A 56,058-nucleotide genomic window follows, 5' to 3' on the forward strand; every position below is an offset into this window, starting at 1 on the left:
AGCGCCTTCTCGAGCTTGTCACGCTCGCGAGCCAGCATCAGGCGCTCCTTCTTGGTCAGACCGGTGCCGCTGCCGTTCAGCAGCTCATCGACCTTGCGCAGGCGCTGGATCGAGGCCGAAATGGTCTTCCAGTTGGTCAGCATGCCGCCGAGCCAGCGGGAGTTGACATAGTACTGGGCCGAACGCTTGGCGGCGTCGGCAATGGCGTCCTGGGCCTGGCGCTTGGTGCCGACGAAAAGCACGCGACCACCACGCGCGACAGTGTCGCTGACCGCCTGGAGGGCGCGCGAGAGCATCGGCACCGACTGCGACAGGTCGAGAATGTGGATGTTGTTGCGCGTCCCGTAGATATAGGGCGACATCTTCGGGTTCCAGCGGTGAGCCTGGTGGCCGAAGTGAGCGCCGGCCTCGAGCAGCTGGCGCATGGAGAAATCGGGCAGAGCCATGGTGTCTTGTCCTTCCGGTTGAGCCTCTGGGGAGCGAATGAGCCGGCCATGGGCTGGCCGGTCACCGGAACGCCTCGGATGCCGAGGTGATGCTCCCCATGTGGAATGGCCTGCGCCTTACAGCGGACTCCGCGCAATTGCAAGGCGCAGCCAGGCCGGAACGGTTCGGTCGACATGGAGAAAGAGACAGAGACAGGGCGTTCAGCCAACCGATTACAGGACATCAATCGATAAACTGAATAGTCAATACCATCTATCAATATATTGATATTGTTTATATTTTTTATGAATATACAGAAATTCGACAATGGCCGACCGCTCCATTGTCCGCAAGGTGGGCTGCCGTCCGCTCATCGGGGGCAGCGAGAGCACCACCGGACCTTGCCCCGGCGGGTTGCTGTTCGCTGACGCCGCGTGAACCAAGGATTCACTCAGCTAGGCTAGGGAGTCCGCAGGCAGCAGAGATGGACCTGGACGCGTGGTTCTAGACCTGAGGACGATTTATCTGGCAGGCGCGATCACCTGCACTCTCCTTGGTTTCGTGCAACTGCTCGCCTTCGCCACCGGGCGCTTCGAGCGCTGGCCGCTCTGGTGGGGCTTGAGCAATCTGCTGGTCGGAATCGGTGTGGTCGGGATCGCGCTGCGCGGCTCGCTTCCAGATCCGGTCTCGATCCCGCTCGCGAATCTCACCAGCTGGACCGGCTATCTGCTGACGCTCTACAGCATCAGGGATTTCGCGAGGCGCCCGCCCCGCCTGCCAGTCTATTTCGGCGCCGTCGCGGTCGCCGGGATCCTGCTGCTGCTTTGGAGCGGGCCGGAAGGCTTTGCCAATCGCGTCATCCTGATGTCGGTACTCGCGGCCTGCTGCGACGCGGCCGTGGTGCGAGAAGGCCTCAATCTGTTGCGGCGCGAGCGGCTGATCTCCGGTGCGATCCTCGTCGGCCTGTTTGCGCCGACGGTGCCGGTCTTTGCCCTCAATGGCTATCTTGCCGCCTCCGGCCAGCTCGGCCCCGAACTCTTCACGCCCAACGCCGCACAGCCTTGGCTGGCGGTCACCGGCACCGCCTTCCTGCTGCTGCGCGGCTGTGCCCTCCTGCTGCTGGTCACCGAGCGCCATCGCAACGCTCTCGTCTCGCTCGCGCGGCAGGACGCACTGACCGGCACCCTGAATCGAAACGGGCTGGAGCATTCGATCGAGGAACTGACGGCGGAGGCAGCCAAGCGGCCGCACAGATTCGCGGTCCTGCTCATCGATATCGACCATTTCAAGCGGCTCAACGACACCCATGGCCACGCCGCAGGCGACCAGACCCTGCTGATCTTCGCCGATGCGGCGCGCAGCGAGCTGCGGGCGAGCGATATTCTGGCGCGGCATGGCGGCGATGAATTCGTCGTGGTGCTCCCGCATCTGACGGCGGCCGAGGCGATCGGCGTCGCCAATCGCATCCGCGACGCCTTCGACCGGGCCCTGAAGGCCTGGGGCAAGGCCAGGGTGAAGCCGACGCTCAGCATCGGCATAGCCGAAGGAAACGCAGCGGAGAATCGCTTGCAGGCTCTGCTGGAGCAGGCCGACGAAGCGCTCTATCGTTCCAAATGCCTCGGCCGCGACCGGGCCGAGCTCCACCCGGCGACGGCTTGGCGCTGAAGGCGGAACCGCAGCTAGATCGCCGCGCGTCCGTTCGGACGCCGTTACGGTGATCTAGCTTTTTGTTATCGCATCGGGATTTTTCGAAAAGTGGTGTCCACTTTTCCGTCCGATGCCATGGCGGCGATTTCCGCCATGGACGCGCGCCGGATGCCGAGTGCCGTCATTGCCGCCCAGGCGCGCGCCAGCGAGCCTTCGAGGTCGATTGCGCGGCACGCCTCCTCGACGACGATCGCTTCGAAGCCACCGCGGACCGCATCCTGCGCCGTCCAGTTGACGCAGAAATCCGTGGCGAGCCCGGCGATGACGACACGCCCGACGCCGCGCTCGCGGAGATAGCCGGCGAGGCCGGTCGGCGTGCGGCCATCGGCCTCGACGAAACCGGAATAGCTGTCCACCGCATGGTGAAAACCCTTGCGGATCACGGCCTGTGCGGCGCTCAGTTCAAGTGCCGGATGAAAGTCGGCGCCGTCCTGCCCCTGCACACAATGATCCGGCCAGAGCACCTGCGGGCCATAGGGCATCTCGACCTCCTCGAAGGGCGCGCGCGCCGGATGGCTGGAGGCAAACGAGGCGTGGCCGGCCGGGTGCCAGTCCTGGGTGAGGACGACCGTCGAGAAACGGGCGGCGAGCGCATTGACGAGCGGCACGATCTCGTCGGCCCCGGGCACTGCGAGGCTGCCGCCAGCGCAGAAATCGTTCTGGACATCGACGACGACGAGCGCCGTCCCGGCATCGATCACTGAATTCTCCCTCCGGTCGCGCGCTTTCGCGCCCTGACGGGCGGCGCGGCGCCCGATCGGCCCGCCGTCACGGCGTCACGGCGTCGCCGACCTCGTCATCCGCGTCATACCCTTGCGGGCCGCGAACATGCGACCATAGACGTCGCCGGCGAGGTCCTGTCGATAGCAGCCCTGTTCGAGCAGCGGGTCCCAGATATGCTCCACGGTGTCGACGAGGTCGAAATCCGCAGCGAGCCGGGCCTCGAGCTGCAGCCGGTTCTTGCGGTTCTGATATTCGAGCAGCACCAGCGACGTCTTCGACAGGTCGAGATGGTCGAGGACATCGCCCTCGCCGCCCTCGATGTCGATCTTGACGATATCGGCCGAGGGCAGGCTCGCCGGATCGACCACCGCGACCTCGTAGCGCTCGACCATGGCGCCATCGACGAAGGTGTCGCCGGCATAGGAGGCGAGGCCAGATTCGCCGTCGCCGGCGAAGCGGCTGACGAAGCTTGCCGTCTTCAGGCCGCCGGGAAACAGCGCCGCATTGACCGGCCGGATGTCGCGACGCCGATCGGTGTTGCGCTTCAGGAACTCGAAGGTGCCGGGATGAGGCTCATAGGAGGTGACGACGCTGCCCGGCCAACGGGCCGTCGCCCAGAGCGCGAAGGAGCCGACATTGGCGCCGATATCGAGGATGTCGAGGCCGACCCCGTCGAAGCCCGCCTCGTATTCGCCCTCGAGCACGTCCTTGATCGCCCAATGCATGGCATCCGGCACGGCAAGGCTCATCGGAATGCGCGCGACATACTGCTTCATCAAGCCCCCCCGGACGTCATCGTCTTCTGCAAACACTCTGAGGCAGCAGCAGCTTACGGCGCAAGCTCAAGAAACCGCTTCCGGCCATCCTCCCCCCTCATCCTGGAGCGTGCTCAGCGGAAACGCCTCCCGAAGGATGGCCCAGCTGGTTCCTGAGCCGCCGGGAACATCCTTCGAGACGCAGCCTTCGGCCGCACCTCAAGATGAGAGCCAGGACAGCCCCTGCTTCGTCCTGCCGTCCGTCAGCGCAATTCGACGTTGATCACGCCCGGCGCGGCGCGGACGGCATTCGCGACCTGCTGGTTGATCGGATAGCGGCCGGGCAGCTCGACTTCGACCTCCTGGGCGCCGTCGTCGAGGATCATCACCAGCGAGACCTTTCCGACGGCGCGGGCGCCATCGCCGCGCGACTTGATCCGCTCGGCGATCGAGCCGAGCGCCTTGTCGTCGCGCAGGAAGATGCAGAGATCCTGCTTCTGGCGCGAGGCGAGATCGTCGAGCCGCTCGACATCCTCGATGCGCGGGCGCACCTCCTCGCCGTCGAGCACGGCCGAGAGCCTGATCACCAGCGCCGCACCGGGCTCGAGCAGGTCGCGATAACGCTGCAAGCCTTCCGAGAACAGGATCGCCTCGAACTGGCCCGTAGGATCGGAGAGCTGGACGATGCCCATCTTGTTGCCGGACTTAGTCCGCCGCTCCGACTTGTCGATTACCGAGGCCGCGACCTTGGCGATCGAGGTGCCGCTGGCGCGCACGGCGCGGGCGAAATCGGCATAGCTCTGCACCCGCAGCCGCTTCAGCACATGCTCGTAATCGTCGAGCGGGTGGCCGGAGAGGAAGAAGCCGACGGCGTCGTGCTCGCGCTGCAGGCGCTCGGCGGGAGCCCAAGGCTCGAAGGGCGGAATGCGGAAGGCTTCCGCATTCCCGCCGCTGCCGAGCATGTCGAGCTGTCCGGCCGCGGCCTCGTCGCGAACGCGGTTCGAGAGCGCGAGCATGCCGTCGACCGCGACCATCGCCTTGGCGCGCTCCGGCTCGATCTCGTCGAGCGTGCCGGCGCAGATCAGCGCCTCGATGGTGCGGCGATTGACCAGGCGGGTATCGATCCGGCGGGCGAAATCGGCCAGGTCACGGAAAGGGCCCTGCTTGGCACGTGCCGTGACGATCGATTCCACCGCGGCGCGCCCGACGCCCTTGATCGCGCCGAGCGCGTAGCGGATCGCACCATCGGCCACGTCGAAATCGACACCGGAACGGTTGATCGAGGGCCGCTCGACCTTGATGCCGAGCCGCTCCGATTCGCGGCGGAATTCGGAGAGCTTGTCGGTATTGCCGATGTCGAGCGTCATCGACGCCGCCATGAACTCGACCGGGAAATTCGCCTTGAGATAGGCGGTCTGGAAGGCGACGACCGCATAGGCCGCGGCATGGCTCTTGTTGAAGCCGTAATCGGCGAACTTCGCCAGCAGGTCGAAGATCTCCGAGGCGATCTCCTTCTTGATGCCGTTGTCGATGGCGCCCTTCACGAAACGGTCGCGCTGGGCGTCCATCTCCGCCTTGATCTTCTTGCCCATGGCGCGGCGCAGCAGATCCGCCTCGCCGAGCGAATAGCCCGAGAGCGCCTGCGCCACCTGCATCACCTGCTCCTGATAGACGATGATGCCATGCGTCTCGGAGAGGTAGGGCTCCATGCCGGGATGGAGATAGGTCGGCTCCTCCAGCCCGAGCTTCCGGCGGCAATAGGTCGGGATATTGTCCATCGGGCCGGGGCGGTAGAGCGCCACCAGCGCGATCAGATCCTCGATCCGGTCGGCCTTCATCTCGACCAGCGCCTTGCGCATGCCTACCGATTCCACCTGGAACACGCCGACGGTCTCGCCGCGCGCCAGCATGGCGTAGGTGGGCGGGTCATCGAAGGGGAGCTGCGCCAGATCGACCGCGATATTGCGCTGGGCGATGAGCTGAACGGCGATGGTCAGCGTCGTCAGCGTCTTCAGGCCGAGGAAGTCGAACTTCACCAGCCCGGCCTGCTCGACCCATTTCATGTTGAACTGGGTGACGCGCATGCCGGTCCGCGGATCGACCGAGAGCGCGACGAGCTGCTCCAGCGGCCGATCGCCGATGACGACGCCGGCGGCGTGGGTCGAGGCGTGGCGGTGCAGACCCTCGAGCTTCTGCGCGATCTCGAGCAGACGGCCGACGACCGGCTCCTCGGCCGCGGCCTCCTGCAGCTTCGGCTCGCCGGCGATGGCCTCTGGCAGCGTGATCGGCTTGGCCGGGTTCTGCGGCACGAGCTTGGTCAGCTTGTCGACCTGGCCATAGGGCATTTCCAGGACGCGGCCGACGTCGCGCAGCACGCCGCGCGCCTGCAAGGTGCCGAAGGTGATGATCTGGGCGACGCGCTCCTCGCCATAGCGGTGCTTGACGTATTCGATCACCTCTTCACGCCGGTACTGGCAGAAGTCGATGTCGAAGTCCGGCATCGAGACGCGATCGGGGTTGAGGAAGCGCTCGAACAGCAGGCCGAAGCGCAGCGGGTCGACGTCGGTGATGGTCAGCGCATAGGCGACCAGCGAGCCGGCCCCCGAGCCACGGCCGGGGCCGACCGGAATGCCATGGTCCTTGGCCCATTTGATGAAGTCGGACACGATCAGGAAATAGCCCGGAAACTTCATCCGGGTGATGATCGACAGCTCGAAATCGAGCCGCTTGTCGTAATCCTCGGCGGTGAAGTTCGCGGCCGGCCCGTGCTTGGCCAGGCGGGCGGCAAGGCCGGCGCGGGCCTGCGCTTCGAGCTCCTCGGCCTCGTCTCGGCCCTCCTCGCCGAAGCGCGGCAGGATCGGCTTGCGGGTGCCGACGCGCCAGGAGCAGCGCCGCGCGATCTCGACCGTCGCGGCCAGCGCCTCCGGCAGATCGGCGAAGCGGCGCTTCATCTCGGCACGCGTCGCGAAGTAATGCTCGGGCGTGACGCGGCGGCGCTCATGGTCGGAGAGCAGCCGTCCGGCCGCCACCGCCAGCAGGGCGTCGTGGGCCTCGAAATCGGCCGGCTTGCCGAAATAGGGCTCGTTGGTGGCGACGATCGGCAGGTCGGCATCATAGGCGAGCCTGAGCAGCGCGGCCTCGACCGAGGGGCCGTCTTCGCGTTCATGACGCTGCAGCTCGACATAGAGCCGGTCGCCGAAGATCGCCTGCAGGCTCTGCAATCGCGCCTGCGCCTGCGGCTGCTGGCCGGCACGCAAGGCAAGGTCGAGCGGGCCGCCCGCACCGCCCGTCAAGGCGATCAGATTCTCCCCGGATTCGGCCAGCTGCGCGATGGTCACTACCGGCTGCCCGGCGCCGGCGGCGAGGCAGGCCTGGCTCACCAGCTTCATCAGATTGCCGTAACCGGCCTCGTTCATGGCGAGCAGGACGAGATGGCCGATCGCCGGCTGGACCGGCTTGCGACCGCCAGTGTCGTCATCGCCGAAATCGACGCTGAGCTGCACCCCGGCGATGGGCTGCACGCCGACGCCGGCGAGCTTCTCGGAGAACTCCAGCGCGCCGAACAGATTATTGGTGTCCGTCAGGGCCATGGCCGGCTGACCGTCGCCGGCCGCGAGCTTGGCGAGCGCACCGACCTGGATCGCGCCTTCGAGCAGGGAATAGCTCGAATGGACATGGAGGTGGACGAATCCGACCTCGTCCTCAACCTGCGAATCGTTCTTCCGGTCGCTCATGATGCCCTCTCGGGCGGGTTATCGCGCAGCGCCGCTCCAGGGTCGAGACATCACATGGCCCGGACTGTGGACGCCGGAGCGGCACGACCTGGACAGTGCCGCGGCAATGCCGGCAGGTCGCGCGGCGCCGATCTCAAACGCTCGGGCCAGCGGCCAGCGCAGCCCAGACCCAGATCATTCCGACGAAGAGCGCGAGGGCGAAGAATTCGGCGGCACCGGCCATCAGCTTGCGAGCGATCAGCATGTCGATCTCCTGTGTTCGATCTATGTTCAGGTTAGTTCGCTTTTTGTTCTAGTCAATGCCGATGGGTTAGTTCCATCTGCTCGGCAAGTGACCGCAGTTAACAAAAGCTTACCTGCCCAGAGCGCTTGCGTCTGGTTCGAGTCCGGGCCAAGCCCGGCGCGGCGCTCACCTTCATCGGAGCGAAGGCGGCGCTCGGGATCAGGTCATGGATACGCATCAGAAGTCGGTCTCGCGCGCAGCCACCGCGGTGGCGGGCGAGGCCCCTCAGCCGAACGGCTCCGATCAGCGACGCAGCGCCGCACTGGGCATTGCGCTGATGGCGGGCTCGATGCTGATCATCCCAAGCTCCGACGCGATCGCCAAATATCTCAGCGGCGCGCATTCGGCACCCTTCCTGAGCTGGGCCCGCTATGTCGCCGCGCTCGGCTTCCTGCTTCCGGTCGTCGCCGTCGCGCAATGGCGTTCGCCGGAGCCGCTGATCGCGCCCGGGCAACTCTTGCCGCAGATCATCCGGACCGCCTTCCTCGTCAGCGCCATGACGCTTTATTACATGGCGATCACGCATGTCCCGCTCGCCGATGCGCTCGGTGCCTATTTCGTCGCCCCGATCGTCGCCACCCTGCTCGCGACCCTGATCCTGCGCGAGCGACTCGACTGGCGCCGGCTGGCGGCCGTCGGGCTCGGCTTTGGCGGCGCGCTCCTGGTCGTCCGCCCCGGCGCCGAGACGAGCAGCGGCACGCTGATTGCCCTGGCCTCGGGCGCGCTGATGGCCTGCTATCTCGTGATGACGCGCGCCACGGCGAAGGCCTCCTCGCCGCTCTCGACCCTGACGCTGCAGCTCGCGCTCGGCATCGCCATGCTGACGCCCTTCGTGATCTTCCAATGGAGCATGCCCAATCGCCAGGGCATCATGCTGATCCTGCTCATGGGTCTGATCTCGGCCGCCAGCAATCTGATGACGATCAGCGCCTTCCGCTTCGCCCAGGTCTCGACGCTGTCGCCGCTGGTCTATCTCGAACTGGTCGGAGCGACGGCGCTGGGCCTTGTCATCTTCGGCGACTTTCCGGCGCCGGCGACCTGGGCCGGCATCGCGGTGATCGTCATCGCCGGCCTGATCGTCGTGGCGCCGCGCCGGAAAGCGCGATCGCCCTGAGTCCGGGCAAAGAGCCCTGCCTCGTACCGGTCAGCACGCCGCGATCCGAGCTAGTCTAGTCGAGCGGGACGACCAGCCCGTCGCGAATGGTGACGCGCCGGTCCATGCGATAGGCGAGGTCGAGATTATGGGTCGCGATCAGTGCCGCGAGGCCCGAAGCGCGCGCGAGCGCCACCAGCGTGCCGAACACGTGCAGCGAGGTGTGCGGGTCGAGATTGCCTGTCGGCTCATCAGCCAGGAGCACGCGCGGCGCATTGGCGACGGCGCGGCCGATGGCGACGCGCTGCTGCTCGCCGCCCGACAATTCGCTCGGCAGATGGTCGAGCCGGTCCCCCAGGCCCAGGAAGGTCAGGAGCTCGGTCGCCCGCTCGGAAGCCTCCTGCTTGCCGAGGCCGCGAATGCGCTGCGGCAGCACGACGTTCTCCAGCGCCGAGAACTCGGGCAGGAGATGATGGAACTGGTAGACGAAGCCGATCTCGGTGCGTCGCAGCCGGGTCAAGCCCTTGTCGTCGAGCTGCGAGGTCGCGACGCCGCCGATGAAGACTTCGCCGGCATCGGGACTCTCCAGCAGGCCGGCGACATGCAGCAGCGTCGACTTGCCGGTGCCGCTCGGCGCGACCAGCGCGACGAGCTCGCCGGGCCAGATCGCGAAATCGGCCTTGCGCAGGATTTCCAGCGGCCCGTCGCTTTGCGGATAGAAACGCTCGATCTGGGACAGAAAGAGCGCGGGGGTCTCGGTTGCCATGGCCTGCCCCTAGCCCATGCGCAGGGCCTGGACGGGGTCGAGCCGCGCCGCCTTCCAGGCCGGATAAAGCGTCGCCAGCAGCGACAGGACGAGCGCCATCCCGACGACGCTGGCGACTTCGCGCCAATCGATCACCGAGGGGATGTCGCTGAGGAAGCGCACGGTCGGATCCCAGAGATTGGCCCCGGTGATCCAGTTGATCGCCCCCATGATCGACTTGATGTTGTTGGCGAAGGCGACGCCGAGCAACAATCCGCCCAGGGTCCCGACCACGCCGATCGTCGCGCCGGTGATCAGGAAGACGCGGAGCACCGTGCCGCGCGAGGCCCCCATGGTGCGCATGATCGCGATGTCCTCGGTCTTGTCCTTCACCAGCATGATCAGGCCGGAGACGATGTTCAGCGCCGCGACCAGCACGATCAGGGTCAGGATGATGAACATCACATTGCGCTCGACCTCGAGCGCGTTGAAGAAGGTCCGGTTGCGCTGGCGCCAGTCGGACAGGACCAGAGGGCGCGGAGCGTCCGCCTCGATGGCATCGCGCACCGCCTGAGTCCGATCGGGATCGTCGATGAAGATCTCGATGACGTTCACGTCGCCGTCGCGGTTGAAATAGGCCTGGCTCTCGCCGAGCGGCATGAAGACGAAGGAGGCGTCGAACTCCGACATGCCGATCTCGAACACCGCCGTGACCGGGTAGGCCTTGATCCGCGGCGCCGTGCCGAAGGGTGTCGAGGCTCCGCGCGGGGTGACGATGGTGATGGTGTCGCCGGCCTGCAGGCCGAGCGAGGCCGCAAGCCGCCGACCGATGGCGACGCCGCCAGCCGTTCCGAAGCCGTCGAGCGTGCCCTGCTTGATGTTGTTGGCGACGAAGGGGATCGACTTGATGTCCTCCTCCGAGATGCCGCGCACCAGCACGCCGCCATTGCCGACCTGCGACGAGGCGAGCGCCTGACCCTCGACCAGCGGGATCGCGAACTTGATGCCGTGCACCTTGCGCAGGCGCTGCGCCACCGCCTCGTAATCATCGAGCGGGCGGTCGATCGGGGTGGCGAAGATGTGTCCGTTGACGCCGACAATCTTCTCCAGCAGCTCCTTGCGGAAGCCGTTCATCACCGACATCACGATGATCAGCGTGGCAACGCCGAGCAGGATGCCGAGGAACGAGAAGCCGGCGATCACCGAGACGAAGCCTTCGCGGCGGCGCGTGCGCAGATAACGGCCGGCGAGCAGCCATTCGAAGCCGGCGAAGGGCTTCGTGCCGGTGGGCACCGCTGCGACGGGCGCCGCCTCGCTGGCCGTGCTCATCGCCACGCTCCGTTCACGCGCTTTTGCCGGGGAAGCGGGCCAGCGCCGCCTCCAGCGAGACCAGCTCGCGCTCGCCGCCGGCGCGGCGCTTGAGCTCGACCTTGCCCTCGGCGAGGGATTTCGGCCCGACGATCACCTGCCAGGGCATGCCGATCAGGTCGGCGGTGGCGAACTTGCCGCCCGGCCGCTCGTCGCGGTCGTCATAGAGCATGTCGTAGCCCTTGGCGGCGAGGCCCTTGTAGAGCTGCTCGCAGGCGGCGTCGGTCGCGGCATCGCCGATCTTCAGGTTGAGCACCGCGATGTCGAAGGGGGCGATCTCGTCAGGCCAAACGATCCCGGCCTCGTCATGGCCGGCCTCGATCAGCGCGGCGACGAGCCGGCTCGGGCCGATGCCATAGGAGCCCATATGGACCGGGGTCTCGCGCCCGTCCGGGCCGGCGACCGTCGCGCCCATCGGCTCGGAATATTTGGTGCCGAAATAGAAGATATGGCCGACCTCGATGCCGCGGGCAGAAACCTGCCTGTCGGCCGGAATGGCGCCGAAAGCCGCCTCGTCGTGCATCTCCTCGGTGGCGGCGTAGAGGCTGGTCCACTTGTCGACGACGCCCTGCAGCCCGGCGACGCTGTCGAAATCGGTGTCGACGGCCGGCGTCTCGAAGTTCAGGTAATCCTGGTGGCAGAAGACCTGGCTCTCGCCGGTCGAGGCGAGCACGATGAACTCATGGCTGAGGTCACCGCCGATCGGGCCGGTATCGGCGCGCATCGGGATCGCCTTCAGGCCGAGGCGCGCGAAGGTGCGCAGATAGGCGGTGAACATCCGGTTGTAGGCATGGCGCGCGCCGGCCTGGTCGAGATCGAAGGAATAGGCGTCCTTCATCAGGAACTCTCGGCCGCGCATCACGCCGAAGCGCGGGCGGACCTCGTCCCGGAACTTCCACTGGATGTGGTAGAGGTTGAGCGGCAAGTCCTTGTAGGACTTGACATAGGACCGGAAGATCTCGGTGACCATCTCCTCATTGGTCGGCCCATAGAGCATCTCGCGGTCGTGCCGATCCTTGATCCGCAGCATCTCCTTGCCATAGGCGTCGTAGCGCCCGCTCTCACGCCAGAGATCGGCCGACTGGATCGTCGGCATCAGGATCTCGACGGCGCCGGCGCGATTCTGTTCCTCGCGGACCACGGCGCTGATCTTGTTGAGGACGCGCAGACCAAGCGGCAGCCAGGAATAGATGCCGGCCGATTGCTGGCGGATCATGCCCGCGCGCAGCATCAGCCGATGCGAGACGATCTCGGCCTCCTTGGGCGTGTCGCGCAGGATCGGCAGGAAATAGCGGGAGAGGCGCATCGCAGGGCTCTTCAGGAGGAGATTGCGCCGGCCGGCGCAGCGAGTCGGCAAGGTTCCAGAAACACCATCCCGGTCGCGAAATTGCAACCCGGCGAGTGCCTTAAACGCTGGACAGCGCCCTCACCTCTCGGTGGCGAAGGCAGCCTTCAGCGCGTGTTCGACCGGCGCCGGCACGAAGGCCGAGATATCGCCGCCCATCGCAGCGATCTGGCGCACCAGGGTGGCGGTGATATGGCGGGTCAGCGGGGTCGCCGGCAGAAACACGGTCTGCAGCTCCGGCGCCATCGCCGCATTCATGCCGACCATCTGCATCTCATAGTCGAGATCCGTGCCGTCACGCAGGCCGCGAATGATGATGCTGGCTCCGGCCTTGCGCGCGGCGTCGACCGCGAGATCGCCGAAGGTCACGACCTCGACGCGCGCGCCGGCCGCCCGTGCCAGCGGCTCGGCGACGACACGCAGCAGCTCGGCCCGCTGATCGACGGTCAGCACGGGCTTCTTGCCGGGGTGGACCCCGATCGCGAGCACGAGCCGGTCGCACAGCTTCGCCGCAGCCGCGATGACGTCGGCATGGCCGTTGGTGACGGGATCGAAGGAGCCGGTGTAGAAGGCGGTACGCATGCACCAGCGTTAGCCAAAGCGCCGGGCGTCGACAAGCGTTCAGGCGACGCGAAGCTCCGCGATCAGCCGGTCGACGCGCCCTTCCAGCGCCTGCGCCAGCCCGGTCAGCTCGTCTGCCGCAGCCAGCACCGCATCGGCCGAGCCGGCGGTGTGGCGCGAGGCGAGCGAAAGCTGGCCGGTCGCCTGGCCGATCTGGACGATCTCCCTTGTCGCGGCGACGACGTCGGCGGCGATCGCATGGGTCGCCTCATGCTGACGCAGCATGGTCTGCGCGGTACGCCGCGTCGCCTCGCTCAGCTCCTGCACCATGGCATGGATGCCGGCCATGCCGTCGACGGTCGCCGCCGTCGCCTTGTTCATGGCGTCGATCTGCAGCGCGATATCCTCGGTCGCGCCGGCTGTCTGGGCCGCGAGCGACTTCACCTCGGCGGCCACGACCGCGAAGCCGCGCCCGTCCTCGCCGGCACGCGCCGCTTCGATGGTCGCGTTGAGGGCGAGCAGATTGGTCTGTCCGGCGATCGCCGAGATCAGGCCGACCACCTCCGAGACCCGGGCCGCGCCGCTCGCCAGCCCGTCGACGACCTCGCTGACATCATCGGCGTGCCGCCTCGCCTGCCCGGCCGTGACATCGGAACGACTGACCTCGCCGGACAGGCTCTCCACCGCGCCGAGCAGATCCTGGGCCGCGCGCTCGATCGAATGGACACGGGCGATCGCGTTCCCGGTCGACAGCTCGGCATCGGCAGCGCCGGTCCTCGCCGCGCCGGCGCTCTCACTGAGCTGGTTGGCGGTCGCCGCGAGCGCACCGGCCGCGGTCGCCACCGAGGTGCTGACGGTGCGCACCGATTGCTCGAGCTCGCCCGCCAACTCACCGAGCAGGAGGCGACGATGCCGCTCGGCCTCGGCGCGGCGCGTCTCCTGTTGCGCCTCGCGCCATTGCGTCTCGCGTTGCAGGGTCTCGCGTATCGTGCCGATCGAAGCGGCGATGCCACCGATCTCATCCCGGCGCTGCGCACCCGGAATCGCCTGGTCGGTGCGGCCGGCGGCAATGCCGGCAAGCGCATCGGAGAGGCCGCCGATCGGACGCGCCACGGACCAGCCGAGCAGGATCGCAAAGCCGAGCAGCGGCGCCAGGACGAGCAGGCCGGCGGTGACGATCGCACCGCGGATCTTGCCGACGACGGCGAAGGCCGCGCGCTCCGGCTCGGTCAGCCAGAGCTGCCAACGCCAGTCGCCGGCCGCGATCGAGCGCCCGGTAGCGACGAGCGCGGTTCCGTCATGACTGGTCATGCGGAGCAGCCCATCATCCCCGCGGCTGGGGAGTCGGCGTTGGTCGAGCGAATCGCTCGGGGCGGATGCCTCGCGGCGGGCTGCCGGGCTCGAGCGCGTGAAGCCGTCCTCGCCGACCACATAGACGCCGATCTCGCCGCGCCCGGCGGCGTTGGCGCTGAGAACATCGTCGATCAACCCTGAATTGACGGCGATGACGAGCGTGCCGACCTGCTCGGTGGCATCGAGCTCGATATCGTAGAAGGGGGCGGCCAGGAAGGCGCGCGGCTCGCCGCCGATCAGGTCATAGGGGGCATAATCCCGCAGGATCTGCGTGCCTGCCGGCTGGTGGCGCGCCTCCTCGACCACCTGTGCAAGACCACTTCCGGCGAACTCCGGATCGCTGAGAAGCCGGCCGAACTCCGGCCCCTTGGTGGCGCTGTAGACGACCCGTCCCTTCATCGAGACAAGGTAGATGTCGGCGTAGTTGAATTGCTTCAGCGCGGCGGCATAGGTCTCGTGGATCCGGACATGGCGCCAGGAGTAGCCGTGCTGGTGGCCGTGGCCGTTCAACGCCAGACGCTCCGACAGCGGCCGCATGCCATCGCCCTGATAATGGCTGAGAACGGCATTCAGGTCATGCGGCCCCAGTTCCAGCCATTTACCGAGCTCGTCGAGCGCCGCCACCGTAAAGGCGCTGCGCGCCTGGACGGCCAGCTCCGAGCGCAGCAACACCAGCCGCCGTTCGATAGCGCGCGAATGGCTTTCGGCCAGCGCATGGAGCCGGGCGCGCGACGCTTCCCGGGCCCAGCTGGTGACGGCGAGATAGGCTGAAACACCGACCGTCACCGCAGCGAGGCAGGCAAGCGCGAGCATAGCGGCGGGAAGCCGTACTCTAAGGCTGTACACCGCTGTTTTCCCCGCCCGATCTAACGCTAATCGGGAGAGATACAACCTTAAGTAGGTTAACTTTACCTAAAGTCAGCAACCGGCGCGGAGGACGACGTCGCAATACCACGGAATGGATGCGGAGACGGGGCGAGCGCCGCGAGCGCGGCGGCACTGCCGACCACCAAGGCCAGGAGGATGACGAAGACAGCCATGAGCGAAACGCGACGCCGATACGGGACGAGGAAGCCGATCTGCATGGATTGTTCTTTGCGAATCAGGGCGTTACATCGATTTCCTGGGTGCGGTAGGCGGCGGGCCCCAGCGTGGCCGGAATATGTCGAATTCGTGACTGGGCCGCCCTGCCCGATTTCTAGTTTGCATCGCCCTGGCAAGTTTGCCTAAAGCCAGCCCATGCTCACCCTCAGCGACATCACCTACCGGCTCGGCGACAGGCTGCTGCTGGACAAGGCCGGCGCGGCACTGCCGGCAGGCGCGCGCGTCGGGCTGGTCGGCCGCAACGGCACCGGCAAGACCACCCTGTTCCGCATCATCACCGGCGACCTCTCTCCGGAAGGCGGCAGCGTCAGCCTGCCACGGGGCATGCGCATCGGCGGGGTGGCGCAGGAGGCGCCGGGCGGACCCGAGAAGCTGATCGACGTCGTCCTCGCCGCCGACACCGAGCGCGCCGCCCTGATGAAGGAGGCGCAGAGCGCGACCGACCCGATGCGCATCGCCGAGATCGGGACCCGGCTCGCCGATATCGGCGCCCATTCCGCCCCGGCCCGCGCCGCGACCGTGCTGCACGGCCTCGGCTTCGACGAGGAAGCCCAGCAGCGCCCCTGCTCGGATTTCTCGGGCGGCTGGCGCATGCGCGTCGCACTCGCCGCGGTGCTGTTCTCCGAGCCCGACCTTCTGCTGCTCGACGAGCCGACCAACTATCTCGACCTGGAAGGCACGCTCTGGCTCTACGACTATCTCGAGCGCTACCCGCATACCGTGCTGGTCGTCAGCCATGACCGCGAACTGCTCGATACCTGCGTCGACCACATCCTGCATCTCGACCAGGGCAAGCTGACGATCTATCGCGGCGGCTACAGCGCCTTCGAGAAGCTGCGCGCGGAGAAGCAGGCTCACCTCGCCAAGGCGCGCGACAAGCAGGATGCCGAGCGCAAGCATCTCCAGGCCTTCGTCGACCGCTTCAAGGCCAAGGCGACCAAGGCGCGACAGGCGCAGTCGCGCGTAAAGCGCCTCGAGAAGATGCAGGAGATCGCGGTCATCCAGGATCGCGACGTCCAGCCATTTTCTTTCCCGGGGCCGGAACGGCCGCTCTCGCCGCCGATGGTGGTGCTCGAAAGCGCCAGCGCCGGCTATGGCGAGCGCAAGGTGCTGCAGCGACTCAATCTGACGCTGGTGCCGGATGATCGCATCGCCCTGCTCGGCTCGAACGGCAACGGCAAGTCGACCTTCTGCAAGCTGATCGGCGGCCGCCTCGCCCCGCTCTCGGGAGAGATGAAGCGCTCGTCCAAGCTGCAGACAGCGTATTTCGCCCAGCACCAGCTCGACGAGCTGCGCATGGAGGACACGCCGGTCGGCCATATCCGCCAGCTGATGCCGGACGAGCCGGAGGCCCGGGTGCGCGCCCGCACGGCGCAGATCGGCTTCCCTGCCAGCAAGGCCGACACGCCGGTCAAGAATCTCTCCGGCGGCGAGAAGGCCCGGCTGATGCTCGGCATCGCCACTTTTGGCGGCCCGCATCTGCTCATCCTCGACGAGCCGACCAACCATCTCGACATCGACAGCCGCACCGCGCTGGTCAAGGCGATCAACGACTATCCCGGCGCCGTGATCTTGGTCAGCCATGACCGATTCCTGATCGAGGCCTGCGCCGACCGGCTCTGGCTGGTCGCAGACGGCACGGTGAAGAGCTTCGACGGCGACATGGAGGATTATCGCAGCTTCGTGCTTGGCAAGGAGAAACAGGCGAAACGCGAGAAACCCGCTCAGGAAGTTCCCGTCCCCGGCAAGGCCGACGAACGCAAGGGCAACACCCAGAAGCGCGCGGCGCAAGGACCGCTGCGCCAGAAGCTCAACCTCGCCGAGGCGCGCATCGCCAAGCTCACCGGGCTGATCGAGAAGGTCGACGAGGTGCTCGGCAATGGCGCGGCCTTCGTGCGCGATCCGGACAAGGCGCTGCAGCTCTCGCGCCAGCGCGCCGAGCTCGCCGAGGCGCTCGGCGCGGCCGAAGAGGAATGGCTGTCGCTCAGCGAGGAGCTAGAGAGCGCCTGAGGCAATGCTCCGGCTGCATGGTCACTCCGGGACAGCCGCGTCGCGGCACTTTTCCGGAATCCATCGGTAAGCCCCGGAGACCTTTGAGGGTTTCCGGCGTTCCGCTTCGCTCCAGCCGGAATGACCTTACGAGCCGGCCGGAGCGTGCTAGCCCTGCTGCTCGGGCTGGCCCGGCTTGACGATGCGGCTCAGGCGGTTGTCGGTGAACATGTAGATCTCGCGTCCGCCGGGCTCGTTATAGAGCACCTGGACCTCGCGCTGGCCCTTGCCGCTCTCGCCGATCAGCACATCGGTCGGCCGCTTGGCCTTCAGCCTGACCAGCTCGCATTCGGTGATACCGGGCGCGATCTCCTTCGGCAGCGGTCGCGTCGCGGGATCGAGCGAGACATCGGCAGCGCACTCGCCATCCGGCGTCAGCATCGCCTCCTGCGTCGAGATGCGGGCCGTGGCGCTGCTGGTACGCGTGCCGCGCTCGTCCGAGACGAAGGAAAAGCCGCCCATGTCGACGGCGCAGCCGCCCAGGCCGATGGCCAGAGCGACGATCACGGAGATTTTCACGCTTTTTTCTCCCAGCGGCCGGTCTCGTCCTGCTGCCAATAGGTCGCAGCCAGGCCCCGCGCTCGTAATTTCTTCCAGTCCTCGCGGGCGGAGGCGAGTGCCTCCGGATCGTCACCGTCGAACATCAGGATGACGCGCTCATAATCGTCCAATGCGTCGGGAATGCGGACGCCATCGACGCAAAAACGGACCTGCGCCGCATTCGGATTGCCGGCATCGGTGGTGAGCACGATCGGGTTACCGGCGGCATCCGGTTCACCTGCGGTGCCGTGCGGCAGGAAGGAATCGTCCGCATAGGTCCAGAGCCGATCGTCGAGCGCGGCCAGACGCTCGCGGCTGGAGCACTCGACCACCACCTTCCAGCCGCGCGCCAGCGAGCGCTCGAGCAGCGTCGGCAAGACCTGCTCGAGCGGACGAGACTGCAGGTGGTAGAACCAGATCTCGGCCATGATGCCGGCTTTTCCAGCAGCTTATGCGCGCGGACTGATAATGCGAATCAAGCCTCGTAGTGGTCCGCCACCAGCCGGTCGAGCAGGCGCACGCCCCAGCCAGAGCCCCAGGAGCGGTTGATCTCGGTCGAGAGCGAACCCATGCCGGTACCCGCGATGTCGAGATGAGCCCAGGGCGTGTCGTTGACATGGCGCTGCAGGAACTGCGCCGCGGTGATCGAGCCGCCATGACGGCCAGCCGAGTTCTTCATGTCGGCGAATTTGGAATCGATCATCTTGTCGTAGGCGGCACCGAGAGGCATGCGCCAGACCGTTTCGCCGGTCGCCTTGCCGGCGACGAAAAGCCGCTCGGCCAGTTCGTCATTGTTCGAGAACAGGCCGGCATTCTCCTGCGCCAGCGCGACCAGGATCGCTCCGGTCAGCGTCGCCAGATTGACCATGAAGAGCGGCTTGAAGCGGTCCTGCGTGTACCAGAGCACGTCGGCAAGAACGAGCCGCCCCTCGGCATCGGTGTTGATGATCTCGATGGTCTGGCCGGAGAGCGACGTCACGATGTCGCCCGGGCGCTGAGCGTTGCCGTCCGGCATGTTCTCGACGAGACCGATGACGCCGATCGCATTGACCTTCGCCTTGCGGGCGGCGAGCGCGTGCATCAGCCCGGTGACGCAGGCGGCGCCGGCCATGTCGCCCTTCATGTCCTCCATGCCGCCGGCCGGCTTGATCGAGATGCCGCCGGTGTCGAAGGTCACGCCCTTGCCGATGAAGGCGACCGGTTGCTCACCCTTGCCGGCACCGTTCCAGCGCATCACCACGACGCGGCTCTCGCGCCTCGAGCCCTGGCCGACGCCGAGCAAGGCCCGCATGCCGATCTTCTTCAGCTGCTTCTCGTCAAGGACCTCGACCTCGACGCCGAGCTTCTCGAGCCTCGCCGCGCGCTCGGCGAACTCCTCGGGATAGAGCACGTTCGGCGGCTCGTTCACGAGATCGCGAGCCAGTTCGACGCCACCGGCGATCGCCTCGCGCGCCTTCAGCGCCTTCTTGACCGCGGAGGAGTCGGCGACACGCAGGATCGCGGTCTTCGCCTCGCTCTGCTCGGCATCGCGGCTCTTTGTCTTGTACTGGTTGAAGGCATAGCAGCGCAGCCGCAGCCCGAGGCCGATCTCGGCGATCTCGGCGGCGGAGAGCTCGCCTCCCGGCAGGGCGGCGATGATGTCGGCGCTGCGACCATGGCCAAGTCTGCCGGCGATGGCCCCGCCCAGAAGGGCGAAGTCGAGCTTGTCGCGCTCGCCCTCGGGCCCGACCCCCACAAGGATCAGCCGCTCATAGCCTGCCCCCTCCGGCGCCAGGATCGTCAGGCCGGACAGAGCCTTGCCCTTGAAGCGCTCGGCCGCCGCCGCACGGGCGATCAGGCCGCGACCGCCCTCGCCCAGCCACTCCTCCGCCGCCGGCGCAGGGATCAGCTTGTCCGAGACAAGGACGACGAGGTCCTCCCCGGCAATGGCGTTCATGGCTTTGATCTCAAGCTTCAGGCGCTGCGACATCGACGGCTCACATTGGCGGAGGGCGGGCGGAAGGGGCAGGATGAACTGGCAATGGCGCGGGAAGGCCACAAACGATTCCCGTTTGCGCCACGATCGAAGCTATACCATAGGAGCTTCGAGGCGAGCCGTCCAAGGGCAGCGCCTTCGCCCTTATGCCCGCCTGCCCAGGATCGAACCGCGTGCGTTTTGGACTGCTCGACCGCTACATCCTCAAGATTGCCGCGGCGGCGACGGTCATTCTGCTCGTCGGCCTGACCAGCGTGATCTGGGTGACGCAGGCCCTGCGCGAAGTCGATCTCATCACCGGCAAAGGCCAGACGGTGATGATCTTCTTCACCGTGACCCTGCTCTCGCTGCCGGCATTGATCGCCGGCATCGCGCCGGTCGCGCTGTTCATGGCGACGCTCTACACGCTGAACAAGCTCAACAGCGATTCCGAGCTGATCGTGATGAATGCGACCGGCGTCGCGCCCAAGCGCCTGACCCGGCCCTTCGTCGTGCTGACGCTGGTGACGGCGGCGCTGGTCGGCTGGATGTCGCTGTCGGTGATGCCGGCCGGCTTCCGCTCGCTGCGCGACCTGATCACCCTGATCCGGGCCGATTTCGTCGCCAATGTCGTCAAGGAAGGCCAGTTCGTCGCGCTCGATTCCGGCGTAACCTTCCACTACCGCGAGCGCTCCGGACAGGCTCTGCTCGGCATCTTCATGCAGGACCGGCGCGATCCGAACCAGCCGGCCGTCTACATCGCCGAGCGCGGCCAGACGGCGGAAGCCGACGGCAACAGCTTCCTGATGCTGGAGAAGGGCACGATCCAGCGCGAGAGCCGCGACCGGAACTCGAGCTCAATCATCTCGTTCGAGCGCTATGCGCTCAATCTTTCGGCGCTGTCGGGCGATTCCGACGGCGCCGGCGGCGGCGATGGCGACAAGGTGATCTACAAGCCGCGCGAGCGGACGACGTGGGCGTTGCTGACCCAGGACCCGAACGAGCCCTATTACAAGATCCAGGAAGGCCGCTTCCGCGCCGAACTGCACAACCGCCTGTCCGCGCCGCTCTATCCGATCGCCTTCATGCTCGTCGCCTTCGCCTTTCTCGGCGAGGCACGCACCACCCGCCAGGGCCGCGCCGTCGCGATTCAGCTCGCGATTTTGCTGGTCGGAGCGATCCGGATCGGAGCCTATGCCGCCTGGACCGCCAGCGTCCGCTCCGGTTTCGCCGTCGTCCTGCTCTACCTTCTGCCACTGGTCACGATCGCGATCTCTGCGAGCATGATCGCCTTCGGCGCCCGCGCTCGGGTGGTCATGGACCGGCTGACAGAGCCGCTCGCAGCACCTTTCCTCGCCCTCTCGGCGCGCTTTCGGCGAAGCTGATGCTGTTGTTCAAGACCTTCGGGCGCTATCTCACGCAGCGCTTCTTCCGCGCCATTCTGAGCGTGTTCGGGACGTTCTTCTTCCTGATCCTGACGCTCGATTTCGTCGAGCTGATGCGCCGCGCCGGCGATTCCCCACTGGCAACCACGCCGAGCATCATCCAACTCGCATTGTACCGCGCCCCCTCGGTCGCCGAGCAGATCTTTCCCTTCGCCGTGCTGTTCGGCGGGATGTTCGCCCTCCTGAATCTGAGCCGCAAGCTCGAGCTCGTCGTGGCACGCTCGGTCGGCATCTCCGCCTGGCAGTTCCTGCAGCCGGCGGCGCTGGTGGCGGGGCTCGTCGGCCTGATTTCGATCGGGATCTATAATCCCATCGCGGCAGAGCTGAAGCAGCGCGCCACCAAGCTGGAAGCTTCGCTGTTCGCGCGAACCGGGCAACTGGCCAGCGGCAAGGAGATCTGGATCCGCCAGCGCAGCCTCGACGGTCAGGCGATCATCCGCGCCGCGGCCGCATTGGAGGACGGCGTCGGCCTGGCGCAGGTCGCCTTCTTCAACTACGCCCCCGATGGCGGCTTCAGCGAACGGATCGAGGCGCGGCAGGCGGTCCTGCATAGCGGCTACTGGGAGCTGACCGATGCGAGGGTCACCTCGGTCATGGAAGAGCCACAGAGCTACTCGACATACCTCGTCGCAACGAATCTGGAGCCCGAGCAGGTGCGGCAAAGTTTCACTCCACCGGACTCGGTCGGCTTCTGGTCGATGCCGACGGTGATCGAGCGGACGCGCAAGGCCGGACTCGATACGACGCGCTATGAATTGCGCTATGAATCGCTGAAGGCGCGCCCGCTGCTGCTCATCGCCATGATTCTCGTAGCAGCATCCGTTTCCTTAAGATTTTTCCGATTTGGTGGTGTCACCAAACTGGTGGTAGGTGGCGTGGCGGCCGGGTTCATGCTCTATGTGGCGACACAACTATCTGAGGAGTTGGGCTCATCGGGAATCGTCAACGCCCCGGTGGCCGCATGGCTGCCCGCAATCGTGGGCAGCTTGCTCGGTGCCCTCGCCCTCCTTCATCAGGAAGATGGCTAATAGTACGGTGCCTATGGTTAATTTTGGATTGAGTTCATGGTTCCCGGCGTGAGACGCATTGCGCGCCTTGCTGCAGCGACCGCGCTGGCGACGACGCTCGCGCCGGTTTTCGCTGGACCGGACCTCGCCTGGGCGCAGGAAGCCGCCAAGCCGCAGGAGCGGATGGTCGTCGACGCGCGCGAACTCGTCTATGACAAGGACAAGAATACCGTCTCGGCCGTCGGCGACGTCCAGATTCTCTACCAGGGCCGCACCATCGAAGCGGACCGCGTCGTCTACGACCGGATCAGCAAGCGCGTCGTCGCGAACGGCAATGCCCGCATCACCGAAGCGAACGGCACCGTCATCACCGGCGATCGCTTCAACCTGACCGACGATTTCCGCGACGGCTTCATCGATTCCCTGCGCGTCGTGAACACCGACAAGACACGTTTCTCCGCACCGCGCGCCGAGCGCACGGATGGCGAGGTATTCGTCTTCGACAAGGGAATCTACACCGCCTGCGAGCCCTGCGCCGAAAATCCGGAAAAGCCCCCCTTCTGGCAGGTTCGCGCCGCTCGGATCATTCACAAGAAATCCGAGCAGATGATCTATTACGAGGACGCCCGGCTGGAGTTCGCCGGCGTCCCGATCGCCTATATCCCCTACATGTCGGGGCCGGACGCGACGGTTAAGCGCAAGACCGGTTTCCTGTCGCCGAAATTCATCAACACCTCGGCGCTGGGCTATGGCGTCGGCCTGCCCTATTTCATCAATCTCGCGCCGAATTACGACGTCACCCTGACGCCTACCTATCTCACCCGCCAGGGCCTGCTCGGCGAGGCGGAATGGCGCCATCGTTTCTCCAACGGCTCGTACAACATCCGCGCCGCGGGCATTTTTCAGCAGGACAAGGCTGCGTTCCTCCCGAGCCCGTTCGGCGCCGGCGACGACAAGTTCCGCGGCTCGATCGAGACCTCTGGCAAGGTCTTCCTGAATCCACGCTGGACCTTCAGCTGGGATGTCGCCGGCTCGACCGACCGGTATTTCTACAAGAACTATCGGATCCGCAGCGAGAGCATCACCAGCGGCAGCTTCCTGCAGGAATCGACCTCGACGGTCGCGCTGAACGGCCAGAGCGCCAATGCCTGGTTCGACATGCGCGGCTATTATTTCCAGCCGCTGACCTATCTCGACTGGCAGAAGCAGCAGCCCATCGTGGCGCCCGCGATCGACTACAACAAGCGGCTCCACAAGCCCTCGATGATCGGCGGCGAGCTCTCCTTCACCGTCAACATCACGCATCTGTCGCGCGAAGCGGCGGCATTCAAGCAGATTCCGAACCAGAACACCTATCTCATCAACACGCCGAAATACTCGCTGTTTGATGGCTGCGCGGTCTACCAGAAGGACAGCTGCCTGATCCGCGGTCTCGCCGGGAACATTGCGCGTGCGACGGCGGAAGTGGCCTGGCGCCGCAACTTCACCGACTCCTTTGGTCAGGTGTGGATGCCCTACGCCTCGCTCCGGGCCGATGTGTTCTCGATCAATCCGAACACGACGAGCTATACGAACTACCACGTCACCACGATCGCCGACCCCTCGGACGAGGTGTTCGGGCGCGCGATGCCGGCCGTCGGCCTGCTCTATCGCTATCCCTTCGTCGCCACGACGTCCTGGGGCACCCATATCCTCGAGCCGGTCGCCCAGGTCGTGGCCCGGCCGAACGAGACCAACAGCCTGCGCATCGCCAACGAAGATGCGCAGAGCATGGTCTTCGACGACACGAACCTGTTCGAGTGGAACAAGTTCTCCGGCTATGACCGCGTCGAGGGTGGCAGCCGCGCCAATATCGGCCTGCGTTATTCGGGCACGTTCGGCAAGGATTCCTACGCCAACCTGTTGTTCGGCCAGTCCTACCATCTCGGTGGGCGCAACTCCTACGCCACCGGCGACATGCTCAATACCGGCCTGGAATCGGGTCTCGACACGCGCCGTTCGGACTATGTCGCCCGCGCGCAGTACCAGCCGTTCAAGGGCCTGCTGCTCCAAGGTGGCGCGCGCTTCGACGAGTCGAACTGGGAAGCGCAGCGCATCGACGCCTCGGCCTCGTACTCGCACAGCATCTTCTCGACGACGCTGGGCTACAGCCGCTATGAGCCGCAGCCCGAGCTCGGGATTCCGCGGCGCCGCGAGGGCCTCAGCCTGAGCCAGTCGTTCAGCTTCGCGCAGTACTGGAGCGTCCGTGGCAGCGTGCTGTTCGACCTCGACAAGTACAAATATGACCGTGAGCGCTATCGCGACGCCTATGGGCTGCACCAGCTCTACCCGGCGTCCTATGCCGCTCCGATCTACCCGAAGACCGGACCGCTGCAGACGGCCGCGCTGTCGGCTGGCCTGAGATACCAGGATGAGTGCACGATCTTCGACGTGACCTATTCGCAATCCTATGCCGACCGGCAGGCGGGCGCGAAGAACGACACCCGGACCGTGATGTTCCGGCTGGAGCTGCGGACGCTGGGTGAGGTCAGCTACTCGCAGAATCTCGGCACGAGCAGTGCGGGCGACGGCGTCGCCAGCAACTGACGAAGCCAGCCGCGGTCTCGCCATCGCTCCGGAGGGAGGCCGCGCTTGCGCAACCATCTGCTCGCCCTGACCCAGGGCGATCCTGCCGGGGTCGGCCCGGAGTTGAGCCTGATGGCCTGGCTGTTGCGCAGGCAGCAGAGCCTGCCCGCCTTCGCCTATCTCGGCAGCGCCACCGGGCTCCAGGCCGTCGCGGATCGGCTCGGCTTGCCAGTTCCGCTCCGCAACGCCGGCTGGGACGAGGCCGAGGCGATCTTCGACGAAGCCCTGCCGGTCATCGAGATCGCGGGTGCGCGCCCTGCAACACCGGGCAAACCCGACCCGGCCAATGCAGCGGGCGTGATCGCGGCGATCGAAGCCGGGGTCGCGGCCGTGAATGACGGCTGGGCCGCGGCGCTCGTCACCAATCCGATCGCCAAGAGCGTGCTCTATGCCGCGGGCTTCAGCCACCCCGGCCACACCGAATTCCTCGCCGAGCTCGCCGGGCGCGGCGGCAAGACCGTGCCGCAACCGGTGATGATGATCTGGTCGGAGGGGCTCGCGGTCGTTCCCGTGACCATCCATGTCCCGCTCGCGGCGGTACCAGCCCTTCTCACGACCGAACTGATCGTCGCGACCGGCAGGATCGTCGCCGCCGATCTGGCTCGACGCTTCGGCATCACCCGGCCGCGGCTGGCCCTGAGCGGTCTCAATCCGCATGCCGGCGAGGGCGGTGCGCTCGGGCACGAGGACGACGCAGTGGTCGCCCCGGCGGTCGCGGAGCTGCGTGCGCTCGGCATCGAAGCGAGCGGGCCCTACCCGGCCGATACGATGTTCCATGAACGTGCACGCGCCGGCTATGACGTCGCGCTCGCCATGTATCACGACCAGGCCCTGATCCCGATCAAGACGATCGCCTTCGACGAGGGCGTCAACGTCACGCTCGGCCTGCCCTTCATCCGGACGTCGCCGGACCATGGCACCGCCTTTGACATCGCCGGCAAGGGCATTGCCCGACCCGACAGTCTTTGCGCGGCACTTAAGCTCGCGGGCAGGATGGCAGAGGCCGAGAGGAAACAGCGGAAATGAGCGCGCCCGAAAGCCTCGCCCAGGACGGGCTGCCGCCGCTGCGCGAGGTGGTCGAGCGCCACGGCCTGATGGCGCAGAAGGCGCTCGGGCAGAACTTCCTGTTCGACCTCAACCTGACCGGCCGCATCGCGCGCTCCGCAGGGCCGCTCTCCGGGCAGACCGTCGTCGAGATCGGCCCCGGCCCAGGGGGACTGACACGGGCCTTGCTGGCGAACGGCGCCGACCGCGTGATCGCGATCGAGCGCGACCGACGCTGCCTGCCGGCGCTGGCCGAGATCGCGGCACATTATCCCGGGCGTCTCGAAGTCGTCGACGGCGATGCGCTCGCCGTCGACCTGTCGGCCTTGCTGCACGGCCAGGAGGCGCGCATCGTCGCCAACCTGCCCTATAATATCGGGACCCCGCTGCTCGTCGGCTGGCTCAGCGCCGAGCCCTGGCCGTCCTGGTGGAGCTCGCTGACCCTGATGTTCCAGCGCGAGGTCGCCGAGCGCATCGTCGCGACGCCCGAGCAGCGTGCCGCCTATGGCCGCCTGGCGGTGCTCACCGGCTGGCGCTGCGAAGCGAAGATCCTGTTCGACGTGCCCAAGAGCGCCTTCGTGCCGCCGCCGAAGATCACCTCCTCGATCGTTCAGCTCATCCCGCGGCAACGGCCCGAGCCCTGCGACCGGCGCCTGCTCGAGCGCATTACGCTCGCCGCCTTCGGACAGCGTCGCAAGATGCTCAGGCAGAGCCTGAAACCGGTGCTGGCCGAGCCGACGCCGATCATCGAGGCGGCCGGGCTATCGCCGACGGCGCGGGCCGAGGAGGTCCCGGTTTCGGGCTTCGTGCGACTGGCGAACGCGCTGGCGGAAGCGCTGTAAGCGGCAGCGGCGCAATCAGCGCTGCCGCCGGCTCCTCAAGCCGTCTGTTCGTCGAGCAGTTGCTCGACGAAGCTCGCCATGCCGGTGGCGCGCGCGCGCTTCAGGCGCTCGGCGACGAGGATGGCCCGCACGGATTCATAGGCGGCGCCGAGATCGTCATTGATGATGACGTAATCATAGACGCTCCAGCGCGCGATCTCGTCGCGGGCATTGGCGAGGCGCTTGGCGATGACCTCGGGCGCGTCCTCGGCCCGGCGCACCAGGCGCGAGCGCAGCTCGGCCATGGAAGGCGGCAGTATGAAGATCGCCACGACGTCCTCGCGGGCCTTTTCGAGGATTTGCTGCGTGCCCTGGTAATCGATGTCGAAGAGCACGTCGCGGCCGGCCTTCAAGGCCTCCTCGACCGGCTTGCGCGGGGTGCCATAGCCATTGCCGTGAACCTCGGCGGATTCGAGCAGCTCGTCGCGCTGGCGCAGGCCGTCGAAGACCTCACGCTCGATGAAGTGATAATGCACCCCCTCGATCTCGGAGGGGCGCCGCGCCCGCGTCGTCACCGACACCGAGAGGTCGAGATTGGTCTCCTTCTGCGACAGCGTGCGCGTCAGGGTCGACTTGCCGGCGCCGGAGGGCGACGACAGGATCAGCATCAGGCCGCGACGGGCCGGGCGGACGAGATCGACCATCGCCATCATTCCACGTTCTGGACCTGCTCGCGCAGCTGGTCGACCGTCGTGCGCAGATCGAGGCCGATGCGCGACAGGCCGGGATCGCCGGCCTTGGCGCAGAGCGTCGAGGATTCGCGACCGAACTCCTGCGCCAGGAAATCGAGCTTGCGGCCGATCGGCCCACCCTGGGCGAGCAGTTCGCGCAGGCCGGCGACATGGGCGTGCAGCCGGTCGATCTCCTCGCGGATATCGGCTCGGACGGCGAGCAATGCCGCCTCCTGATGCAGGCGCTGCGGGTCGAGCGTATGGCTGGCCTCGATCAGGGCCGCGACCTGGCCGGCGAGCCGAGCCTTCACCGCCTCGACGCTGCGGGCCGGGTGGCTTTCGGCCTCGCCGGTCAACCGGGCGATGGTGCCAAGATGGCCCGCAAGGACGCTCTCGAGCGCCTGCCCCTCGCCGAGCCGCGCCTGCTTGAGCGAGGCGACCAGCCGGTCCAGCGCCGCAAGGACCGGCTTCTCGAGCACCGAGGCGGTATCCTCCGCCTCCTCGGCGATCTCGACGACGCCGCGAATGGCGAGCAGGCCGTCCAGCGAGGCCGGCGCCATGCCGGCCGGCAGCGGCACCCGGGCGGCGGCATCGAGCAATCCGGCGAGTGCGTCCTGGTTGATGCGCGGCCGCGCCGGGGCCGCCGCGCTGGTGATGGCGAGATTGACGTGCAGCGTGCCGCGCGAAAAGGCCGCCGACATCTGCTTGCGCGCCGCCTCCGAGAACTGCTCGAAGCCCGGTGGCACGCGAACGCGGACATCAAGGCCACGGCCGTTGACGCTGCGCACCTCCCAGGCGAAGGCGTGAGTGGCGACGGTCCCGGCCTCGCGGGCGAAACCCGTCATGCTTTCGATTGCCATGGTGCGTAATTCCTGCCGCGAATGCGGCCGGACCCTAGACAGGGCTTGTCACGACGACAAGCGCGAGAAGTGGAAAGCCCCGGTCATGGCCGCAGGGCGGGTACGACCTTGGGACTGTTCAGGTCGAAGCTACGATTGAGGAGCGGGTCGCGATCGGTCCCCTCGGACGCGTCGAAGGCGCGCGCGCGCGTGCCCTCGGCGCCGCCCTGCGCCGACTGGGAGCGCGCCCCGCCCGGCGCTTCGGTGCGCGAGTCCGGCGATGGCGGCGGCTCGGCCTTGTCGATGCTCGCTTCGGGCGCCGGCTTGCCGGCCTCGCGTCGACCGGCCTCGACCTGGCGCCAGCGCGCGACATTGCGGTTGTGCTGCTCCAAGCTCTCGGCGAAGGCGTGGCCGCCGCTGCCGTCGGCGACGAAATAGAGATCCTTGGTCCGCGAATGGTTGACCACGGCCTCGAGCGCGGCGCGGCCGGGATTGGCGATCGGCCCCGGCGGCAGGCCGTCGATCACATAGGTGTTGTAGGGCGTCGCCTGGCTGATCTCTGTGCGCAGGATGCCGCGTCCGAGCGTGCCCTTGCCGCCGACCAGGCCATAGACGATCGTCGGGTCGGATTGCAGCTTCATCTTGCGGTTGAGCCGGTTGATGAAGACGCCTGCGACGCGGGTGCGCTCATCGGCTCGCCCGGTCTCCTTCTCGACGATCGAGGCCAGGATGACGAGTTCCTGAGGCGTCTTGATCGGCAGATCCGCAGGGCGGCGCGCCCAGATATCGTTGAGGATGCGGCGCTGGTCACGCGTCATCCGATCGACCATGGCCTGCCGGGTCGAGCCGCGCTGGAACTTGTAGGTGTCCGGCAGCATCGCGCCCTCGCGCGGAACCTGGATGATCTCGCCGGTGAGCAGCTCGTTATCCTTCAGGCGCGCAATGATCTGCTCGCTGGTCAGGCCCTCGGGAATGGTCACGGAATGCTCGACCGCCTTGCCTTCGGCAATGATGTCGATGATGTCGCGCTGGCTGACGCGGGCCTTGAACAGGTATTCGCCGGCCTTGAGCTTGGTCCAGTTGCCCGAGAGCAGCGCGGAGAGGCGGAAGGCCCAGGGATATTCGATCAGCCCCTCGCGCTGGAGCAGCTCGGCGATCTCGGTCAGCCCGCTCTCCTTCGGAATGATCAGCACCCGATCATTGGCGAGCGGGCCCGGCGCACGGCTGCGGCTCTCGACGAAAGCGATGCCGCCACCGACCAGGCCGGCGAGTACGAGCGCTGCGGTGAACAGCCCGCTGAGCATCGCGATGAAAGGCGAACGCCGGCGGCGACGCACCTTCGGCGGCGGCGAAGGAGGCGCTACCGGCTTCAACGCCTCGTTTGGGCTCCTCGGCGCAACGCGGGGCGGCTGATTCATAGTGCTTACGCCTGATCTTCCGACATCACGAGCCGTTTTGCCGGCATGGAATCGACCTCTCGGCCGCGCCCGATAGTCTGGCAGCGCGGTCGCGACAGGCTAGCGAAAATTATGGCGAAAGCGCGCTTTCCCCGACTTAGTCGACGAAACGCCGCATCACCAGGGATGCGTTGGTGCCGCCGAAGCCGAAGGAATTGGAGAGCGCGACGTCGATCTTCCGCTGCTTGGCCTTGTGTGGCACGAGATCGATCTCGGTCTCGACCGAGGGATTGTCGAGATTGATCGTCGGCGGCGCAACCTGGTCACGAATGGCCAGGATGGAGAAGATCGCCTCGATCGCCCCGGCAGCGCCGAGCAGATGGCCGGTCGCCGACTTCGTCGAGGACATCGCCGGGCGTTGCGGCGCGTTCGCGAGCAGGCGCTCGACGGCGCGAAGCTCGATCTCGTCGCCGACCTGCGTCGAGGTACCATGGGCGTTGATGTAGTCGACATCGGAAGCGCGCAGCCCGGCACGGTTCAGCGCCGCCTGCATGCAGCGATAGGCCCCGTCCCCGTCCTCGGACGGCGAGGTGATGTGATAGGCATCGCCCGACATGCCATAGCCGACGATCTCGGCGTAGATCCGGGCTCCGCGGGCAAGCGCGTGCTCGAGCTCTTCCAGCACGACGACGCCGGCGCCCTCGCCCATGACGAAGCCGTCACGGTCCTTGTCATAGGGCCGGGAAGCCTTTTCGGGCGTGTCGTTGAAACTGGTCGAAAGCGCACGGCAGGCACAGAAGCCGGCAATGCCGAGGCGGTTGATCGCCGATTCGGTGCCGCCGGCGACCATCACCTCGGCGTCGCCGAGCGCCACCATGCGGGCCGCATCGCCGATCGCATGCGCTCCGGTCGAGCAGGCGGTGACGACTGCGTGATTCGGGCCCTTCAGCCCGTGCTCGATCGAGACATAGCCGGCGGCAAGGTTGCTCAACCGGCCCGGGATGAAAAAGGGCGAGAGACGGCGCGGTCCACGCTCCTTCAGCAGCAGCGAACCGTCATAGATGCCGCCAAGGCCGCCGATGCCGGAGCCGATGGCGACACCGGTACGAATCTGATCTTCGTAGGATTCCGGCTTCCAGCCCGAATCGTCCAGCGCCTGGCTGGCGGCAGCCATGGCGAAGACGATGAAGTCGTCGACCTTGCGCTGCTCCTTCGACTCCATCCAATCATCGGGATTGAAGGTGCCGGCGGAGCCATCGCCACGCGGAATGTTGCAGGCGATGCGGGCGGGGAGATCCGAAGCATCGAAGCTCGTGATCGGGCCGGCGCCGCTCTCGCCCGCGATCAGGCGGGACCAGGTCGCATCGACCCCGCAGCCAAGCGGGGTCACCATGCCAAGTCCGGTGACGACGACACGTCGCATCGGTATTCCTCGCTCGGTCAAGACGCTGGTTCGCGCGCTGGACTCTGAGCCGCTCAGGCGGACTTCGACAGGAACTTGACGGCGTCGCCGACCGTCACGATCGTCTCGGCGGCATCGTCGGGAATCTCGACGCCGAACTCTTCCTCGAACGCCATCACCAGCTCGACAGTGTCGAGGCTGTCCGCACCGAGATCCTCGATGAAGTTGGCGCCTTCGACGACCTTGTCGGCGTCGACGCCGAGGTGCTCGATCACGATCTTCTTCACGCGCTCGGCGACATCGCTCATGGGTCTATCCTCAAACCTTGAAAACACACCGCTGACAGCGACGCGTCGTTGAAATCGGTTTCCCGGCCGGCCCTCGCGCCTCCGCGGGCGCCGGTCGGGTGTTCATGGCTGCACAAACGCAACAACCGGGTTGGCGTCAAGCCCCCCGGCTGGCGATCGTCGCGCCGCCGGCTGGGTAGTTAACACACTCGTAATAGGCTGGCGAGAGTTCTCCAGAAGCATCGAAACGCTCCAGGAAACCACCGCAACCCACTCAGATCATTGCCATTCCGCCGTTGACATGGATAGTCTGGCCGGTGACGTAGCCGGCTTCGGAGCTCGCCAGATAGGCCACCGCCGCGGCGACATCGTCACCCACACCCAAACGCCCCATCGGCACGTCGGCGAGGATGCTCTCGCGCTGCTTCTCGTTCAGCACCTCGGTCATCGGCGACTCGATGAAACCGGGCGCGACGACGTTGACGGTGATGTTCCGGCTGGCCACCTCGGAGGCCAGCGACTTCGACATGCCGATCAGCCCGGCCTTCGACGCCGCGTAATTGCCCTGGCCGGGATTGCCGGAGGTGCCGACCACCGAGCCGATCGAGACGATGCGGCCATAGCGCCGGCGCATCATGCTCTTCACCGCGGCACGCGAGAGCCGGAAGGCGGCGGTCAGGTTGACCGCGAGCACCAGGTCCCAGTCCTCGTCCTTCAGGCGCATGAACAGATTGTCGCGCGTGACGCCGGCATTGTTGACGAGAATGTCAAGGCCGCCGAGCTTGGCTTCGGCCGCCGGCACGAGGGCTTCGACCGAATCGCGATCGGCGAGATTGCAGGGCGCGATCTCGACGCGCTCGCCCAGTTCCTTCGCCAGGGCCTCCAGCGCCTCGACCCGGGTCCCCGACAAGGCGACGGCCGCGCCCTGTGCGTGCAGCCGCCGGGCGATGGCACCGCCGAGCCCGCCGGTGGCGCCGGTCACCAGCGCCTTCTTCCCGGTCAGATCAAGCATTCTTCCTCCTTTTCGGCATTCTGCCGTCATGTCGGCCGGCCCATGCGAGGAGCCGGCCCTCATCGTCGCAACAGTCCTAGATGCCCCGCTGGGCCTTGTAGCTCGCGACATCGTCAGGCGAGCCGATCGAAGAGGCAGCAGCCCCCGCTGCGATGCGCTTGACCAACCCGGCGAGGACCTTGCCGGAGCCGACCTCGAAGAATTGCGTCACGCCGGCCGCGGCCATGGCCTCGACGCATTCGCGCCAGCGCACCGTGCCGGTGACCTGCGCCACCAGCGAAGCGCGAATCGCGGCGGGATCGGAAAGCGGAGCCGCCCCGACATTGGCCATCACGGGCACGACCGGCGCCGCCATCGCGACCTCCGCCAGGGCGGCTTGCATCGCCTCGGCCGCCGGCTGCATCAGCGCGCAATGGAAGGGCGCCGACACTGGAAGCAGCATGGCGCGGCGCACGCCTCGCTCGCCAGCGAGCGCGATGGCACGCTCGACGGCAGCCCTGGCTCCGGAGAGCACGACCTGGCCGCCGCCATTGTCATTGGCTGCCTCGCAGACCTGCCCCTCGGCGGCATCGGCAGCGATGGAACGGGCCTGATCCAGATCGACGCCGAGCAGGGCGGCCATCGCCCCCTCACCCGCCGGGACGGCCTTCTGCATCGCGTCGCCGCGAATGCGCAGCAGGCGTGCCGCATCGGAGATCGAGAAAGTGCCGGCCGCCGCCAGCGCCGAATACTCGCCGAGCGAATGCCCGGCCACGAAGGCCGCGTCGCGCGCCAGCGAGAGGCCCGCCTCGGCCTCGAGCACCCGGATCGCTGCCAGACTCACCGCCATCAGCGCGGGCTGAGCGTTGGCGGTCAGGGTGAGTTCCTCGGACGGCCCTTCCCACATCAGCGCCGAAAGCTTCTGTGCCAGAGCTGCGTCGACCTCGTCGAAAACGGCGCGGGCCACCGGAAAGGCCTCGGCGAGGCTCTTGCCCATACCGACCGCCTGTGAACCTTGCCCTGGAAAGATGAAAGCCGTCGCCATGTCCTGCTGGTCCTGAAGATCGCGCCTGGTTAACGTTGCGCGGCGCAGTCGCACCCGGTGGGCAACCAAGTCAAGGCTCGGACGGGCCAAAACTCGACTTGCGCGGCTATTTTGCGGTGTTTTCGGCTTGCGTAAAGCGCCATCTGCCTGTAACGAGCCCCTTGCTTGTTCGGCCGGAGGCTGAACGGATGGCGGAGCGCTCCCTTCCGGAACCGCTCCGCTCGGCTGCTCTTCCGGGCCGCCACCATCCCGTGTCTCCGCCTTCGATGAAATCCTGTCGGGCCTTATCCAGGGCTCGAAGGGCTCCGCGCCGGACGAAGCAGGTGAAAGAAGGAAGGCCACTCATGGCATTGTACGAGCATGTTCTGCTCGCGCGACAAGATGTCAGCGCGCAGCAGGTCGAGGCCCTTGTCGAACAGTTCAAGGGGATCCTCGAGGCGAATGGCGGCTCGGTCGCCAAGGTCGAGTACTGGGGCGTCAAGTCCCTCGGCTACCGCATCAAGAAGAACCGCAAGGCGCATTATTCGCTGCTGAACATCGACGCCCCGCCGGCCGCCGTGGCCGAGATGGAGCGCCAGATGCGCATCAACGAAGACGTGCTGCGCTTCATGACCATCCGCGTCGAGGCGCTCGAGGACGGCCAGTCGGTCATGCTCCAGAAGCGTGACCGTGACGAGCGCGGTGACCGTTTCGACCGTGGCGGTCCGGGCGGCGACCGTTTCGACCGCGGCCCGCGCCGCGAGCGTCCGCGCCGCGAAGACGAAGCCACCGAAACCCCCGCCGGGGAGGCCTGATCCATGTCGACCGCATCTGCCGGCGCCCGCCGCCCCTTCTTCCGCCGCCGCAAGTCCTGCCCGTTCTCGGGCGAAGGCGCTCCGAAGATCGACTACAAGGACGTGCGCCTGCTCTCGCGCTACATCTCCGAGCGCGGCAAGATCGTGCCGTCGCGCATCACGGCCGTCTCGGCCAAGAAGCAGCGCGAGCTCGCCCAGGCGATCAAGCGCGCCCGCTTCCTCGGCCTGCTGCCCTACGTCATCCGCTGAGCGGCTGAACATCTCCCGGTGGCGCCTCGGCGCCACCGGTCTACCAAACTGATGAACTACTGGTCGCCCGGCGGTGAAACCCCTCCGGGTATGTTGAGGCGAAAAGCCCTCTCACCCTGCCGCGAGCCTGTTCCGGTCTGACGGAAAGCACGCGAGAGCAGCGGGACAGCAGGACGGACATGCTACCCATCGTCGGCATCGGCGCGGGGCTGGTTTCAGCCCTTTTGTTCACAGTGGTGATCACCGGATCGCCGCTGGCGCTGCTGTTGTCCTATGTCGCGCCGCTCCCGGTCTTCATCGCCGCGCTCGGCTGGAACCATCGGGCCGGGCTGGTCGCGACGGCTTGCGGCACCGCCGCAGTCGCGGTCGTGCTGAAAGTGCCGCTCGGCCTCGCCTTCGCCATCGGCGCCGCATTGCCGGCCTGGTGGATCGCCTATCTCGCTTTGCTGGCGCGCACCGACGGCGAGGGTTCCAGCGAGTGGTATCCACTCGGACGGCTGCTGGTCTGGATCGCCGCGGTCGCCACGCTGGTGACGGTTGGCGGCGCCCTCGCGATCGCACCCGACTACGAGACCTATCGCAGCATCATGACGCGCGGCTTGCAGCTCGTGCTCAGCGGCGGCGAGGGCGTCGGCCCTTCCGTACGCCTGCCGAACGGCATCGACGCCGCCGACCTCGCCGCCCGCCTCGCGGCGCTCGTTCCGGCCGCCGCCGGCGCCTCCTTCGTTCCGATGATCGTCGCCAATCTCTGGCTGGCGGCAAAGGCGGTTCAGCTTTCCGGGCGGCTGCCGCGGCCCTGGCCCTTCATTCCGGCGACCCGCCTGCCCGCCAAGGCAGTCGCGGCGCTCATCGCCGGCTTCGTGGTGAGCCTGATGGGCGGCTTCGTCGGCCTGGCCGGCGCGGCCGTCACCGGCGCGCTGATTGCGGCCTTCGGCCTGGCCGGCCTGGCGGCGGTGCACGATCTCAGCCGCGGCAAGGCCTGGCGGATGCCGACCCTGTTCGCGGTCTATCTGGCGCTGCTGGTCATGCTGATCACGGTGTTCCCCTTCCTCGCGCTGCTCGGCATCGCCGACGCGCTGATCGACTTGCGCCGGCGCGGATCGTCGACGCCGCCTACCGCCTGACATCGACCTCTCGACGAAACATCAAGGAGAAGAACCATGGAAGTCATTCTGCTCGAACGCGTCGCCAAGCTCGGCCAGATGGGCGAGACCGTGCGCGTGCGCGACGGCTACGGCCGCAACTACCTGCTCGCTCGCGGCAAGGCCCTGCGCGCCACCGAAGAGAACAAGAAGCGTTTCGAGAACCAGCGCGTCGAACTCGAGACCCGTAACCTCGAGCTCAAGCACGAAGCCGATACGGTTGCCGAGTCGCTCGACGGGCATTCGGTGGTGATGCTGCGCCAGTCGGGCGAGTCCGGCGTGCTCTACGGCTCGGTTTCGACCCGTGACATCGCCGAAGCGCTGAAGAGTGACGGCTTCTCGGTCGATCGCGGCCAGATCACCCTGAACACCCCGATCAAGACCCTCGGCCTGCACAGCGTCCCGGTCGTGCTGCATCCGGAAGTCTCGGTCACCGTCACCGTCAACATCGCCCGTTCGGCCGAAGAGGCGGAGCGCCAGGTGCGCGGCGAGGACGTCACCGCCCGCGAGGCCTTCGACCTCGACGATCTCGGCCTCGAGGTCGGCGCTGCGCTGGCCGAGGCCGGCGAAGACGACGATCGCTGATCGCCTTTCCGGCCCAGTCCGGAGTCAATGGGCGCCGTGGCAACACGGCGCCCTTTTCGTTGGTGCTGTGGACAGCGGGCACGGTTTTCGGTATTCGCAATGTTCCTATTTCGTTCAGGTTCATGACCCCGCGACTCTGACTTATCCAAGGCCATGTCCAGCGCCACCGCCCTCATCGCCCGCCTCGACAACAACGAGGCGCATTTCCGCGTCCAACCTCACAATATCGAGGCCGAGCAGGCGCTGCTGGGCGCGATCCTGGTCAATAACGACGCCTTCTACCGGGTCTCCGACTTCCTGCTGCCCGAGCACTTCTTCGAGGAATTGCACCGGCGCATCTACGAGCTGATGTCGGGGCTGATTCGCGCCGGCAAGATCGCGACTCCGATCACGCTGAAGACCTATGTCGGCGAGCTCGACCTCGGCGGGATCACCGCCTCGCAATATCTGGCGCGGCTGGCGGCCGAAGCCACCACCGTCATCAACGCCCAGGACTATGGCCGCACCATCTACGACCTCGCCATCCGGCGCCAGCTGATCGGTGTCGGCGAGGAACTGGTCAACGTCGCCTATGACGCGCCCGTCGACATGGCGCCGCGCGAGCAGATCGAGGATGCCGAGCGCAAGCTCTACGAATTGGCGGAAAAGGGCCGCTATGAGGGCGGCTTCCAGAAATTCGACCAGGCGATGCGGCTCGCCATCGACATGGCCGCCAGCGCCTTTCAGCGCGCCGGCGGCCTCTCCGGCATTTCCTCGGGCCTGCGCGACCTCGACCAGCGCATGGGCGGCCTGCAGCGCTCCGACCTGATCGTGCTCGCCGGGCGCCCCGCCATGGGCAAGACCTCGCTCGCCACCAACATCGCCTTCAACATCGCCAAGGCCTGGCGGGCCGAGCGCCAGGAGAACGGCGAGCTCAAATCCGTCGACGGCGGCATTGTCGGCTTCTTCTCGCTCGAAATGTCGGCCGATCAGCTCGCGACCCGCATCGTCGCCGAGCAGGCCAGCATTTCCTCCTACAAGATCAGGCAGGGCCGCCTCACCGAGGCCGAGTTCGCCAGGCTCAGCGACGTCGCCGCACAGATCGAGAAGCTGCCGCTCTATATCGACCAGACCGGCGGTATCTCGATCGCCCAGCTGATGGCCCGCGCCCGGCGGCTGAAGCGCCAGAAGGGACTCGACGTCCTGTTCATCGACTATCTCCAGCTGCTCGCCGGTTCCTCGAAGAACAGCCAGAACCGCGTGCAGGAGCTGACCGAGATCACCACCAGCCTGAAGGCTCTGGCCAAGGAGCTCGAGGTCCCGATCGTAGCGCTCTCCCAGCTCTCACGCCAGGTCGAGAGCCGCGACGACAAGCGCCCACAGCTCTCCGACCTGCGCGAATCCGGCTCGATCGAGCAGGACGCCGACGTGGTGATGTTCGTCTATCGCGACGAGTACTATCTGAAAGGCAAGGAGCCGCGCCCCGGCACCGAAGAGCACAACAAATGGCAGATCGAGATGGAAGCGGCTCATGGCCTGGCCGAGCTCATCATCGGCAAGCAGCGCCACGGCCCGACCGGAACCATCGCCCTGCAGTTCGACGCCGACGTGACGCGCTTCTCCGACAGGGCCGACCAGAGCCATCTTCCGGAGCGCCTTGAATGAGCCCCTTCGACACGCCGAAGAACGCCGACCACGGCGCCGCTCTGACGATCGACCTCGGGGCGCTCGTCGCCAATTGGCGCGCCCTCGGTGCGCGCGCCGGTACCGAGGCCGCTGCCGTGGTCAAGGCCGATGCCTACGGGATCGGTATCGAGCCTGCCGTGACCGCGCTTGCCGCAGCCGGTTGCCGGAATTTCTTCGTCGCGCACCTTTCCGAAGGCATCCGCGCCCGTGCAGTCGCGCGCGAAGCGACGATCTATGTGCTGAACGGCCTGCCGCCCGAGAGCTGCGCGACCTATGCCGAGCACGATCTCTCGCCGGTGCTGGGCTCGCATGAGGAGCTACTGGAATGGGCCGGCTTCCGCCAGGGCGGGGCTAGGGTCAGGCCGGCAGCACTGCATGTCGACACCGCGATGAACCGACTCGGGCTCTGGGTCGGCGAAGGGCTCGATCTCGCCCGCGAACGCTCCGGCGTCATCGCCGCGGCCGAGATCGGACTGGTGATGAGCCATTTCGCCTCCTCGGAAGATGTCGCCGACCCGGCCAATGCCCGCCAGATCGCCGCCTTTGCCGAGATCGCGGCGGCGTTTCCGGGCGTGCCGGCCTCACTGAAGAATTCGTCGGCCCATTTCCTGCCGGACTGCCCGTCCTACCAGCTCACCCGTCCCGGCTATGCGCTCTATGGCGGTAACCCGACCCCCGGCCGGCCGAACCCGATGCAGCCTGTCGTCGGACTCGAGGCCCGCATCCTGCAGGTCCGCGACGTCGCGGCCGGCACCCAGGTCGGCTATAACGGCCGCTGGACCGCCCAGGGCCGGCGCAGGCTCGCGACGATCAGCCTCGGCTATGCCGACGGCTATCCGCGCAATGCGAGCTGGACCGATGCTTCGCCCGGCGGCTCGGCGCTGGTCGGCGGGCTGCGCTGCCCCTTCGTCGGCACCGTCTCGATGGATTTGATCATCGTCGACGTCACGCATGCCCCGGCCGATGCAGCGGTACGCGGCGTACCCGTCACGCTGATCGGCGGCGAGCTCGATCTCGAAGCGGTCGGCGCCGGCGCCAAGACCATCGGCTATGAAGTCCTGACCAGTCTCGGGCGGCGCCATGCCCGGCGCTATGTCGGGCTCTAGGCCGTAATGGCCAAGCGTGGTCCGACCTATGCATGCCAAGCCTGCGGCGCGGTCTATCATCGCTGGCAGGGCAAATGCGATGCCTGCGGCACCTGGTCGTCGCTGTCCGAGGAGGCGCAGGCCGCCCCGGTGCCCGGCGGCGGCAGGGCCAGCGGCGGCGGCAGGGCACGGGGCCGCGTCTTCGCATTGGAGAGCCTGAAGGGCGAGACGCAGGATGCGCCGCGCATCGTCTCCGGCATCGGCGAACTCGACCGCGTCACCGGCGGCGGCTTCGTGCCGGGCTCGGTCCTGCTGATCGGCGGCGATCCCGGCATCGGCAAGTCGACCTTGCTGATGCAGGCCTGCGCCGCCATGGCGCTGACCGGGCGGCGCGTCGTCTACGTCTCGGGCGAGGAATCGACCAGCCAGGTCCGCCTGCGGGCGCAGCGCATGGGTCTCGCCGAGGCGCCGGTCGACCTCGCGGCCGAGACCAATGTCGAGGACATCATCGCGACGCTCGGCCAGGGCGAGCGCCCTGCCCTGGTGGTGATCGACTCGATTCAGACCATGTGGTCGGGCGAGGTCGAGAGCGCGCCCGGCACGGTGACGCAGGTCCGGGGCTCGGCCCAGGCCCTGATCCGCTATGCCAAGACCTCGGGCGCCTGCCTGATCCTGGTCGGCCATGTCACCAAGGACGGACAGATCGCCGGCCCGCGAGTCGTCGAGCACATGGTCGACGCCGTGCTCTCCTTCGAGGGCGAAGGCGCGCATGCCTTCCGCATCCTGCGCGGCCAGAAGAACCGTTTCGGGGCGACCGACGAGATCGGCGTCTTCGAGATGACCGGCCAGGGACTTTCCGAGGTCGGCAATCCCTCGGCGCTTTTCCTGACCGGCCGCGACCAGGGCGCGCCGGGCGCCGCCGTGCTCGCCAGTGTCGAGGGCACGAGGCCGGTGCTGGTCGAGATCCAGGCCCTGGTGGCGCCGACCGCGCTCGGCACGCCGCGCCGTGCCGTCGTGGGCTGGGAGAACAGCCGCCTCGCCATGGTCCTGGCCGTGCTGGAAACGCATGGCGGGCTGAAGCTCGGCCAGCACGACATCTATCTCAACGTCGCCGGCGGGCTGCGCGTCGCCGAGCCGGCCGCAGATCTCGCGGTCGCGGCGGCACTGGTCTCGTCGCTGACCGGTGCGGTGCTGCCGGCAGGCTCGGTCTATTTCGGCGAGATCGCGCTTTCGGGCGCCATCCGCCCGGTCTCGGTTTCGGCGGCCCGGCTCCGCGAAGCCGCCAAGCTCGGCTTCGGCAGCGCCGTCATGGCCGTCGGCGGGGCCGAATCGGGCGATGGCGGCGGGCTCGGGCTCAAACGGATCAGCCATGTCGGCGAGCTCGTCGCCGAGATTGCCGCGACCGCGCCGCGTGCTCGTTCCGGTCAACGTGCCCGGCAAGCCGAGCAATAGAACGGCCTCGATCCGGAGGCGGAGAGACGGATTCAGCGATCAAGCCGGGCGGCCTGATCCGGGCCGGTTCTCGCAGTGCAAAATGAGCCGACTGCATGGGTGACGCGCGAGGCTTGAACTTGTATAGCAAAATCCGCCTGGCCTCCCCATCTCCAGCGGGCTGGACCCGAATTTTCAGCGAAGCGGCCCTGACATGCCTGTGACCCTTCTCGATCTCGTCGTCATCGGCGTGGTTCTCGTTTCCGCTTTGCTGGCGGCCGTTCGCGGTCTTACCCGCGAGGTGCTGGCGATCGCCTCCTGGGCGGCCGCCGCGATCATCGCCTGGGTGTTCCACCCGCAGCTTCTGCCGATCGCCCAGCAGCACATCCCGAACAAGACGGTGGCGCTGGTCGTGGTGATCGCCGGCCTGTTCCTGGCGACGCTGATCATCGTCTCGCTGATCACGGCGCGGATCTCGGATTTCGTGCTCGATTCGCGCATCGGCGCGCTCGACCGTACGCTCGGCTTCGTCTTCGGCGCCGGGCGCGGCCTGCTCCTGGCCGTCGTCGGCTATCTCTTCTTCACCGCCCTGGTGCCCGAGAAGATGCAGCCGGCCTGGGCGCGCGATTCCCGCTCGAAGCCGATTCTCGAGGAGACCGGGCGCAGCCTGCTGACCATGCTGCCGCAGGACATCGACTCCGAATTCATCAAGAAGCTGCTGCAGCCCAAGACCGGCGGTGAACCGACCGAGGCGCCGGCCGAGGAGCCGCGCACCCCGCCCGCGGGCACGCCTTCGACCGATCCGCAACGTCGTACGCAGGCCCCCGGCGCGCCGGACCGTCAGGCCCTGCAGCGCGTGATCGATTCCACCGGCGCAACAGGAAGCACCGGGGCCGCCGCAGCGCGCCCCTGAGTGGAGAGCCATCCCGATGGAGCCACAGATGAGCCAGATCCGCGATTGCGAGGCTGCGTTCGACCCGAATGCCGACCGCCTGCGCGAGGAGTGCGGCGTCTTCGGCATTTTCGGACATGCCGATGCGGCGGCGCTGACCGCGCTCGGGCTGCATGCGCTGCAGCACCGCGGGCAGGAGGCGGCCGGCATCGTCTCCTTCGACGGCAAGCGTTTCCATTCCGAGCGCCGGCTCGGCCTTGTCGGCGACGCCTTCTCGGATGCCGGCGTCATCGACAAGCTCAAGGGCACGCAGGCGATCGGCCATGTGCGCTATTCGACCACCGGCGAGACCATTCTGCGCAATGTCCAGCCGCTGTTTTCCGAGCTGCATGGCGGCGGCTTTGCGGTCGCCCATAACGGCAATCTGACCAATGCGCTGACGCTGCGGCGCAATCTCGTCCGCGACGGCGCAATCTACCAGTCGACCTCAGACACCGAGGTGCTGCTGCATCTGGTGGCGCGCAGCCGCAAGACGCGTTTCATCGACCGGCTGGTCGAGGCGATCCGCCAGATCGAGGGCGCCTATGCCTTCGTCGGCATCACCAACAAGAAGCTGATCGGCGTGCGCGATCCGCTCGGCATCCGGCCGCTGGTCCTCGGTGAGCTCGACGGTTGCCCGATCCTCGCCTCCGAGACCTGTGCACTCGACATCATCGGCGCGAAGTTCGTGCGCGAGGTCGAGAATGGCGAGGTCATCGTCATCTCGGAGCAGGGCATCGAGAGCCACAAGCCCTTCCCGCCGGCGGCGGAACGGCCCTGCATCTTCGAGTACATCTACTTCGCCAGGCCGGATTCGGTCGTGAAGGGCCAGAGCATCTATGAGCGCCGCAAGGCGATGGGCGCCCAGCTCGCCGCCGAAGCGCCGGCCGATGCCGACGTGATCGTGCCGGTACCGGATTCCGGCGTTCCTGCCGCGCTGGGCTTCGCCCAGGCCAGCAACATCCCGTTTGAGCTCGGCATCATCCGCAACCATTATGTCGGGCGCACCTTCATCGAGCCGACCCAGAAGGTCCGCGAGCTCGGCGTGCGCCTGAAGCACTCGGCCAATCGCAGCGTCGTGGCCGGCAAGCGCATCGTGCTCGTCGACGATTCGATCGTGCGCGGCACGACCTCGTTCAAGATCGTCAAGATGATGCGCGAGGCGGGCGCGCGCGAGGTGCATTTCCGCATCTCCTCGCCGCCGATCACCCATCCCGACTATTACGGGATCGACACGCCGGACCGCGAAAAGCTGCTCGCGGCGACGCATACGCTCGAGCAGATGCGCCAGTTCGTCGGCGCCGATTCGCTCGCCTTCCTCTCGGTGGACGGGCTTTATCGCGCCATGGGCCATTCAGGCCGCGACCCGGCCCAGCCCGCCTTCACCGATCATTGCTTCACCGGCGACTATCCGACCTCGCTGACCGATGTCGTCGGCGAGAGCGCCAAGCAGAAATTGTCGCTGCTGGCCGAAGCCGGCTGAACCTTCGACGGATTGCCATGACCAAGCCTTTGCAGGGGCGCGTCGCGCTCGTCACCGGAGCCTCGCGCGGGATTGGCCGCGCCGCGGCGCTCGCCTATGCCGAAGCCGGCGCCCATGTCGTGGCGCTGGCGCGTACGACCGGTGCGCTCGAGGAACTCGACGACGAGATCCGGGCGGTCGGCGGCAGCGCCACGCTGGTTCCGGCCGATCTCGCCGATGCCGGCGCAATCGAGAAGCTCGGCCCGGCCCTGTTGCAGCGCTGGGGCAAGCTCGACATCATGCTGGCCAATGCCGGCATCCTCGGCCCGCTCGCACCGCTGACCCATGCCAGCCCCAAGGAATGGGCTCAGGTCTTCGACATCAACGTCAGCGCGAACTGGCGGCTGCTGAAATCCGTCGAGCCGGCACTGCAGGCTTCCGATGCTGGCCGGGTGATCCTGCTCTCCTCGGGAGCCGCGCATAAATGCATGGCCTATTGGGGGCCGTATTCGATCTCCAAGGCCGCGGTCGAAGCGATGGCGCGCACCTATGCCAACGAGACGTCGACATCGCCCTTGCGCGTGATGCTGGTCAATCCCGGCCCGCTGCGGACGCGGATGCGGGCCCAGGCGATGCCGGGCGAGGACCCGCAGACCCTGAGGACGCCGGAGGATCTGGCGCCGCATCTGGTTGCCCTCGCCTCGCCCGACTGGACGGAGACCGGCAAGATCTTCGATTTCCCGCAAGGCAAGGTGCTGACGCCGCAGATGCCGGCCTAAGGCCGTCATTCTCGGCCAGAGCGTAGCGAAGAGCCGAGCGGTTCTCGCCGACAGGGGCGCCTTTTCTCGTCATGAAAGGCTCGGGTCAGGCCCGAGCATGACGCGCCCTTACGGCGCCGCCCGATACTCCTGCACCACCGCGATCAGCTCGGCCACCGTCAGGTTCGGCAGGGCCGCCATCTCGTCGAGCGAGAACCAGCCGATCTCGCTGTGCTCGTCGGTGAGGTTCTCGGCTGTCTCGCCATCCCAGGCCGAGACCACATAGATGTGATGCAGCGCGGCACCGTTCCGCTCCGGAAAATATTCGGGAGCCGAGAGCATCAGGCGATAGACCGTCGGCACGAGCCCGACCTCCTCGCGGCATTCGCGCAGCAAGGCTTCGTCGAGCCCCTCGCCGGCCTCGACGCGTCCGCCGATCGCATCCCAATGATCGGCCCAGGCGCGCTTCCAAGAGGCTCGCAGACCAAGCAGCACCTTCCCGTCGGTTCTGAGGAAGAGCGCGCTGACCGTTTCGGGCGCGCCTGAGCAGGATGCGAAAACATGGGAACCGGTCTTTCGCATCGATCCCGCTCAGTCCCGAAGCATCAGCGCTTGGCCTTGTCGTAGGGGTTCGTGCCCCCGCGCGTATGCAGGCGGATCGGTGTGCCCGGCAACTCGAAGGCGTCGCGCAGGTTATTGACCAGATAGCGCGTATACGACACCGGCAGATGCTCGAGCTGGTTGCCGAACAGCGCGAAGGTCGGCGGGCGCGCCTTGGCCTGCGTCATGTAGCGAATCTTGATGCGGCGGCCGGCGACGGCCGGCGGCGGATGGGCCGAGAGCACGCCTTCCAGCCAGCGGTTGATTCGCGCGGTCGAGACCCGGCGGTTCCAGACGCCATAGGCGCGGAAGACCGCCTGCATCAGCCTGTCGATGCCCTCGCCGGCGAGGCCGGAGAGCGGCACGATCTCGACGCCGCGGACCTGCGCCAGCAGGTGATGGGCCTTTTCCTTCAGCTCGGCGAGCAAGCCCTGCTTGTCGGCGACGAGGTCCCATTTATTGAGGCCGATGACGACGCAGCGGCCTTCGCGCTCCGTCAGATCGACCAGGGTCAGGTCCTGCTTCTCGAAGGGAATGGTCGAGTCGAGCAGCACGACCACGACCTCGGCATAGCGGATGGCGCGCAGCGCATCGGCGACCGAGAGCTTCTCGAGCTTCTCCTCGATGCGGGCGCGCTTGCGCATGCCGGCGGTGTCGAACAGCCTGACCGGACGGCCGCGCCAGTCCCAGTCGACCGAGATGGTGTCGCGGGTGATGCCGGCCTCAGGGCCGGTCAGCAGACGGTCCTGCCCGATCATCCGGTTGACCAGGGTCGACTTGCCGGCATTGGGGCGACCGATGATGGTCACGCGCAGCGGCTTGTTGGGGTCGTCGCCCTCCTCCTCGTCCTCCGTGAGGGCGGCGGGCGCTTCGGCCCAGAGTTCCTCCTCGTCCTCCTCCGGCTCTTCGGCAACATAGGGCATCAGGGCTTCGAGCAGGTCGGCGGTGCCCTCGCCATGCTCGGCGGAGAATGGCACGGGGTCGCCGAGGCCGAGCGAATAAGCCTCCATGACGCCGTCCTTGCCCTTGTTTCCTTCCGCCTTGTTGGCGAGCAGGATGACGGGCTTGCCGGAGCGACGCACCAGATCGGCGAAGGGCTGGTCCATCGGCGTCAGGCCGAGACGGGCGTCGATCATGAACAGGATGACGTCGGCCTGCTCGATCGCCGTCTCGGTCTGCGCGCGCATACGGCCCGCGAGCGAGTGCTCGTCGGCCTCCTCGAGGCCGGCAGTGTCGATCACCGTGAAGCGCAGATGGCCGAGGCTGGCCTCGCCCTCGCGCCGGTCGCGCGTGACGCCCGGACGGTCGTCGACCAGCGCCAGCTTCTTGCCGACGAGCCGGTTGAACAGGGTCGACTTGCCAACATTGGGGCGGCCGACAATGGCGATGGTCGCGGTCATGATCCGTCCAGTTGGGCCGGCACCGGCCGATACGGACCGGCGCGCGGCGTCAGTTCTTGGTTTCGACGGCGCCGCCGCGAACCAGCGTAAGATAGAGCTCGACCCGCTGGCGCAAGCTCGCCGGCGTCTCGGCATCGGTCACGATGGCGTCGAACCAGCGGCCGGCGTCCTCGTAGAGATTGCCCTTGAGCGCCGCGATGCCGAGCGCTTCCCGGGCGGAATGGCGCCAGTTCCCGGCAGGCGTCGCCAGCGGTTCGAGAGCCTTGCGCAGCTCGGCATAGGACAGGAGGTCGACCCGCAGCAGGCCGGCGCGTAGGCGGGCGAGATCGCGATAGCTCGCCTCGAGAGCGCCGTCATTGGCGAGCGCGTCGAAGGCGGTGGCGCCAGCGGCGGGATCGCGCTTGCCGACCTCGCCGGCCAGGCGGAAACGGGCGAGCTGGCGATAGCCGGCCGGTGCATTGGCGGAAAGCTCGGTCAGGATCGACTCCGCCTCGCTGCCATTGCCGTCACGGGCGGCGCGCAGGGCGGTTTCGAACTTCGCTCCGACGGCCTCCGCCTTCTGCCGTTCCTGGTGCTGCCAGAACTGCCAGCCGGCGACGCCCACGACGGCGATCACGGCAATCGCGATGAAGACGTTGCTGTACTTGCTCCAGATGGCCGCCGCCTTCTCGCGGCGAACCTCCTCGTCGATCTCGCGGAAAATATCGGACATAACGCCTCGGAAATGCTTGCTGCCCTGCCGGGTAGCACTTTCGCCGGCAGATTGCGAGCCGGATCGATATCGCCGCGGCCACGGATCTGCGCAGGCCGCATGTCCGGCTCCCAGCCAGGGGCTCAGAGGGCGCCGACTGCTTGACCTGCGAGGCGGACAGGCCCTAGAGCGCGGGACGCGTCGCAGGATGGTGCCGCGCAGGCGGCAGAGCAGCCGGATCTCCCAGCCCGGCGCCTCGGCCCTCGGCACATCCGAAAGCAGGATCAAAAAGCCATGAGCGCCAACGCCATCGTTACAGCCGGCGCCAATCTCGCCCAGCCGGTCCGCTTCGGCAACGCCCTGCCGCTCGCCCTGATCGCCGGCCCCTGCCAGATGGAAAGCCGCGAGCACGCATTGGAAGTCGCGCTGGCGCTCAAGGACATGGCTGCCGGGCTCGGCATCGGCCTCGTCTTCAAGACCTCCTTCGACAAGGCGAACAGGACCAGCGTCAAGGGCCAGCGCGGCATGGGACTGCAGGCCGCCTTGCCCGTCTTTGCCGAGATTCGCGAGCGCACCGGCCTGCCGGTGCTGACCGACGTGCACGAAGCCGGCCAATGCGCCGCCGTCGCCGAGGTCGTCGACATCCTGCAGATCCCCGCCTTCCTCTGCCGCCAGACCGACCTGCTCGTCGCGGCCGCCGCGACCGGCAAGATCGTCAACGTCAAGAAGGGCCAGTTCCTCGCTCCCTGGGACATGGTCAATGTCGCCGCCAAGGTGACCGAGAGCGGCAACCCGAACGTGATGCTGACCGAGCGCGGCGCCTCCTTCGGCTACAACACGCTGGTGACCGACATGCGCAGCCTGCCGATCATGGCCGAGATCGGCGCGCCGGTGATCTTCGACGCTACCCATTCGGTGCAGCAGCCCGGCGGCAAGGGCGCCTCCTCCGGCGGGCAGCGCGAATTCGTGCCGGTGCTGGCGCGGGCGGCGGTCGCGGTCGGCGTCGCCGGGGTCTTCATCGAGACCCATCCCGATCCCGACAAGGCGCCGTCCGACGGGCCCAACATGGTGCCGCTGCGCGAGTTTCCCACCCTGATCCGGCAGCTGCAGGAGTTCGACCGCGTCGCCAAGCGCATCGCGCAGGTTGCGCCGGCCCATGGCTGAGGCGGCGCAGCCGCAGCCCGCCCCTGGCTCGCTCAAGGCCCTGATCCTCGTCCTCGGGGCCTGCGGCTTCGCCTCGACCTTCACCATGCGGATCCTCGATCCGCTGGTTCCGACGCTGGCGAGCGAATTCACCCGCAGCGTCCCCCAGGTCGCCGCAATCGCGACCGCCTTCTCCTTCGCCTATGCCATCGGCCAGCCCTTCCTCGGGCCGGTGGCCGATTCCTTCGGCAAGCTGCGCACCATCTCGACCTGTCTGCTCCTGCTCGCCACGCTCTCGGCAGCGGCAGCGTTCGCCTGGTCCTTCGATGCGCTGACGGTCATGCGCACCGCGGCCGGCATCGTCGCCGGCGGCGTGATTCCGGCGGCGATGGCGGCGATCGGCGACCGAGCCCCGATGGCCGAGCGCCAGGTCCAGCTCGGGCGCTTCCTCGTTTTGATGATCGTCGGCCAGATGGCGGGGGCAGCCTGCTCGGGCCTGATCGCCACGCATATCGGCTGGCGCGGCGTCTTCCTGGTCGCCGGCGCGCTCGCCGCCATCGCCGGCATCCTGGTGATGATCGTGCTGAAGCCTCGGCCGGACGCGCAGCGCCCGAAGCTGAGTTTTTCAGGCGCGCTCGCGCGCTACGCTACCGTCTTCGCCAATCCGCAGACCAAGGTGCTCTACGGCCTCGTCATCATCGAGGGGGCGCTGGTCTTCGGCATGCCGCCCTATGTCGCGGCGATCCTGCAGGAACGGGCGGGCGTCGGCCCCTCGCAGGCCGGCATCGTCATCGCCGGCACCGGCCTCGGCGGCATCGTCTACGGCATCCTGACGCGGATCCTGGTCGAGCGGCTCGGCCCGGCGCGGATGACCACGGCCGGCGGCGTGCTGATGGCGCTGGCCTATTGCCTGTTCGCACTGCCGATGCTGCCCTGGTGGAGCGCGATCGCCATCTTCATGCTGAGCGGCTTCGGCTTCTTCCTGATGCACGGCACCTTCCAGGCGCTGGCGACAGAGCTCGCACCGAGCGCACGCGGCTCGGCGGTGGCGCTGTTCGCTTGCGCGCTGTTCTGCGGCCATGCGCTCGGACCGCTGCTGATGGGCACGGCCCTGCATCTGTTCGGCACCAGCGGCGCGATCCTGTCCTTCGCCGCGGCGGTCGGACTGCTCGGCCTCTTGGTGCCGCGGGTCCTCTCGCTGGGCGGCAGCCGAACGTAGGCACTACCGTCATCCGGGACATCGCATGGCGCGGCGCCCCGGAATGACGACCTCTCAGCGCCCGCGATAGGGCGCCACGCCCTGGTCGGGCAGCCACAAGCCCTTGGGGGGCTCGCCGGTCTGAAAGAAAACATCGATCGGGATACCGCCGCGCGGATACCAGTAGCCGCCGATGCGGAACCATTTCGGCTGCAGCAGCTCGACCAGCGTCTTGCCGATATTGACCGTGCAATCCTCGTGAAAGGCGCCATGATTGCGGAAGGCGCCGAGATAAAGCTTCAGCGACTTCGATTCGACCAGCCAGTCGCCGGGCAGATAGTCGATCACCAGAATGCCGAAATCGGGCTGGCCGGTGACCGGGCAGATCGAGGTGAATTCCGGGCAGGTGAAGCGGGCGAGATAATCCGTGCCGGCATGCGGGTTCGGCACACGGTCGAGGCGGGCTTCCTCCGGCGATTGCGGCAGGGCGCTGGCCTGGCCGAGCTGCAGGGTCGAGGCATCGAGGGTCATCGTCGCTCCAATCGACATCCATCCCGCCTCCTGATGGGCACGCGAACGCGCACGGCTCGAAGGATCAGAGATGCTTCAATGAGACCGCCGGTGGGCGGCATCCGGTTCTTTTCAAGCGCGGCTTGTATCGCTGACGCCCCGCAAACGCCACCACCCCTTCCCGTCGCCCCTGCTCTTGTCTAGAAGCGCGACATCAATCCGTTCCCGCCTCTCTCCGGAGTCCGCCATGACCGCGATCATCGACATCATCGGCCGCCAGATCCTCGATTCCCGCGGCAACCCGACGGTCGAGGTCGACGTCATCCTCGAAGACGGCTCGATGGGCCGCGCCGCGGTTCCCTCGGGCGCCTCGACCGGCGCGCATGAGGCCGTCGAACTGCGCGACGGCGACAAGAGCCGCTATCTCGGCAAAAGCGTGCAGAAGGCGGTCGAGGCGGTCAATATGACCATCGCCGAGGCTCTCGTCGCCATGGACGCCGAGGACCAGGTCGCGATCGACGAGACGATGATCGAGCTCGACGGCACGCCCAACAAGAGCAAGCTCGGCGCCAACGCCATTCTCGGTGTCTCGCTCGCCGTCGCCAAGGCCGCCGCCGACGCCTCCGGCCTGCCGCTCTACCGCTATGTCGGCGGCACCCAGGCCCGCGTCCTGCCCGTGCCGATGATGAACATCGTCAATGGCGGCGCCCATGCCGACAACCCGATCGACTTCCAGGAATTCATGGTGATGCCGATCGGCGCACCCTCCTTCGCCGAAGGCCTGCGCATGGGCGCGGAGATCTTCCACACGTTGAAGAAGGCGCTCCACGACGCCGGCCACAACACCAATGTCGGCGACGAGGGCGGCTTCGCTCCCAACATCAAGTCGGCGGAAGCAGCGCTCGACTTCGTCATGCAGGCGGTCGAGAAGGCCGGCTACAAGCCCGGCGAGGACATCGCCCTGGCGCTCGACTGCGCCGCGACCGAGTTCTTCAAGGATGGTGCCTATGTCTATGCGGGCGAACGCAAAACCCGCGATCCCAAGGCGCAGGCCAAGTACCTCGCCAAGCTTGTCGGCAGCTATCCGATCGTCTCGATCGAGGACGGCATGGCCGAGGATGACTGGGAGGGCTGGAAGGCGCTGACCGATCTCGTCGGCGACAAGTGCCAGCTCGTCGGCGACGATCTCTTCGTCACCAACGTCACGCGCCTGTCGCAGGGCATCAAGGCGAAGACCGCCAACTCGATCCTGGTCAAGGTCAACCAGATCGGTACGCTGACCGAGACCCTGGCGGCTGTCGAGATGGCCCAGCGCGCCGGCTATACCGCGGTGATGTCGCATCGCTCGGGCGAGACCGAGGATTCCACCATCGCCGACCTCTCGGTCGCGACCAATTGCGGACAGATCAAGACCGGCTCGCTCGCCCGCTCCGACCGGACCGCGAAGTACAACCAGCTCCTGCGCATCGAGGAGGAGCTCGGCGACCAGGCGATTTATGCCGGCCGCTCCGCCCTGAAGGCGCTCGCCTGACGGTTTTTTGTGCACCGCAACGCGAGCGGCGCGCACAGCCCATGCGGCAAACCCACTAACGAAGACCATGCTCCGGCGCTAAGCCGGAGCATGCATCAGACAGTGCCGCTTTCCGACGCGAAGATCCGCCTTCGGCGTCGGCTGGCCTTCGGCGGCATGACGCTCGCCATGCTGATCTTCGGCGCGAACTTCGTCGTCAGCCGGCATGCGGTGCTCAACGGCCTGAGTTCGCACGACATATTGGCGCTGCGCTTCGCCACCGCCGGCCTCTTGCTGCTCCCGACCTTCATCTCTGCCGGCATCACCTCCTGCGCCGGCATCGGCTGGCCACGCGGGCTCGCCCTCGCCGTGATGAGCGGCTTCCCGATGAGCTATCTGATGATGACCGGCCTGACCCTGGCGCCCGCCGCGCACGGGGCGGTCATCGGTCCCGGCACCGTCACGGTGATCGGCATCGTCGGCAGCGTCGTGCTGTTCGGCAGCAGGCTGACACGCCCGCTCGTCATCGGCGTCCTGGCAGTGCTCGTCGGCCTCGCCTGTCTCGGTATCGCCGGGACGCGCCAGACCAGCGACACGATCCTCCTCGGCGATCTCTGCTTCCTAGGTGTCGGCCTGATCTGGGGCGGCTATCCGCTCGTCGTCCAGCTCTGGCGCGTCGACGCGCTGAAGGCGACCGCCGTCGTCTCGGTCCTGTCGATGCTCTACCTGCCCTTCTATTTCCTGTTCTTCTTCCGCGGCTTCGACGTCGCTCCCTGGTGGGTTCTGGCAGCGCATGCCATCAATCAGGGCGTCCTCAACGTCATCGTCGGCCTGTGGATCTGGAGCTGGTCGGCGCCGATTCTAGGTTCGGCGGTGATTGGCCGCTTCCCGCCGATGATTCCGGTGATCGGCACGCTGCTCGCCATTCCGGTGCTCGGCGAGATCCCGAGCGGCCTGCAGATCGGCGGCATCGCCATGATCATTGCCGGGCTGTTCGTCGCCTCATGGCGCCGCACGGCGGCGCGCTAGGCCCATCAGCGCCAGGTTCCAGCCGATGCTGACGCAGAGGCCGAGCGTCAGGGCCGGCCATGACCCCAGCGCCGGCGCGGCAAGGTGCACCACCGCCAGCGCCCCGCCGAAGCCGAGAAAGCCGATGGCGGAGTTGGCGATCACCGCCGCCGAGCCCGGCCCGCCGATCCGCGGCTGGAGAATGACGACCAGGCTCGAGAGCACGATCGGCATCCCGGCCATCACGCCGGACCAGGTGGGGCCGACCTGCGCGCTGACCGTGCTCGCGACGCCCGCCAGGGTAGCGACGGCTGCCGCGCGCAGCGGGATCGCGAACCAGACGCGTTTGGGCGGCACGGCGGGACGGGCCTGCCGATAGGGACCCAGCAGGCGATTGAGCAGGAGGAAGACCGGCGGTGTGAGCGCCAGAAGAACCGGGAACGGTGCCTGGCTGGCACGAAACAGCAGGATCGCCGCCGACCAGCTCAGCAGCGCCGCCCCAAGGCTGACGACGAGACCAAAGCGCTGCGCCAGCGGCACATAGGCGAGCAGGAAGCCGCCATTGGCGAGATTGGTCGCCATGCCGGCGAGCGCGCTCGCCGCGATGAAGGCCGGATCATGCTCCAGAGCGAGGAAGACATAGACCGGCCCCGCCGAGATCGGCAGGGTCGCGATCATCGCAGCCAGGAAAGGGCCGCTACGCTCGGCGATGACCGAGCAGCCGACGACGATGCCGGCGGCGATCGCCATCTTCAGGGCGAGCAGCGCAAGCCAGGGCTCGATCACGCCGGCTCGCCCCGCTCCCAGCCCAGCTTGGTCTCGGCGATGAAATCGCCCAGCCGGCCGGCCGCGATGGCGCCCCGGAGCCCGGCCATCAGATCCTGGTAATAGGCGAGGTTGATCCAGGTCAGCAGCATCTTGCCGAGCATCTCCTCGGCCTTGACCAGATGGTGCAGATAGGCGCGCGAATAGCTGTTCGCGGCCGGGCAGCTCGATTGCGGATCGATCGGCCTGACATCCTCGGCGTGCTTGGCGTTCTTCAGGTTCATCCTGCCGAAGCGCGTGAAGATCTGGCCGTGGCGCCCGGCCCGGGTCGGCATCACACAGTCGAACATGTCGACGCCGCGGCGTACCGCCTCGACGATGTCGTCGGGCGTGCCGACGCCCATCAGATAGCGCGGCTTTTCCTGCGGCATATGCGGCTCGACCGTCTCGATCATCGCCAGCATCACCTCCTGCGGCTCGCCGACCGCGAGCCCGCCGATGGCGTAGCCCTTGAGGTCCATGGCGGCGAGTTCGCGCGCGCTCTCGACCCTCAGGGCAGGCACGTCGCCACCCTGCACGATGCCGAACAGCGCCCTGCCCGGCTGCGTTCCGAAAGCCGCCTTGCAGCGCTCGGCCCAGCGCAGCGACAGCCGCATCGCCTTCTCCGCGACCTTGTGCTCGCAAGGCAGGGCGACGCATTCGTCGAGCTGCATCACGATGTCGGAGCCGAGCAGGTTCTGGATCTCGACCGAGCGCTCCGGTGTCAGCACATGCTTCGAGCCGTCGATATGGGAGCGGAAGGTCACGCCCTCTTCGGTCAGCTTGCGCAGATTGGCGAGCGACATCACCTGGAAGCCGCCGGAATCGGTCAGGATCGGGTGTGGCCAGTTCATGAACTTGTGCAGGCCGCCGAGCCTGGCAACGCGTTCGGCACCGGGGCGCAGCATCAGATGATAGGTGTTGCCGAGCACGACATCGGCGCCGAGCGCCTTCACCTGCTCGGGATACATGCCCTTGACGGTCGCGGCCGTGCCGACCGGCATGAAGGCGGGGGTGCGGATCACGCCGCGCGGCATCCGGACCTCGCCGGTCCGTGCAGAGCCGTCACGGCCGAGCAGATGGAAGCTGAAATCTGTTGTCATTTCGCCGGCCTAGCCCAGCCCGGCGCTCTACGGAAGAGCGATTACGCCGACCGTCATTGCGAGGAGCGCAGCAACGAAGCCATCCGGAGACGGCAAAGCTCCATGAGGCTGGATTACTTCGCTACACTCGCAACGACGCCCCAGCTCTACCGCTTGGCGAAGGCGGCAGCGTAGGCGTCCGGCTTGAAACCGAGCAGGCGGCGCTCGCCGGTGTCGAGCACCGGGCGCTTGATCATGGTCGGCTGGGCCAGCATCAGGGCAACGGCCTTGTCGGCATCAAGCTCCTGCTTCTCCGCCTCCGGCAGCGCCCGGAAGGTCGTGCTGGCCTTGTTGAGCACCTTCTCCCAGCCAAGCTCGCGGCACCAGGCCTCCAGCCGCGCCCGGTCGATGCCGACGGCCCGGTAGTCGTGGAACTCGTAGGCGATGCCATGAGCTTCAAGCCAGCTCCACGCCTTCTTCATCGTGTCGCAATTGCGGATGCCGTAGAGGGTGACCATTCGTTCAATCGCTCGCGCAGATCGTTGCAGTGCCCGCCCCGATGGCGGACGCACCTCGCCTCGCATGAGAGGCGACGGGGATCAAGCGACGACGAGCGGCCAGCGCGCCAGATGGCGGTGCCGGCCTTCTCCGTTGACGCTGTGGATCAGCACGAAGTCGCGCACCGTCCAGCGCAGCGGCGGGATGCCGGTTTCCAGCACGATCTGCTCGTCATAGAGCATGGTCAGATGCGGATTGAACTGGCGCTTGACCGGGAGTTCGTATGCGGCCATGGCGCGCCTGAGCCCGGCCTGCAGCCAGCCCAACGCCGGCAATCCCTCGCTGCTGGCGAGGACCAGAGGCCGCTTGCGCGCGCCCTGGCTGAAGCTCACGGCATGATCGAAGCCGACATCGAATAGCTGGCAACGAACCTGGTCGCCGACAGCCAATAGCGAGGACAGCACCTCGTCCGGCACCGGACCGGGCGCACCGACGCCGCAGAGCGAGATATGGTAGCGGCCCGGCCCGATGATCGGTCCGCGGAGGTCGTGGGCTCTCCGAAACCCGTCGGCGATGCAGGCGATTGCCCTGGCCGCCTCGGCCGTCGGCAGGACGGCGAAGAAGTAGCGATTAGCGGGCTGGCGAAGCCGATACCCGCCCGGTTCGGCCATCAGCATGTGCCTCTCCTCGGTTACGCCCTTGCAAGAAAAAGAACATAAAGAGAACATACATACAAGAGCCCGACGCGCCGGGCGAGCTCGCAGCGAGGCAAGCCTTCCTGCCTGCTGCCTGCCTCAGGCCGAAGCAGCGGACCTCCGACCGGCTGCCAGTCTGAGCCAGGGTGCCAGATGGAAGACGCTCATCAGCAGGTACATCGCAGCCATGCCGTAGATCGGCCCGGCGCCCGGCATGGCCGGGCACAGGACCGTCGGCGCGCCGCTCTCGAAGACCAGCGTGAGCACGCCCATGGTGGCGAAGGTCGGCGCTGCGGCCAAGGCCAGCCAGTTCGCTGCACCGAGGGCGACGGCACCGACGGGATCGGAGCGGCTTTCCATGACCGCCTCAGCTCCGTTCATACTCGTCATGGCGCCGCCACCACGGACCGTTCGCCTCGTTGCGGCCCTTGGGAGCCCGGTCGAGCCAGGGATACATGCTCCAGATGCCGTCGACGCCGCGCGCATAGGTCGAATAGGTGTGGTAGACGACACCGTCCTCGATGACGAAGGCGCTCACGCCCGGCCGCTCGCGCGTATAGCTCGCCACATCGGTGCCAGTCGTGGCGGCGAAGCGCTCAGTGACCGAGGTGCTGTCGCCTTCCAGACGCGAACGCCATACGAAGGCCGGCTCGCGCTGGAAATTGTACTCGATCGAGCCGTCGCGCTGCTGCTGATCGGTGAAGGAGACGTTGAAGTCGAAACTGAAGGCACCGTCCGAGGACGAGGCCCAGGGGAAGCGCCAGCCCATGCGCTGCCTGTAAGCCAGGAGCTTGGCCAGCGGCGCGCGGGAGACCGCCATCAGCGTCACGTCGTGGTTGGCGAGATGCACCGTGATGCCGTTGAAGCCGTCGGCGATGGCCGAGCAGGACGGACAGCCCGCCTTGTAATCGGGCCCGAACATGAAGTGGTAGACGAGGAGCTGCGAGCGCCCCCGGAACAGCTCCGCCAGCGAGACCGGGCCCTCCTCGGTCTCGAAGCGGAACGCCTTGTCGATACGGACCCAGGGCAGTTGCTGGCGCTGGCGGGCGAGTTCGTCGCTGAGCCGCGTCAGCTCCTTTTCCTTGCCTAGCAGTGCGATGCGCGCTGCGAGCCATTCGTCGCGTGAAGCGGTCGGATGCATCGTCATCGATCTTGTCTCCTGTCGTCGCCTGTCCTGCGCCGCGGGTTTCGTGGCGGAGCGGCGTCGCCTTGTTGGTAGTCGCCGACCGTGAGACGCTGGGAGTGACAAGTTTGGCGGGATCTGAATGGACTCGATGATCACGGCCGCGGCGCGTGCGCTGGCGGCGGGCGATCTGCTCGGTGTGCTGAACCGCGTCGCGCTGCGCGAGGACCCGCCGGCACTGGCCTTGCGCGGCATCGCCATGGCCCGGCTCGGCGACTTTGCCCGCGCCAAGGCCTTGCTGCAGAAGGCGGCACGCGGCT

General features: G+C 67.1%; 53 protein-coding genes (2 of these 53 cut by a window edge). 23 read left to right on the forward strand and 30 right to left on the reverse strand.

Going from position 1 to position 56,058, the window contains the following annotated elements:
• Positions 1-446, reverse strand: partial view of a 30S ribosomal protein S2 gene (locus ACWGRX_RS02605; protein WP_452116301.1) — the 5' end (the start) only. Its footprint begins 559 nt before the window's first position; 446 of the gene's 1,005 nt are visible here — the first part of the coding sequence; it begins with the start codon at positions 444-446; the stop codon falls past the left edge of the window.
• A 478-nt stretch (positions 447-924) separates the two neighbouring features.
• On the opposite strand from ACWGRX_RS02605, the gene ACWGRX_RS02610 reads away from it, so the two are divergent.
• The gene (locus tag ACWGRX_RS02610; RefSeq protein WP_452116302.1) at positions 925-2,091 is read left to right on the forward strand and encodes a GGDEF domain-containing protein; all 1,167 of its coding nucleotides are present in this window, start codon (positions 925-927) and stop codon (positions 2,089-2,091) included.
• Positions 2,092-2,156: 65 nt separating this feature from the next.
• On the opposite strand, the gene pncA is transcribed toward ACWGRX_RS02610, so the two are convergent.
• The 3 genes from pncA to dnaE all read right to left on the reverse strand — a co-directional run bounded on the left by pncA (position 2,157) and on the right by dnaE (position 7,345).
• On the reverse strand, positions 2,157-2,834 hold the full coding sequence (gene pncA / locus ACWGRX_RS02615) for a bifunctional nicotinamidase/pyrazinamidase (protein WP_452116303.1): 678 nt from the start codon (positions 2,832-2,834) through the stop codon (positions 2,157-2,159).
• 75 nt (positions 2,835-2,909) lie between these two features.
• Positions 2,910-3,632, reverse strand: coding sequence for an FkbM family methyltransferase (locus ACWGRX_RS02620; RefSeq protein ID WP_452116304.1), 723 nt, complete (start codon positions 3,630-3,632; stop codon positions 2,910-2,912).
• A gap of 242 nt (positions 3,633-3,874) precedes the next feature.
• Complete coding sequence (gene dnaE, locus ACWGRX_RS02625; RefSeq protein ID WP_452116305.1) at positions 3,875-7,345, reverse strand: DNA polymerase III subunit alpha; 3,471 nt, start codon at positions 7,343-7,345, stop codon at positions 3,875-3,877.
• 449 nt (positions 7,346-7,794) lie between these two features.
• On the opposite strand from dnaE, the gene ACWGRX_RS02630 reads away from it, so the two are divergent.
• Positions 7,795-8,742 carry a DMT family transporter gene (locus ACWGRX_RS02630; RefSeq protein WP_452116306.1) on the forward strand — a complete coding sequence of 316 codons (948 nt, stop codon included), beginning with the start codon at positions 7,795-7,797 and terminating at the stop codon, positions 8,740-8,742.
• Between the two features lie 55 nt (positions 8,743-8,797).
• On the opposite strand, the gene ACWGRX_RS02635 is transcribed toward ACWGRX_RS02630, so the two are convergent.
• The 6 genes from ACWGRX_RS02635 to ACWGRX_RS02660 form a co-directional block, all read right to left on the reverse strand.
• On the reverse strand, positions 8,798-9,487 hold the full coding sequence (locus ACWGRX_RS02635; protein WP_291641981.1) for an ABC transporter ATP-binding protein: 690 nt from the start codon (positions 9,485-9,487) through the stop codon (positions 8,798-8,800).
• A gap of 9 nt (positions 9,488-9,496) precedes the next feature.
• Positions 9,497-10,795: a lipoprotein-releasing ABC transporter permease subunit gene (locus tag ACWGRX_RS02640; RefSeq protein ID WP_291641979.1), complete on the reverse strand. Its 1,299-nt coding sequence runs from the start codon at positions 10,793-10,795 to the stop codon at positions 9,497-9,499.
• A 13-nt stretch (positions 10,796-10,808) separates the two neighbouring features.
• Positions 10,809-12,140, reverse strand: a complete 1,332-nt coding sequence (gene proS, locus ACWGRX_RS02645; protein ID WP_452116307.1) for a proline--tRNA ligase — start codon at positions 12,138-12,140, stop codon at positions 10,809-10,811.
• Between the two features lie 120 nt (positions 12,141-12,260).
• On the reverse strand, positions 12,261-12,761 hold the full coding sequence (gene coaD / locus ACWGRX_RS02650) for a pantetheine-phosphate adenylyltransferase (RefSeq protein ID WP_452116308.1): 501 nt from the start codon (positions 12,759-12,761) through the stop codon (positions 12,261-12,263).
• 39 nt (positions 12,762-12,800) lie between these two features.
• Positions 12,801-14,939, reverse strand: a complete 2,139-nt coding sequence (locus ACWGRX_RS02655) for a methyl-accepting chemotaxis protein (protein WP_452116309.1) — start codon at positions 14,937-14,939, stop codon at positions 12,801-12,803.
• Between the two features lie 62 nt (positions 14,940-15,001).
• Positions 15,002-15,178, reverse strand: coding sequence for a hypothetical protein (locus ACWGRX_RS02660; protein WP_452116310.1), 177 nt, complete (start codon positions 15,176-15,178; stop codon positions 15,002-15,004).
• Positions 15,179-15,332: 154 nt separating this feature from the next.
• Between ACWGRX_RS02660 and ACWGRX_RS02665 the strand changes: the two genes are divergently transcribed.
• Positions 15,333-17,207, forward strand: a complete 1,875-nt coding sequence (locus ACWGRX_RS02665; protein ID WP_452116311.1) for an ABC-F family ATP-binding cassette domain-containing protein — start codon at positions 15,333-15,335, stop codon at positions 17,205-17,207.
• 147 nt (positions 17,208-17,354) lie between these two features.
• Here the strand turns inward: ACWGRX_RS02665 and ACWGRX_RS02670 are convergent, their stop codons facing one another.
• Genes ACWGRX_RS02670 through ACWGRX_RS02680 form a run of 3 tightly spaced genes read right to left on the reverse strand, consistent with a single transcriptional unit; the run spans position 17,355 to position 19,755 of the window.
• A complete protein-coding gene (locus tag ACWGRX_RS02670) occupies positions 17,355-17,765 on the reverse strand; it encodes a hypothetical protein (protein WP_291640084.1) in 411 nt (136 codons plus the stop codon).
• Complete coding sequence (locus ACWGRX_RS02675) at positions 17,762-18,214, reverse strand: DNA polymerase III subunit chi (RefSeq protein ID WP_291640082.1); 453 nt, start codon at positions 18,212-18,214, stop codon at positions 17,762-17,764. Before ACWGRX_RS02675 ends, ACWGRX_RS02670 begins: the two co-directional genes overlap by 4 nt.
• A 47-nt stretch (positions 18,215-18,261) precedes the next feature.
• Complete coding sequence (locus ACWGRX_RS02680; RefSeq protein ID WP_452116312.1) at positions 18,262-19,755, reverse strand: leucyl aminopeptidase; 1,494 nt, start codon at positions 19,753-19,755, stop codon at positions 18,262-18,264.
• 179 nt (positions 19,756-19,934) lie between these two features.
• Between ACWGRX_RS02680 and lptF the strand changes: the two genes are divergently transcribed.
• From lptF to rsmA, 5 genes are read left to right on the forward strand one after another with little or no spacing between them, the layout of a single operon-like run.
• Positions 19,935-21,125, forward strand: coding sequence for an LPS export ABC transporter permease LptF (lptF, locus tag ACWGRX_RS02685; protein WP_291645337.1), 1,191 nt, complete (start codon positions 19,935-19,937; stop codon positions 21,123-21,125).
• The gene (gene lptG / locus ACWGRX_RS02690) at positions 21,125-22,213 is read left to right on the forward strand and encodes an LPS export ABC transporter permease LptG (protein ID WP_452116313.1); all 1,089 of its coding nucleotides are present in this window, start codon (positions 21,125-21,127) and stop codon (positions 22,211-22,213) included. Before lptF ends, lptG begins: the two co-directional genes overlap by 1 nt.
• Positions 22,214-22,261: 48 nt before the next feature.
• Positions 22,262-24,778, forward strand: coding sequence for an LPS-assembly protein LptD (locus ACWGRX_RS02695; protein ID WP_452116314.1), 2,517 nt, complete (start codon positions 22,262-22,264; stop codon positions 24,776-24,778).
• Between the two features lie 45 nt (positions 24,779-24,823).
• The gene (gene pdxA, locus ACWGRX_RS02700) at positions 24,824-25,843 is read left to right on the forward strand and encodes a 4-hydroxythreonine-4-phosphate dehydrogenase PdxA (protein WP_452116315.1); all 1,020 of its coding nucleotides are present in this window, start codon (positions 24,824-24,826) and stop codon (positions 25,841-25,843) included.
• Positions 25,840-26,703: a 16S rRNA (adenine(1518)-N(6)/adenine(1519)-N(6))-dimethyltransferase RsmA gene (gene rsmA, locus ACWGRX_RS02705; RefSeq protein WP_452116316.1), complete on the forward strand. Its 864-nt coding sequence runs from the start codon at positions 25,840-25,842 to the stop codon at positions 26,701-26,703. The genes pdxA and rsmA overlap by 4 nt, the downstream gene beginning before the upstream one ends.
• A gap of 35 nt (positions 26,704-26,738) precedes the next feature.
• Here rsmA and gmk read toward each other — a convergent pair whose 3' ends face one another.
• From gmk to fabD, 7 genes are all read right to left on the reverse strand, one after another.
• Entirely contained in the window at positions 26,739-27,392 is a 654-nt protein-coding gene (gmk, locus tag ACWGRX_RS02710) for a guanylate kinase (RefSeq protein ID WP_452116317.1), read from the reverse strand.
• On the reverse strand, positions 27,392-28,273 hold the full coding sequence (locus ACWGRX_RS02715; RefSeq protein WP_452116318.1) for a YicC/YloC family endoribonuclease: 882 nt from the start codon (positions 28,271-28,273) through the stop codon (positions 27,392-27,394). Before ACWGRX_RS02715 ends, gmk begins: the two co-directional genes overlap by 1 nt.
• Before the next feature lie 83 nt (positions 28,274-28,356).
• Positions 28,357-29,670, reverse strand: coding sequence for an endolytic transglycosylase MltG (gene mltG, locus ACWGRX_RS02720; RefSeq protein ID WP_452116319.1), 1,314 nt, complete (start codon positions 29,668-29,670; stop codon positions 28,357-28,359).
• 136 nt (positions 29,671-29,806) lie between these two features.
• A complete protein-coding gene (fabF, locus tag ACWGRX_RS02725; RefSeq protein ID WP_452116320.1) occupies positions 29,807-31,072 on the reverse strand; it encodes a beta-ketoacyl-ACP synthase II in 1,266 nt (421 codons plus the stop codon).
• Between the two features lie 53 nt (positions 31,073-31,125).
• A complete protein-coding gene (locus ACWGRX_RS02730; protein WP_066468900.1) occupies positions 31,126-31,359 on the reverse strand; it encodes an acyl carrier protein in 234 nt (77 codons plus the stop codon).
• Between the two features lie 253 nt (positions 31,360-31,612).
• Positions 31,613-32,350 carry a 3-oxoacyl-[acyl-carrier-protein] reductase gene (gene fabG / locus ACWGRX_RS02735; protein ID WP_291640057.1) on the reverse strand — a complete coding sequence of 246 codons (738 nt, stop codon included), beginning with the start codon at positions 32,348-32,350 and terminating at the stop codon, positions 31,613-31,615.
• Positions 32,351-32,426: 76 nt separating this feature from the next.
• Entirely contained in the window at positions 32,427-33,374 is a 948-nt protein-coding gene (fabD, locus tag ACWGRX_RS02740) for an ACP S-malonyltransferase (protein WP_452116321.1), read from the reverse strand.
• 344 nt (positions 33,375-33,718) lie between these two features.
• Here fabD and rpsF point away from each other — a divergent pair, with 344 nt between their 5' ends.
• The 10 genes from rpsF (at position 33,719) to ACWGRX_RS02790 (ending at position 43,497) form a co-directional block, all read left to right on the forward strand.
• Positions 33,719-34,168 (forward strand): 30S ribosomal protein S6, encoded by a 450-nt coding sequence (gene rpsF, locus ACWGRX_RS02745; protein WP_291640053.1) that lies wholly within the window; start codon positions 33,719-33,721, stop codon positions 34,166-34,168.
• A gap of 3 nt (positions 34,169-34,171) precedes the next feature.
• Entirely contained in the window at positions 34,172-34,417 is a 246-nt protein-coding gene (gene rpsR / locus ACWGRX_RS02750; RefSeq protein ID WP_038367644.1) for a 30S ribosomal protein S18, read from the forward strand.
• 179 nt (positions 34,418-34,596) lie between these two features.
• On the forward strand, positions 34,597-35,541 hold the full coding sequence (locus ACWGRX_RS02755) for a DUF2232 domain-containing protein (protein WP_291640051.1): 945 nt from the start codon (positions 34,597-34,599) through the stop codon (positions 35,539-35,541).
• A 36-nt stretch (positions 35,542-35,577) separates the two neighbouring features.
• Positions 35,578-36,144: a 50S ribosomal protein L9 gene (gene rplI / locus ACWGRX_RS02760; protein WP_291640049.1), complete on the forward strand. Its 567-nt coding sequence runs from the start codon at positions 35,578-35,580 to the stop codon at positions 36,142-36,144.
• Positions 36,145-36,297: 153 nt separating this feature from the next.
• Positions 36,298-37,788 carry a replicative DNA helicase gene (locus tag ACWGRX_RS02765; RefSeq protein ID WP_291640047.1) on the forward strand — a complete coding sequence of 497 codons (1,491 nt, stop codon included), beginning with the start codon at positions 36,298-36,300 and terminating at the stop codon, positions 37,786-37,788.
• Complete coding sequence (gene alr / locus ACWGRX_RS02770) at positions 37,785-38,915, forward strand: alanine racemase (RefSeq protein WP_452116322.1); 1,131 nt, start codon at positions 37,785-37,787, stop codon at positions 38,913-38,915. The genes ACWGRX_RS02765 and alr overlap by 4 nt, the downstream gene beginning before the upstream one ends.
• Before the next feature lie 6 nt (positions 38,916-38,921).
• Entirely contained in the window at positions 38,922-40,346 is a 1,425-nt protein-coding gene (gene radA, locus ACWGRX_RS02775) for a DNA repair protein RadA (RefSeq protein WP_452116323.1), read from the forward strand.
• Positions 40,347-40,539: 193 nt separating this feature from the next.
• Positions 40,540-41,238: a CvpA family protein gene (locus tag ACWGRX_RS02780; protein WP_291640040.1), complete on the forward strand. Its 699-nt coding sequence runs from the start codon at positions 40,540-40,542 to the stop codon at positions 41,236-41,238.
• Between the two features lie 28 nt (positions 41,239-41,266).
• The gene (gene purF, locus ACWGRX_RS02785) at positions 41,267-42,739 is read left to right on the forward strand and encodes an amidophosphoribosyltransferase (RefSeq protein WP_291645327.1); all 1,473 of its coding nucleotides are present in this window, start codon (positions 41,267-41,269) and stop codon (positions 42,737-42,739) included.
• Between the two features lie 17 nt (positions 42,740-42,756).
• On the forward strand, positions 42,757-43,497 hold the full coding sequence (locus ACWGRX_RS02790; protein WP_452116324.1) for an SDR family NAD(P)-dependent oxidoreductase: 741 nt from the start codon (positions 42,757-42,759) through the stop codon (positions 43,495-43,497).
• A 108-nt stretch (positions 43,498-43,605) separates the two neighbouring features.
• Here the strand turns inward: ACWGRX_RS02790 and ACWGRX_RS02795 are convergent, their stop codons facing one another.
• Genes ACWGRX_RS02795 through ACWGRX_RS02805 form a run of 3 tightly spaced genes read right to left on the reverse strand, consistent with a single transcriptional unit; the run spans position 43,606 to position 46,188 of the window.
• Positions 43,606-44,058, reverse strand: coding sequence for an NUDIX hydrolase (locus tag ACWGRX_RS02795; protein ID WP_452116325.1), 453 nt, complete (start codon positions 44,056-44,058; stop codon positions 43,606-43,608).
• Between the two features lie 23 nt (positions 44,059-44,081).
• Positions 44,082-45,476, reverse strand: coding sequence for a ribosome biogenesis GTPase Der (gene der / locus ACWGRX_RS02800; protein WP_452116326.1), 1,395 nt, complete (start codon positions 45,474-45,476; stop codon positions 44,082-44,084).
• Between the two features lie 49 nt (positions 45,477-45,525).
• Positions 45,526-46,188, reverse strand: coding sequence for a tetratricopeptide repeat protein (locus tag ACWGRX_RS02805; RefSeq protein WP_452116327.1), 663 nt, complete (start codon positions 46,186-46,188; stop codon positions 45,526-45,528).
• Positions 46,189-46,461: 273 nt separating this feature from the next.
• Here ACWGRX_RS02805 and kdsA point away from each other — a divergent pair, with 273 nt between their 5' ends.
• Complete coding sequence (gene kdsA, locus ACWGRX_RS02810; protein WP_452116328.1) at positions 46,462-47,331, forward strand: 3-deoxy-8-phosphooctulonate synthase; 870 nt, start codon at positions 46,462-46,464, stop codon at positions 47,329-47,331.
• Positions 47,324-48,529 carry an MFS transporter gene (locus ACWGRX_RS02815; protein ID WP_452116329.1) on the forward strand — a complete coding sequence of 402 codons (1,206 nt, stop codon included), beginning with the start codon at positions 47,324-47,326 and terminating at the stop codon, positions 48,527-48,529. The genes kdsA and ACWGRX_RS02815 overlap by 8 nt, the downstream gene beginning before the upstream one ends.
• A 54-nt stretch (positions 48,530-48,583) precedes the next feature.
• Here ACWGRX_RS02815 and queF read toward each other — a convergent pair whose 3' ends face one another.
• Complete coding sequence (gene queF / locus ACWGRX_RS02820) at positions 48,584-49,039, reverse strand: preQ(1) synthase (protein ID WP_066468859.1); 456 nt, start codon at positions 49,037-49,039, stop codon at positions 48,584-48,586.
• Between the two features lie 226 nt (positions 49,040-49,265).
• Between queF and eno the strand changes: the two genes are divergently transcribed.
• Positions 49,266-50,549, forward strand: a complete 1,284-nt coding sequence (gene eno, locus ACWGRX_RS02825) for a phosphopyruvate hydratase (RefSeq protein ID WP_452116330.1) — start codon at positions 49,266-49,268, stop codon at positions 50,547-50,549.
• Between the two features lie 90 nt (positions 50,550-50,639).
• Complete coding sequence (locus ACWGRX_RS02830) at positions 50,640-51,557, forward strand: DMT family transporter (RefSeq protein ID WP_452116331.1); 918 nt, start codon at positions 50,640-50,642, stop codon at positions 51,555-51,557.
• Here ACWGRX_RS02830 and ACWGRX_RS02835 read toward each other — a convergent pair.
• From ACWGRX_RS02835 to ACWGRX_RS02860, 6 genes are all read right to left on the reverse strand, one after another.
• Positions 51,531-52,322 carry a hypothetical protein gene (locus ACWGRX_RS02835; RefSeq protein ID WP_452116332.1) on the reverse strand — a complete coding sequence of 264 codons (792 nt, stop codon included), beginning with the start codon at positions 52,320-52,322 and terminating at the stop codon, positions 51,531-51,533. The two genes, ACWGRX_RS02830 and ACWGRX_RS02835, sit on opposite strands and share 27 nt — an antisense overlap.
• Positions 52,319-53,443, reverse strand: coding sequence for a tRNA guanosine(34) transglycosylase Tgt (tgt, locus tag ACWGRX_RS02840; RefSeq protein WP_452116333.1), 1,125 nt, complete (start codon positions 53,441-53,443; stop codon positions 52,319-52,321). The genes ACWGRX_RS02835 and tgt overlap by 4 nt, the downstream gene beginning before the upstream one ends.
• 146 nt (positions 53,444-53,589) lie before the next feature.
• On the reverse strand, positions 53,590-53,940 hold the full coding sequence (locus tag ACWGRX_RS02845; RefSeq protein ID WP_452116334.1) for an ArsC family reductase: 351 nt from the start codon (positions 53,938-53,940) through the stop codon (positions 53,590-53,592).
• Between the two features lie 81 nt (positions 53,941-54,021).
• Positions 54,022-54,597, reverse strand: coding sequence for a 2'-5' RNA ligase family protein (locus ACWGRX_RS02850; protein WP_452116335.1), 576 nt, complete (start codon positions 54,595-54,597; stop codon positions 54,022-54,024).
• 117 nt (positions 54,598-54,714) lie between these two features.
• Complete coding sequence (locus tag ACWGRX_RS02855; RefSeq protein WP_452116336.1) at positions 54,715-54,975, reverse strand: hypothetical protein; 261 nt, start codon at positions 54,973-54,975, stop codon at positions 54,715-54,717.
• Positions 54,976-54,982: 7 nt separating this feature from the next.
• Positions 54,983-55,762: a DUF899 domain-containing protein gene (locus ACWGRX_RS02860; protein WP_452116337.1), complete on the reverse strand. Its 780-nt coding sequence runs from the start codon at positions 55,760-55,762 to the stop codon at positions 54,983-54,985.
• A gap of 118 nt (positions 55,763-55,880) precedes the next feature.
• Here ACWGRX_RS02860 and ACWGRX_RS02865 point away from each other — a divergent pair, with 118 nt between their 5' ends.
• Positions 55,881-56,058, forward strand: the start of a protein-coding gene (locus tag ACWGRX_RS02865; protein ID WP_452116338.1) for a helix-turn-helix domain-containing protein. The gene runs 1,043 nt beyond the window's last position; the window shows 178 of its 1,221 coding nt (coding positions 1-178); it begins with the start codon at positions 55,881-55,883; its stop codon lies beyond the right edge, outside the window.

This window comes from Allobosea sp. NPDC055594 (assembly GCF_053618995.1).

What these genes read in the sequence shown, in the direction of transcription:
- ACWGRX_RS02620 (WP_452116304.1), bottom strand. Translation starts at nt 3,632, where the DNA reads ATGAAGCAGTATGTCGCGCGCATTCCGATGAGCCTTGCCGTGCCGGAT.
- dnaE (WP_452116305.1), bottom strand. Translation starts at nt 7,345, where the DNA reads ATGAGCGACCGGAAGAACGATTCGCAGGTTGAGGACGAGGTCGGATTC.
- ACWGRX_RS02630 (WP_452116306.1), top strand. Translation starts at nt 7,795, where the DNA reads ATGGATACGCATCAGAAGTCGGTCTCGCGCGCAGCCACCGCGGTGGCG.
- ACWGRX_RS02635 (WP_291641981.1), bottom strand. Translation starts at nt 9,487, where the DNA reads ATGGCAACCGAGACCCCCGCGCTCTTTCTGTCCCAGATCGAGCGTTTC.
- ACWGRX_RS02640 (WP_291641979.1), bottom strand. Translation starts at nt 10,795, where the DNA reads ATGAGCACGGCCAGCGAGGCGGCGCCCGTCGCAGCGGTGCCCACCGGC.
- proS (WP_452116307.1), bottom strand. Translation starts at nt 12,140, where the DNA reads ATGCGCCTCTCCCGCTATTTCCTGCCGATCCTGCGCGACACGCCCAAG.
- coaD (WP_452116308.1), bottom strand. Translation starts at nt 12,761, where the DNA reads ATGCGTACCGCCTTCTACACCGGCTCCTTCGATCCCGTCACCAACGGC.
- ACWGRX_RS02660 (WP_452116310.1), bottom strand. Translation starts at nt 15,178, where the DNA reads ATGCAGATCGGCTTCCTCGTCCCGTATCGGCGTCGCGTTTCGCTCATG.
- ACWGRX_RS02665 (WP_452116311.1), top strand. Translation starts at nt 15,333, where the DNA reads ATGCTCACCCTCAGCGACATCACCTACCGGCTCGGCGACAGGCTGCTG.
- ACWGRX_RS02675 (WP_291640082.1), bottom strand. Translation starts at nt 18,214, where the DNA reads ATGGCCGAGATCTGGTTCTACCACCTGCAGTCTCGTCCGCTCGAGCAG.
- ACWGRX_RS02680 (WP_452116312.1), bottom strand. Translation starts at nt 19,755, where the DNA reads ATGTCGCAGCGCCTGAAGCTTGAGATCAAAGCCATGAACGCCATTGCC.
- lptG (WP_452116313.1), top strand. Translation starts at nt 21,125, where the DNA reads ATGCTGTTGTTCAAGACCTTCGGGCGCTATCTCACGCAGCGCTTCTTC.
- rsmA (WP_452116316.1), top strand. Translation starts at nt 25,840, where the DNA reads ATGAGCGCGCCCGAAAGCCTCGCCCAGGACGGGCTGCCGCCGCTGCGC.
- gmk (WP_452116317.1), bottom strand. Translation starts at nt 27,392, where the DNA reads ATGGCGATGGTCGATCTCGTCCGCCCGGCCCGTCGCGGCCTGATGCTG.
- ACWGRX_RS02715 (WP_452116318.1), bottom strand. Translation starts at nt 28,273, where the DNA reads ATGGCAATCGAAAGCATGACGGGTTTCGCCCGCGAGGCCGGGACCGTC.
- mltG (WP_452116319.1), bottom strand. Translation starts at nt 29,670, where the DNA reads ATGAATCAGCCGCCCCGCGTTGCGCCGAGGAGCCCAAACGAGGCGTTG.
- fabF (WP_452116320.1), bottom strand. Translation starts at nt 31,072, where the DNA reads ATGCGACGTGTCGTCGTCACCGGACTTGGCATGGTGACCCCGCTTGGC.
- ACWGRX_RS02730 (WP_066468900.1), bottom strand. Translation starts at nt 31,359, where the DNA reads ATGAGCGATGTCGCCGAGCGCGTGAAGAAGATCGTGATCGAGCACCTC.
- fabG (WP_291640057.1), bottom strand. Translation starts at nt 32,350, where the DNA reads ATGCTTGATCTGACCGGGAAGAAGGCGCTGGTGACCGGCGCCACCGGC.
- fabD (WP_452116321.1), bottom strand. Translation starts at nt 33,374, where the DNA reads ATGGCGACGGCTTTCATCTTTCCAGGGCAAGGTTCACAGGCGGTCGGT.
- rpsF (WP_291640053.1), top strand. Translation starts at nt 33,719, where the DNA reads ATGGCATTGTACGAGCATGTTCTGCTCGCGCGACAAGATGTCAGCGCG.
- rpsR (WP_038367644.1), top strand. Translation starts at nt 34,172, where the DNA reads ATGTCGACCGCATCTGCCGGCGCCCGCCGCCCCTTCTTCCGCCGCCGC.
- ACWGRX_RS02755 (WP_291640051.1), top strand. Translation starts at nt 34,597, where the DNA reads ATGCTACCCATCGTCGGCATCGGCGCGGGGCTGGTTTCAGCCCTTTTG.
- rplI (WP_291640049.1), top strand. Translation starts at nt 35,578, where the DNA reads ATGGAAGTCATTCTGCTCGAACGCGTCGCCAAGCTCGGCCAGATGGGC.
- ACWGRX_RS02765 (WP_291640047.1), top strand. Translation starts at nt 36,298, where the DNA reads ATGTCCAGCGCCACCGCCCTCATCGCCCGCCTCGACAACAACGAGGCG.
- alr (WP_452116322.1), top strand. Translation starts at nt 37,785, where the DNA reads ATGAGCCCCTTCGACACGCCGAAGAACGCCGACCACGGCGCCGCTCTG.
- radA (WP_452116323.1), top strand. Translation starts at nt 38,922, where the DNA reads ATGGCCAAGCGTGGTCCGACCTATGCATGCCAAGCCTGCGGCGCGGTC.
- ACWGRX_RS02780 (WP_291640040.1), top strand. Translation starts at nt 40,540, where the DNA reads ATGCCTGTGACCCTTCTCGATCTCGTCGTCATCGGCGTGGTTCTCGTT.
- purF (WP_291645327.1), top strand. Translation starts at nt 41,267, where the DNA reads ATGAGCCAGATCCGCGATTGCGAGGCTGCGTTCGACCCGAATGCCGAC.
- ACWGRX_RS02790 (WP_452116324.1), top strand. Translation starts at nt 42,757, where the DNA reads ATGACCAAGCCTTTGCAGGGGCGCGTCGCGCTCGTCACCGGAGCCTCG.
- ACWGRX_RS02795 (WP_452116325.1), bottom strand. Translation starts at nt 44,058, where the DNA reads ATGCGAAAGACCGGTTCCCATGTTTTCGCATCCTGCTCAGGCGCGCCC.
- der (WP_452116326.1), bottom strand. Translation starts at nt 45,476, where the DNA reads ATGACCGCGACCATCGCCATTGTCGGCCGCCCCAATGTTGGCAAGTCG.
- ACWGRX_RS02805 (WP_452116327.1), bottom strand. Translation starts at nt 46,188, where the DNA reads ATGTCCGATATTTTCCGCGAGATCGACGAGGAGGTTCGCCGCGAGAAG.
- kdsA (WP_452116328.1), top strand. Translation starts at nt 46,462, where the DNA reads ATGAGCGCCAACGCCATCGTTACAGCCGGCGCCAATCTCGCCCAGCCG.
- ACWGRX_RS02815 (WP_452116329.1), top strand. Translation starts at nt 47,324, where the DNA reads ATGGCTGAGGCGGCGCAGCCGCAGCCCGCCCCTGGCTCGCTCAAGGCC.
- queF (WP_066468859.1), bottom strand. Translation starts at nt 49,039, where the DNA reads ATGACCCTCGATGCCTCGACCCTGCAGCTCGGCCAGGCCAGCGCCCTG.
- eno (WP_452116330.1), top strand. Translation starts at nt 49,266, where the DNA reads ATGACCGCGATCATCGACATCATCGGCCGCCAGATCCTCGATTCCCGC.
- ACWGRX_RS02830 (WP_452116331.1), top strand. Translation starts at nt 50,640, where the DNA reads ATGCATCAGACAGTGCCGCTTTCCGACGCGAAGATCCGCCTTCGGCGT.
- tgt (WP_452116333.1), bottom strand. Translation starts at nt 53,443, where the DNA reads ATGACAACAGATTTCAGCTTCCATCTGCTCGGCCGTGACGGCTCTGCA.
- ACWGRX_RS02845 (WP_452116334.1), bottom strand. Translation starts at nt 53,940, where the DNA reads ATGGTCACCCTCTACGGCATCCGCAATTGCGACACGATGAAGAAGGCG.
- ACWGRX_RS02850 (WP_452116335.1), bottom strand. Translation starts at nt 54,597, where the DNA reads ATGCTGATGGCCGAACCGGGCGGGTATCGGCTTCGCCAGCCCGCTAAT.
- ACWGRX_RS02855 (WP_452116336.1), bottom strand. Translation starts at nt 54,975, where the DNA reads ATGGAAAGCCGCTCCGATCCCGTCGGTGCCGTCGCCCTCGGTGCAGCG.
- ACWGRX_RS02860 (WP_452116337.1), bottom strand. Translation starts at nt 55,762, where the DNA reads ATGACGATGCATCCGACCGCTTCACGCGACGAATGGCTCGCAGCGCGC.